We start from the raw sequence: 57,671 nt of genomic DNA, 5'->3' as shown, positions 1-57,671 counted from the left end.
GAACAAGGGATAGAATCCATTCGTACATTTACAGATGAAGAACTTAGTGAGATGGGCATACCAAAAGAAGTGATTCAAAAACCTAATTATATAAAATCTAAAGGGTATTTAGAAGATGTAGATGCATTTGATAATGAATTTTTTGATTACAGTCTAAAAGAAGCTGAAATGATGGATCCACAACTGCGAATACTTCATGAATGCGCATGGGAAGCACTAGAACAAGCAGGTGAGGTTAATTCTTCTCATATGGATACAGGAGTTTATGTTGGAGGATCACCAAATTTCCACTGGCTTCGTTCTATTGCTAGTGAATCTTCTAATACATTAGAAGATTTCCAAGCAATGTTGTTAAACGAAAAAGATTTCTTTGCTACTCGATTGGCTTATAAATTAAATCTAAAAGGACCAGCGATTACAGTACAAACAGCTTGTTCTACCTCCTTAGTTGCTATTCAAAACGCATGGGCAGATCTTATCGATGGACGATGCGACATAGCCTTGGCCGGGGGAGTAAGTATAACTTATCCAACAAAAACAGGATATTTATATGAAGATGGTATGATTTTCTCACCAGATGGTCATTGTCGAGCTTTTGATAAGGATGCTCAAGGAACAGTGGGTGGAAATGGTGCTGGTATTGTAGTACTGAAAAGGTTAGAGGACGCTCTTCGAGATGGGAATTTAATACATGGAGTTATTAAGGGAGCTGCAGTAAACAATGATGGATCCAATAAGGCTGGATTTACAGCGCCAGGGGTTGATGGACAAGCTGCTGTTATAAAATCGGCTCATGAAATAGCTGGCGTTAAGCCTGAAGAAATCTCATATATAGAAACTCATGGTACTGGTACGCAACTAGGTGATCCTATAGAAGTAGAAGCATTGAAGTTAGCTTTTGGTAAGCAAGAACCAGGTAGAGTTTTAATTGGATCAGTGAAGACGAACATTGGACATTTAGATGCTGCAGCAGGAGTTGGAGGATTTATAAAGACGGTCTTAGCTTTGAAAAACAAGAAAATTCCGGCGAGCCTTCATTATAATAACCCAAACCCTAGCATTGATTTTGGAAAAAATCCGTTTCGTGTAAATACGGAACTTATCCCATGGAAAGAAGAAGTAAGAAGAGCGGGTGTTAGTTCGTTTGGGATGGGTGGAACTAATGCACATATAGTGTTAGAGTCTGTTCCTGACAATGCTAAGAATTTTGAAAAACAATCTTGGAACTTATTAACTGTTTCAGCAAAAACAGAGGAATCCTTAGATAAAGCTACTAACGATCTATTATTGCATTTGAAGGAGAATCCAGAGATATCACTATCTGATACAGCTTATACATTACAAAAAGGTCGTCGTGAATTTCCATACAGAACTGCTGTAGTTGCTAATGGAATAGAGGATGCCATAGAAAAACTTGGTGATACGGGACTAGAGAAAACAAACGCAATGGAGAGTAGACCTTTAGCCTTTCTTTTTTCAGGTCAAGGATCACAGTATATCAATATGGGTAGAGATTTATATGAAAATGAACCTGTATTTCGTGAACACGTTGATCAAGGTTTAGCCTTACTCTCAAATTGGTTAGATATAGACATGAAAAATATTTTGTATCCTACAAAGGAGACAGAGGATAAAGCAACTGAACAGTTAAATAGAACTTCAATGACGCAACCTCTACTATTCACTATTGAATATGCATTAGCCAAGCTTCTAATGAATTGGGGAGTTTATCCAAGGGTCATGTTTGGCCATAGTATTGGTGAGTTTGTAGCAGCTTGTTTAGCAGAAGTAATGTCTTATGAAGATGCATTACATTTAGTAATGATTAGAGGGAAGTTAATGAATAGCGTACCAGAAGGCGCTATGCTAAGTGTAAATTTATCTGTTGAAGAATTAAAAACCTATATAACAGATGATGTAGATATAGCAGCTGTAAATTCCTCTCAACATTCAGTAATTTCTGGTACTGTACTTTCAATCAATAAGATTGAGGAATTACTTTTAAATCATGGAGTAAAGACAACGCATCTATTTACTTCGCATGCTTTCCATTCTCGAATGATGGATGAAGTTCTAGATGCATTTGAGCAAGCTGTAGGAAATATAAAATTATCAAGTCCTAAAATACCTTATATATCTAATGTTACAGGTGAAATGATTACAGCAAATCAAGCCACATCACCTTCTTATTGGGCACAGCATCTACGAAGTACTGTTCAATTTTCAAAGGGATTATCTGAAATTTTTCATTTGAAAAATGTAATTTGCCTTGAGATTGGACCAGGTAATGCATTATCAACTTTTGTATTAAAACATTTAAATAGAAGTAAAGATCAATTGGCTTTAAACATGTTACGTCATCCTCTGGATAAATCAAATGACTTCGAGCATTTATGCAAGCAAATGGGACGGTTATGGATGCAAGGTGGAACTATAAATTGGAATACTTTTAATAACAGTGAGAATAAAAGGTTATTAGATTTACCAACGTATCCTTTCATGAAAAAACGATTTAAAGCTGATCCATTTTTTAATACTCAATCTCAGAGTTTAACTCAGGAAACAAGAGGCCATAATAAACAGGCTAATATTAAAGACTGGTTTTATTTGCCTTCTTGGGAACGCAAAACATTAAAATCTATACAAATAAAGAAAGAACAAAAATATAAATGGCTTATTTTCAATGATCAACTAAATCGATTCAATCGACTGATAGAAAAATTAAAAAGAGAAGGTCATGATGTAATTGAAGTTAAAACAGGTGGTATTTTCTCTGAAAAATCCGACGGTTTATATACGATATGTCCATCTCAAAAAATGCATTATGAAATGCTATTTTCAGAATTAGAACAAAAAGATTTATTACCAAATAAGATTATACATGCTTGGAGCTTTAATCCAGTTAATGAGGTTATTCTCGATCAAGAGAGAATTGAACGATCAATGGATGAAGGATATTATTCGTTACTTTATATTGCACAAGCAATTGGGAAAATTGATTATGAGGGAGCATTACAGTTAAACATTTTTACTGACCGTATGTTTGAAGTTACAGGTACAGAGCTGAACTTAAAGCCAGAGCAAGCTACAATTCTAGGCTTTTCAAAAATATGCAATCTTGAGTTTCAAAATATAAAATGTCGTACCATTGATATGGATACAGATTCTCAACAAATGTTTGAAGAAGCGGGTTTAATGGAGAGTTTTGTGGATTCTACTGATATAGTTGTAGCTTATCGAGGACGTCATCGATGGGCGCAAACGATTATTCAAAGTCCTTTTGAGGAAGAAGATGTAGAAATTGATAGATTACGAGAGGGTGGCGTTTATTTAATTACTGGTGGACTTGGTGGAATTGGATTTGAAATTGCAAAAGATTTAGCTAATAGAGTACCAAATGTCAAACTTATATTGATTGGCCGCTCAGAGTTCCCACCTCGTAATCAATGGGAACAGTACTTAGAAAATAAAGACGAGCGTGTAAGCCGAGTTATTTCTGATTTGTTGACAATGGAGTCTCAAGGTGCAGAATACATGATCCTAAGTTCTGATGTTTCCAATCAAGATGATATGAAACAGGCAATTGATAAGGCTAAATCTCGTTTTGGTTCTATTAATGGCGTAATTCATGCAGCAGGTGTCGCTGATTATCTAGGTATTATGATGAATCGTGAAAAAGAATCTAATAATAAAATTTTAGCTCCGAAAATTAAAGGTACACTAGTACTCGATGCTTTATTAAAAGATGAACCAATTGATTTCTTCGTATTATGTTCATCAATTGGTAATGTGGCGTATCATATGAAATTTGGTCAGAGTGGTTATAATGCAGCGAATGAATTTTTAGATGCATTTGCGTTTTATAAGCGGGCTCATGATGGAGTGTTCACTGTAGCTATTAATTGGCCAGATTGGCAAGAGGTGGGTATGTCACTTAAGTCGGCTGAAATATGGGCAAAGCAATTTAATATGGATATGGAAAGTGTATTACATGATGGTGTAACTGTAGAAGAGGGTTTAAAAGTATTCCGTAGTATCATCAATAGAAATCAACAACAAGTCGTGGTTTCTCCAATAGATTTACATTGGAAACTTTTAAATGGTGCCAACTATTATAATGAACTATTGGAAAAAGGAAGTAAGAATAGATTAAAGCAGAATCGTTCAGATGTTTCCACAACGTATAGACCACCAACTAATGAAATTGAACAACAATTATATGAATTATTAAAAGATATGTTTGGAATCGAAGAAATAGGAATTTACGATAATTTCTTCGATCTAGGAATGAGTTCTTTAGATCTTGTTCGTATTAATGTGAAATTAAAAGAGGCCTTTAAACGAGACTTACCTATAGTTGTTCTTTATGAGCATACGTCAATTAAATCTCTTGCTAAATATTTAAGTAATCAAGAAGTAAATAACAATTTAACAAATAAAAAAGAGTTATTGAAAGCGAAATCGGTTATGAAAAATACATTATCTGCTTTAAAAAGTAGAAAGTAGTAAAGGGAGGGGAACAACATGATTAATAAAGAAGTAGTTCCGTCAAAAGTTGAGTTTTGCTGGGGATTACCTGTTATTCCAACACCACAAACAAAAGAACTTCTAGAGGAATATGTTAATCAAGCTAAAAGAGCTGAGAAGAATAACTTTGACTCGGTATTGGTTTCCATTGCACCAACATCTGTTGATCCGATGATAGCAGCGTCTATGATTGGAATGAATACGGAGTTTGTAAAGATTTTGGTTGCGCAAAATACAAACCAGATGCTTCCTACCGTAACAGCAAAAGCATTGAATACTTTAAATAGTTTAATTGGTAATCGTGCAGATATTAACATTGTAACTGGAAGTGCCTCGCTTGTCCTTGCGCGTGATGGATTACCAGAACCGCACCATGTTCGATATGCTAGGACAAAAGAATATATTGAGCTGTTACAACAATTAAGACGAGGAGTAACTAGCTATAAAGGTGAGTTTTATCAAGTAGAAAATAGTGATATTTATCCAAAGGAAGATCTATCTCGAAGTGCCCGCTACTTTGTAGCGGGGTCCTCCGAGGAGGCAATGAGAGTAGCTGCAGAGTATGGTGATGCTTATATACTTTATGCAACAGATCGCAAAAGTCTTAGAGAACACTATCAAACAGTTAATAATTACGCTAAGCAATATGGGCGCGAGAAAATTCCATGTGCTATTTTAGTAGACATCATTGCTCGTGAGACTTCGGAAGAAGCATATGAAGAAGCATATGAATTACTTGAGAGAACACCAGCAGCCTTAAAGCGGATGACTAAGCTATTTTTAGATAATGCAGATTCTGTTGGACTTCGCCGATACAAAGATTTAATTACAAAAGATAGTATGTGGATAGATGATCATCTTTGGGGAGGTCTAAGTTTAGTTAACCCATCTAATTCAATTTCTATTGTTGGTAGCTATGAGGAAGTCATCTCGACGTTAACTGATTTTTGGGAAATAGGGGCAAATTATTTTCTTATTACTTCTCAGATTAGTGAGCATGAAATTGAACGTATTGGTCAAAATGTTGTGCAACCATTTAAAAAGAAAATTGAAAAGTTAATCCAAGTTAACTAAAAGAGGGCTAAAAATATGAAGTTAAACATATGGTTGAAGTTTATCATTTTAATGACTTTAATAGTACTCCCTTATCGACAGGTGGAAGCACAGGAAACGGTACAGGTTAATGAGAAGAAAATACAGAAGCATATAGAAGAACAAATATCTCAAGCGGGTATTCCTGGACTTTCAGTAGTAATTGTAAAAGGAAACGAAACGATTTATAAGAAGAATTATGGCTATGCCAATACAGACAAAAAACGTCAAGTTACGAATGAGACGCTTTTCGAGCTAGGTTCTACTTCAAAAGCTTTTACGGCATTAGCTGTATTGCAGCTAGAAAAAGAAGGGAAAATTAAACTTAGTGATTCTTTAACTAAATATGTTTCATGGTTTGAAATGGAGTATAAAGGCAAACCTTATGAAATTACACTTTATGACTTATTACACCATACTAGTGGAATACCGGAAAAGGCCATTGGATATATTCCTATAACCAATGGCAAAGATTCTATTGAGAAAACGATTAGAAATGTTATGCCAATAGGACTAAACCGAGAGCCGGGTAGCAGTTTTGAATATTCTACGGTTAACTACGATCTATTAGGCTTAGTAATCGAGAAGGCAACTAATCAATCATTTGAAAGATATGTTCAAGATCATGTGCTATCAAAGTTGGATTTATTGAGTACATACGCTGGACGTGAGATGGCCCCATTAGATAACATGGCCCAAGGTTACAAGCGTAATTTCTTACAATCATTACCCTATGACGCTCCTAATTATAGGGGGAATACACCGGCTGGATATTTTATTTCAAATATAAATGATATGGAAAGATGGTTAAAATTACAGCTTGGGGTTGAAAAGCCTAGGATGTTTCCGGAGGAATTGATTAATGATTCTCATAAAGCGAATAGAAAGGTTGCCCCAGATAGCAATGGAGCTTCATATGCAGCTGGATGGGAGGTCTATCAAAGTGGTGGAGGGGAAATTTCACATGGTGGAAGTAACCCAAATTATTCATCGTATATTGGTTTCCGTGATGAGGAACAGATAGGGGTCGTAGTATTAGCAAATCTGAATAGTAATTACACTTACTATATCGGTAGCAGTCTTTTAAATATAATGATAGATAAAGAAGTTAAACCGTTACTCTATGATGAATATAAGAAAACGGATCAAATAGGAACAGCCTTATTTGTGATCTCATCTTTGTGTTTACTAACGTTATTGGTCATGTTATTTCATTTAATCAGGGAGATTATTTTTAGAAAAAGAAAATTTATATTACCAACGGGAAAAACATGGTTACATATGGTATTAGTTGTTGCGATATATGGGCTAATGATTTATGCACTCTATCAACTACCAAATCTCTTGTTTGGAGGGCTTCCGTGGGCATTTATAAAAGTTTGGGCTCCTTCAACTGTTGTACTTGCAATATATGCAATTGCTGGGGTGGGTTTGGCCTATGTTATCCATACATTCTTAAATCTTTGTTTTCCAAGACAAAAGGGAAAGTCGCTTTTGACTTTAATTGTTTTGGGATTAATATCAGGATTTGGTAATGCCTTTCTTATTTTTGTGATTAATGAAACGTTTGTTAGATCAAATAATTTGGAAAATGGCTTGTTGTTTTACTTTGTACTTGGAATCGTTATGTATGTCTTTTCACAACGTATTATTAGAACTAGCATTGTATCGTATACAAACGAGCTAGTTTATGAAAAAAGGATGGAATTAACAGATAAGTTGTTACAGACTCCTTATTACAAATTGGAGTTGATTGAGAAGGGCCGAATAGAGGCGACATTAAATAACGATACGGAAGTTATCTCTCGTTCTCTCAATCTATTAGTTACTGCTGGAACAAGTTTATTAACGTTACTATTTTGTTTTCTCTATCTTGGTGTAATGAATATGTATGCCTTTTTACTATCCTTGTGTATCATCTTTATTACTGCAGGGGTATATTCTTTGATCGGACGACAAGCAGATAAAGTTTGGAATGAAACAAGAGATATTCAGAATGTATATTTTCGTTTGATTGGTGATCTAAGGCATGGTTTCAAAGAGCTTAGGCTTCATACTGGAAAACGAAACGATTTTCGAGAAGTTATGAATGAAAGCTGTAATAACTATCGTGTTAAACGAACGATAGGAGATATTAAATTTGCAAATGTGTTTGTTCTGGGAGAACTATTATTCATTTTTGTTATTGGTATTGTAGTTTTCGTATTTCCAGAAATTTTTGTTAATATGCCGAAAGAGACGATAAGTAACTATGTAATTGTTTTTCTGTATATGACAGGTCCAGTTAATGAAATACTGGGCGGTATCCCTCAGCTCGTAAATGTACGTATTTCTTGGCAACGTATTCAACAAATGGTGAAGAGTGTAGATCATATAAAGGCAAATGAGCAAATCGCGACAACAAAAGAGTACTTAGATGTGCCAATTTGTTTGCAGCTACAAAATGTAAGTTATAAGTATAAGAATAAAGATGGAGATTTTACTGGTTTTGGTATTGGTCCAATAGACATGGAGTTTAATTCTGGAGAAATAGTCTTTATTGCTGGTGGGAATGGGAGTGGAAAATCTACTTTATCAAAACTGATTACTGGGTTATATGAACCTAATGAAGGTAACGTTTTATTAAATGGAAAAGAAATAGCTCCAGAGGAATTGAATCAATACTATTCAGCTATCCTTAGTGATTTTCATGTTTTTGATAGGCTATATGGAATTAATACAGAAGGAATGAAAGCAGAAATCGGTCATTATTTAGAACTTCTTCAACTGAGTGACAAGGTTGGTATTGAGAATGGGCGTTTTACTACTACGCAACTATCAACTGGACAAAAGAAAAGGTTGGCATTGCTGGTTACGTATTTGGAAGATCGACCTATACTTTTATTTGATGAATGGGCAGCGGATCAAGATCCTGGTTATAGACGCTTCTTTTATGAAGAATTGTTACCTCAAATGCGAGCGAAGGGTAAATGTATTATTGCTATTACTCACGACGATCAATATTTTCATTTAGCAGATAAGCTTATAGTGATGGAGATGGGAACTGTGAAAATGAATAAAACAAAGGAGGCATTATCATGAGTAAGGAAATTAAATGTGTTGTTTGGGACTTAGATTGTACAATTTGGGATGGTGTTTTATTAGAGAGTGGTACAGTTACTTTAAAACCTGGAATTTATGAAATTATATGTGAATTAGATCGACGTGGAATACTGCAATCAATTGCTAGTAAAAATAACTACGAAGATGCAATAGCTAAATTACGGGAATTTGGAATAGAAGAGTATTTTTTATATCCAGAGATTCATTGGAACTCTAAATCTAGTTCCATTGAGAAAATTAGAAAAAATTTAAACATAGGTATTGATACTTTTGCGTTCATTGATGACCAACCTTTTGAATTAGAAGAAGTACAGAGTGTTCATAATGATATTCTGTGTATACATGTAAATGAATATAAGTCGTTATTAGACTTGCCACGACTACAACCAAAAAGAATTACAGAAGATTCACGTCGTCGAAGACTGATGTATTTAGAAAATCTTAAGAGAACGAAGGATGAAGAAGAATATGAAGGCCCAAAAGAAGAATTTTTAGCTTCACTTGGGATGAATTTTGTGATTAGTGAGGCTCGTGAGGAAGATTTGCAGCGTGCAGAGGAGTTAACAGTACGTACGAATCAATTAAATTCGACTGGTATTACCTATGATTATGATGAATTAAACTATTATCGTAATCATCCAGATTATTTATTATTAGTTTGTGAGTTATCAGATAAATATGGCTCCTATGGGAAGATTGGTTTAACACTTGTAAATAGGACGGAGGAAGCCGACTGCCTAAAACTTCTTCTCATGTCTTGTCGTGTAATGTCCCGTGGCGTTGGTACTATACTCCTCACATATCTAATGGAAAGAACAAAACAGGCAGGTAAACGCTTTTTGGCTGAGTTTCGACAGACTGATCGTAACCGTATGATGTTTGTTACGTACCGATTAGCTGGATTTAAGGAAACTAGCAACGAAAATGGAATATTAATTTTAGAACATAATCTTGAGAATATAAATCCTTATCCTCACTATATTAATATACAATTTCCGGAAACACCAACGGATGTGGATAGAGGGGAAGTGGAAATATGCAACAAACAATTGTAAAGCATTCTCTTACGCATCCACAAAAAAGAGTTTGGTATAATGAACAAATTTATCCAAACACATCTATGTATAACATCGGAGGGATGGTTCTTATTAAGGGGGAAATTAATTTTACAATTTTAGAAAAAGCAATTCAATTATTCATTAAGAAAAATGATGGTTTACGTCTACGGATTTTTCAACAACATAGAGAACCCCACCAATATATATCACCATTTGAACCTACACCAATACGTTTAATTGATTTTTCTAATCATCATAATCCAAGTTTAGAAGCTAGAAAATGGGCCCAGGATGAATTTCAAAAACAAATTCCACTTGAAGGAGGCCCTCTGTTTGAATTTGTGCTCTTGAAAATAAGTGATGTAGAAAGCTCCTATTTTGTTAAGTTTCATCATATTATAGCTGATGGTTGGACAATCCAACTTATGACGAGTCAAATTATCGATTTTTACTCTAAGTTAAAGAATGATGAGCATATAAATGATACGGTTGAATCTACTTATCTGTCTTATTTACAAGCAGAGGAGAAATATCTGGAATCCCCTCGATACGTAAAAAATAAGAATTATTGGAATGAGAAATTTATGAATCTGCCAGATTTCTTTTTATCAAAAACATCTCATTCTCTAGAAGGGAAACGAAAGATATTTTTAATTGAAAAAGAAAAATCGGTTGCTCTACAGTCTTTTATACAAAAACATAGAATATCTATGAATACATTATTTTCAACCTTTATGCTTATTTATATTCATAAAATGTATGATCAATCCGACATAATCATTGGATCTCCTGTACTAAATCGTTCTGGTGTACTAGAAAAGAAAATAGTAGGTATGTTTACTAGCACAATGCCGTTACGGTTAAATGTGGATGAAGATGAGAGTGTTCTATCTTTCATTAAAAGAGTAAATCATGAAATAAAACAATGTCTATTTCACCAGCGTTATCCTTATAACTTATTGGTAAAAGACTTGCAATTGACTAGTAAAGGATACGATGGTTTATTTCAATATAGTGTGAATTACTATAATACAAAACTTAAAAGTACTATTGATGGATTTTCTTTAGAAAATGTGGAGTTTTACAGTGGTTACCAAGCCTATTCATTGCAGTTAGTTATTAAGGAATGGGCAGATGAAGGTTTAGAAATTCAATATGATTATAAAGTCGCGGATTTTGAAGAAGATCAAATCAATTGTATGCATGAGAGGTTTTTAGTTTTAATAGACCAAGTTTTACGTAATGAAGATCAATCGGTAAAAGAATTATCTTTGTTATCGGATGATGAACAAAAGTTTATCTTAGAGAAATTTAACAATACCGCTGTTGTGTATCCGAAAGAAAAAACTATTCAAGAATTATTTGAAGAACAAGTAAAACAGACACCAGAAAAAATAGCAATTCAACATGCTGATAGATCAATGACTTATCTTGAATTAAATAAGAAATCTAATCAGTTAGCAAGAAAGTTACGAGGAAAAGGAGTCAAAAATGGTCAAGTCGTGGGTATACTAGCTAAACATTCACTTGAGATAGTAATTGCAATTTGGGGAGTTATTAAGGCTGGAGGTACATATTTGCCTATAGATCCTTCCTACCCAGAGGACCGAATTCGTTATATTTTGAATGATAGCGGCACAATATTACTTTTAACTGACTATACAAATGACGGTAATTTAGAATATTTAGGTGAGAAAATTAATATATGTGATCAGAAACTTTATGAAGGAGATAATGCCAATCTAACCCTAGTAACTGCACCAAATGATCCAATATATATAATTTATACCTCTGGAACCACGGGGAATCCTAAAGGAACTGTAATCACTCAACGTGGTTTGGTTAACTATATTTCCTGGGCTAAAAAGAACTATATTAGTAGTGAAAATGATGTTTTTGCATTATATTCATCCGTTTCTTTTGATTTAACAGTAACTTCAATATTCACTCCTTTAATAAGTGGTTTATTGTTAGTAATATATCATGATAATGAAGATGAGTTTATTTTGTCAAAAATACTCAAGGAAAATGTAGTAACAGTGTTGAAAGTTACGCCTTCACATTTAGCATTGTTAAATAACTATTCACCCCCAAGAGTTTCATCTCTTCGCAGATTGATTGTGGGTGGAGAGGATTTGAAAACCTCAGTAGCCGAAAAGATATATGATCTTTTTAGCGGTAAAGTTGAAATAATTAATGAATATGGACCAACTGAAACTGTGGTTGGATGTATGATTCATCGATATGATCCAGATCTAGATCGAAGAGCATCCGTACCAATTGGTACACCAGCTGATAATGTTCAAATATATTTATTGGATAAGAATCTTCAGCCGGTTCCTATTGGTGTAAAAGGAGAAATTTATATATCGGGTGATGGGGTAGCTAAAGGCTATTTAAATCGTCCGGATTTAACAGCGCAACGTTTTTTATCCAATCCATTTATTTCGAGTGAGAAGATGTATCGAAGTGGTGACTTAGCTGTCATGTTGCCAAATGGATTAATCGAGTATCAAGGACGGATGGATTCTCAAGTGAAAGTTAAAGGATATCGTATTGAAATAGGGGAAGTTGAGAATGCACTGTTACAACACAAGTCTGTTAAAGATGTAGTAGTGGTGAATTGGCAAGGTGAGGATAATTCAAATCATCTAGTTGCTTACATTGTTTTGAAAGACAGTGTTCAAAATATAGAAATACGCAGTTTTATTTCGCATATGCTACCAAGTTATATGATTCCTTCATTTTTTATCTATATGGATCAGCTACCGCTTACTATCAACGGAAAGGTAGATCGTCAAGCGTTGCCAGATCCGATGTTAAATAACGGTTCTAACCATACTCATTTAGAAGAAGTAGATGAAGATGTTACTGGAATGGTTAGTGAAGTTCTCAAGGAAATATTACAGACTGATAGAATCGAATTGCATAGTAATTTTTATCATTTAGGTGGAGATTCTATTAAAGCGATCCAAGTGAGCGCTAGATTACAAGAACTGGGATGGAAAGTTAGAGTTAAAGATGTACTAAATTATCCAGTTGTAAGTGAATTGGCAGCAATGTTAGTTAAACAAAAAGATGTTACAGTCTCACAAACATTGGTAACAGGAAAGGTAGAGCCTACTCCTATTATGCGTTGGTTCCTTGATCAACAGTTTAAGAACCCGCATCATTGGAATCAATCGGTATTACTGTCTTTGAAGAAGCCGGTTAAAGAAGAATATGTTAATGAGATGTTAAATACGATCATGCATCATCATGATTTGTTACGGCTAAGGTATGAGGATAAGCAGGATTACTTCTATTATGACGAAGATATGTCCATTGCTGATTCTAAGGTTACCATGTTTGATTTTTCTGAAATTCCAATTGAAATGGCTTTGAATCAAGTTCATATAAAAGGTGAAGAGTTAAAAGGAAGTTTAAATTTGAATGTAGGACCATTATTTATAGGGGCCTTATTCCAGCTTTCAAATGATCAACAGTTGTTGTTATTAACTGCACACCATCTTATTGTTGATGCTGTGTCCTGGCGTATTTTAATTGAAGATGCAAACCGATGTTTGAATAGCTTGTATTTAGGAGAAGTTCCATCGCTACCATTAAAAACTAACTCTTTCCAAGATTGGTCTGAAGCTTTAAATAGTCGAGGAGTTAATTTAGTACGTGCTGAATTAGATTATTGGGAATCCATAGATAACACGCTAGATAATAATTTTCAAATTAATAGAGAAAAAGAAAATAGTACTGTTGAAAGTTGTACTACTCTTACCTTTACATTGAATGCAGATGATACAAGAAAACTATTAACTACTGCAAATGTGCCTTACAATACACAGCCAATGGAGTTGTTACTCGCTGTGTTGACAGAAAATTTAGGTAAATATACAAACCAAGATCAAATTAAATTTGAGTTAGAAGGTCATGGTCGAGAGGAATTATTTGAGCATCTTGATATTTCACGTACAGTAGGGTGGTTTACGACAATGTATCCTATTGTATTACAAGTTTCGCATAATATTGCTAATCAAATAAAGAGTGTTAAAGAAGAGGTTCGTAAAAGACCTAATAAGGGAATTGGATATGGAATTCTTAAAGAGAAGTTTCCTTCTTGCAAAGATTTAACTCAAAATACAATTCGTTTTAACTATTTAGGAGAGATAGATAATTCTCTCGGGGATGGATGGTTTACTATTGTTGATTATCAAAGTGGCAGTGAACAATCAAAAGATAATCATATTACTGCATTATTAGATATTGTGGCCATGGTTAAAAATAAAAGCTTAGAAATTCATGTGACATTTAGTACAAGTCATTTTCAAAAGAATTTTGTAGAAAATTTATTTTCAGATTATCTAGAACGACTGCAGACATATATCCAATCCTGTTGTCAAATGCAAACAAAAGAATTTACTTCATCAGATTTTGAAACCTTAAACCTTAGTGATGAAGAAATTGATAATTTGTTTGACTAAACAACTATTTGATGAAAATTTTATTTAATAAAGGAGAAGTCACTTGAGAAAATTAATGAAAGATTTATCGCCAGGATTGAATAGTAACAAATATTTGGTTTGTGTTCCTTATGCTGGGGGCTATTCGAATTCTTTTTTACCTTTAAAGAATTATTTACCGAAAGATATAAAACTTATTTCATTTGATCCTCCAGGCCATGGTCCTAATCTTTCTCCACTAGTTGATAACATAGATGATCTTGTTAATTTATATTTAATGGAGATGCAACCAATTTTAGAGGGAGAAGTTACATTATTTGGCCATAGCATGGGAGGAATTATAGTTCACCGTATGGCTCAAATTTTAGAAAGTAAAGGTATAAATCCTAAAAATGTTATTATCTCAGCTATGAATCCACCAGAAATAAGAAGAAAAACAAATCATTTAGATGATAAAGACTTTATAGATTATATAAAGTCTTTGGGAGGATTACCGGATGAAGTATTACAACATCAGGAGCTTTTAAACTATATCCTTCCAGTCATTCGATCAGACTTTCGCGCCATTGAGAATTATATAAATAATGACACAACATTGTTGAAAGCGCCCCTATACATTATTAGTGGAACAACAGACTCTAATTATACAGTAAAAGGGGCTAAGAAGTGGGTAGAATGGGGCAATGAGGTTCATTTTCTAATAGTTAATGGTGGTCATATGTTTTTACTACATCAAGCTGACATCGTGGGCGAGTTAATTATGAAAATACTAGATAGGGTAAAATCTGTGAAGTAAAAAAATTAAGAGGTGTATCTGAGTAAGAGAAAAGTGTATTTCTATGCTTTATGCTGAAACTTCTATCGCTAAAGTAGCAATCCAATTGGTCGTCATTGGGCGAGTTTTATTACCGAGGAAGAAAACTCCCAATGACGAGTATGATTGTGCCCCCTCATGATAAAACGGATGGGTCTATGAGGGACATAACCACTAAATATGTAGTATTTAGTATCAATATCATAGAGAATGGTGGGAAGAAAAAATGCTTGATAAATTTACCCAGCAGGTTTTATTATCTAGTGAAAAATTTAAAAAAGAAAAAGAATATTGGTTAGACAAGTTATCAGGTGATGTTGAGTTAAGTAGATTTCCTTGTGATTGTCTGTCTTTAAATAATATTCAGGTTCCTAAAGAAAGTTATTATTGTCAATTCCCATCGGATATTGCGAAGAGAGCTGTAGCAATTAGCAATAATTCTGATATGTTACTGTACACTATTTTATTATCAGGTGTGAAATATCTCTTAAGTAGATATACCGATAAGGATGATGTAGTAATTGGAATGCCAGTTTTTAAACAAGGTCAAGAAGAGACGATTTTTCAAAACAACTTTTTATTATTACGTACTCAAATAAATCAAGAAGATAATTTCAAAGAAATAATATATAAAATTAAAGAAACAATTTTAGAGTCAAATGAACATTGTCATTTTCCTTTTAATAAACTTACTCAATTATTAAGTCTAGATGGAGAGAGTAATAATCTTCCCTTATTAAATACAATAGTAATGTTAGATGATATTCATTGTTATGAGAGTACAGATAAAATAAACTCTGATATGGTTATTAGGTTTATGAAAAATGAAGAACAGTTAAAGGTCCAAGTGGATTACAATTCTACTTTATATAGTGAAGGATTAGTTAGTAGAATAGTTAATCATTTATATAATATTTTAGATATATTAATGAAAGTTCCAAATAAATCTGCAATGGATCTAGATGTAATGTCTAAAACAGAAAAGAATCAAATATTATATGATTTCAATCATACGACTAGATTTTATAAAACATTACTTTGTGAGACTGTAACAGCTCCTCAATTATTTGAAGAGCAGGTAAAACAGAATCCTAATCAAATAGCGATTGTATGTAATGAAAAAGAAATTACATATAAGCAATTAAATATAAAAGCTAATCAGTTGGCGAGAAGGTTATTAGACCAAGGAGTTAAAAGAGAATCGATTGTTGGCGTGATGATGGAACGCTCTATTGAGATGATCGTAGGTATATTAGGTATCTTAAAAGCGGGTGGGGCGTATTTACCAATTGATACCGATTTACCAAAACAAAGAGTGGAATACATGCTGACAGACAGTGGGTGTTCACATGTACTAACATATCAAAACTCTATTATAAAGGGAGTAGCATTCCAAGGTAGTGTAATAAATCTAATGGATATTCCTTTTGAAGAAGAACAAGTAGAAGATTTGCAGATAACGATGGAACCTCACAACTTGGCATATGTTATTTATACATCAGGTTCTACAGGCCAGCCCAAAGGGGTAATGATTGAACATCGTTCCTTAACTAATTTTTTGTGTGCAATGTATGAGGACTTCTCTCAAGATATAGGGATAACTGATAATGTTCTATTCTCAAGTAGTATCTCTTTTGATGTTACTATATTTGAAATATTTGTCCCATTGGTATATGGCGCAAGAATGACTATTTATCAAGGTGAGAAGTTTGATGTACCAAAACTTGTACAAGTCATTCTTGAGGAACAGGTCACGTTAGCATATATTCCACCTACTTTATTAAATGAAATATATGATTATTTTGTAAGGGCGAATCAGAAGATATTGTTAAATAAACTTTTCGTGGGAGTAGAACCAATTAAAACAAAATTACTCGCAAAATACGATCATCTATTTGAGGGGAATCTCCAAATATTAAATTTATACGGACCTACAGAGGCTACAGTCTGTTGTACATCTTATCAATATGAGACGGATAAAGAAATTACAACACAAAACGTACCGATAGGTTCGCCATTGTTAAATACTAAAATTTATATATTGGATTCATTTCACAGGATACAACCTATAGGTGTTCCAGGAGAAATATGTATTTCTGGCATAGGGTTAGCTAGGGGATACATCAATCGAAAAGAATTAACAGCAGATAAATTTATTGATCATCCATTTGAACCTGGTGAGAAATTATATAAAACAGGAGATATAGCGAGATGGCTGCCTGATGGTAACATAGAATACTTGGGACGAGTTGATCATCAAGTGAAAATAAGGGGATATCGAATAGAACTAGGTGAGATAGAAGCAAGTTTGTTAAAATATGAGACAATCAAAACCGCCGTAGTAATGCAGCGAGAAGATGAAAGTGGAGAAAAGTATTTATGTGCGTATGTAGTTACCGAAAAAGATATTCCTATTCCAGAGGTAAGAGCATATTTAGTAACAAAGTTACCATATTATATGATACCTCAACAGATCATACCCATTCAAAACATACCGTTAACACAAAATGGAAAAATAGATAGGAAAAAATTACCTCAACCTATTTATAATTTAAAATCAAGTCATATAGAGCCGACAAATTCTACAGAAAGAAAATTAGTTGAGATTTGGAAAGAGGTTTTAGGAATTCAAAGGGTAGGAATACAGGATAACTTTTTTGAGATAGGTGGTCATTCATTAAAGGCTGCTAAGTTAATTTCTATTGTTAATAAAGAATTTGATGTGCAATTATCTATTAAAACCCTATTTAAATTTCCTGTTTTGATTGATTTTTCAAAATGTATATTAGAAATGGAAAAAAGTAATTATATTTCCATAGAACCTATAAAACAACAAGAGTATTATTTAGCTTCTACGTCACAAAAGAGAATGTTTATAGTAGATCAATTCGAAGATGGTACAAATACAACTTATAATATGCCCACAATACTTCAAGTAGAAGGGGATATTTGTAAAGATAAGTTTGAAAATATATTTCAATCTTTAATGCAAAGACATGAAATATTAAGAACTTCTTTTCAAATTTTAGATGGAGAATTAGTGCAGAAAATTGAGCCTAATGTAGAATTCAATATTAAATACGTTCATGTAAATGAAAAAGATGCGGATTATTTAATACATGAGTTTATAAGTCCATTTTATTTATCAAAAGCTCCATTATTAAGAGTGTTGCTTTTAAGGATAGCAGAAGAAAGACATATCCTTGTAGTAGATATGCATCATATAATCTCTGATGGTTTATCAATGGGGATATTAATAAAAGAGTTTGTAGAATTGTATAAAGGAAATGAACTTCCAAAATTGAGAGTGCAGTACAAAGACTATGTGATGTGGCAAAATGGAACTTACTATAAGAATCTAATTAGTGAACAAAAGAATTATTGGTTAACAACTTTAAAAGGAGAACTCCCGGTTTTAAATTTTCCAACCGATTTTCAAAGACCGACTATACAAAGCTTTAAAGGTAAGGTTTGTTCCTTTAATTTGGGAACAGATTTAACTTTTAAAGTAAATAAGCTAGCAACTGAAACTGGTACCACGCCATATATGATTTTATTGGCTATTTATAACATACTTTTATCTAGATACACAGGTCAAGAAGACATTATTGTAGGTTCACCAATTGCTGGAAGGTCTCATTCTGATACTAATCATATGATTGGTATGTTTATTAATACTTTGGTAATGAGAAATTATCTAGAAAATGACGATGAGTTTATTGAGTTTTTGAGTAGATTAAAACTCAATACATTAGAAGCTTATGAAAATCAAGACTATCCTTTTGAAGAACTATTAGAAGATTTAGACTTGCATAGGGATACAAGTAGAAATCCATTATTTGATACCATGTTTGTTTTTCAAAACATGGATATGAATCCAATATCTATTGGTGAATTAGAATTTACACCGTATCAATTTAAGCAGTCAGTTTCAAAATTTGATTTGTCATTAGTAGCAACGGAAATAGATGATAACATTCATTTAAAAGTAGAATATAGTACTAAGTTATTTAAAGCGGAGACAATAGAAAGGTTAATGGTACATTTTACAAATATAGTTCAGGAAGTAACTAATAACCCTAAAATACGATTGTGTAATATTAATATGTTATCTGTAGAAGAACATTGTATAATGAATGAATTTAACAAAAAAGAGAATTCAAATTCTAATCATTTTTTAGTGCATAAAATGTTTGAAGAACAAGTGAAACGGAACCCTAATCAAATAGCTGTTGTATGTAATGAAAAAGGAATTACATATAATGAATTAAATATAAAAGCTAATCGGTTGGCGAGAAGGTTATTAGACCAAGGGGTTAAAAGAGAATCCATTGTTGGAGTGATGATGGGACGCTCCATCGAGATGGTTATAGGTATATTAGGTGTCTTAAAAGCAGGTGGGGCGTATTTACCAATTGATACTGACTTACCAAAACAAAGAGTGGAGTATATGCTTATAGACAGTGGATGTTCACATGTATTAGTACATCAAAACTCTATTATAAAGGAGATAGAATTCCAAGGTAATGTAATAGATCTAATGGATATGTCTTTTGAAGAAGAGCAAGGAGAAGACATGCAAATGATGATAGAACCTCACAACTTAGCGTATGTTATTTATACATCAGGTTCTACAGGACAACCTAAAGGCGTAATGATTGAACATCGTTCCTTAACTAATTTTTTGTGCGCAATGTATGAAGATTTCTCTCAAGATATAGGAATATCTGATAACGTTCTATTCTCTAGTAGCATCTCTTTTGATGTTACCATATTTGAAATATTTGTCCCATTGGTATATGGCGCAAGAATGACTATTTATCAAGGTGAGAAGTTTGATGTACCAAAACTTGTACAAGTCATCCTTGAGGAACAGGTCACGTTATCATATATTCCACCTACTTTATTAAATGAAATATATGATTATTTTGTTAGAGATAACCAGAAGATAGTGTTAAATAAGCTTCTTGTAGGAGTAGAACCAATTAAAACAGAATTACTCGCAAAATACGATCATCTATTTAGGGGGAACCTCCAAATATTAAATGGATACGGACCTACAGAGGCTACAGTCTGTTGTACAACTTATCGATATGAGAGTGATAAAGAAATTACAACACAAAACGTACCGATAGGTTCGCCATTGTTAAATACTAAAATTTATATATTGGATTCATTTCGCAGGATACAACCTATAGGTGTTCCAGGAGAAATATGTATTTCTGGCATAGGGTTAGCTAGAGGATACATCAATCGAAAAGAATTAACAGCAGATAAATTTATTGATCATCCATTTGAACCAGGTGAGAAACTATATAAAACAGGAGATATAGCAAGGTGGCTACCTGATGGTAACATTGAATACTTGGGCCGAGTCGATCATCAAGTAAAAATAAGGGGATATCGAATAGAACTAGGTGAGATAGAAGCGAGTTTGTTAAAATATGAGACAATCAAAACGGCCGTAGTAATAGATCAAGAAGATGAAGCTGGAGAAAAGTATTTATGTGCATACGTAGTTACCGAAAAAGATATTCCTATTCCAGAGGTAAGAGCATATTTAGCAACAAAGTTACCACATTATATGATACCTCAACAACTCATACCAATTCACAATATACCATTAACACAAAATGGGAAAATAGATAGAAGCAAGTTACCGAAGCTAAATACAATGAGCAATAGTAATTATGTACCATCAAGAAATGAAATAGATAGTAGTTTAATTGATATTTGGAGTAGTATATTAGGCGTAAATAATATTGGTATAAATGATAATTTCTTTGAATTAGGTGGTCATTCTCTTAAGGGATTAAAGTTATTCGAAAATATCAAGAGAATGTTTAATGTGCAACTGCCATTAAGTTTATTATTTCAAAAGGCTACTATTGAACAATTAAGTGATGTAATAAGTAGGAATAAAGGAATAGACAGTGAGTGTTTAATTCCAATTCAAAATGGAACAAACAAGGATAGTCAATGGTTCATTGTTCATGGGCAAGGCGGGGGTATATTAAACTATTATGATTTGGCTAGAGAATTAGGAGAGGATAAGACTGTATATGGGTTACAATCTATAGGATATGATGATAGTAGATTTCCAAACTTATCTGTAGAGGAAATGGCGGTAAGATATATAGAAGAGATTAAACAAGTAAAAAAGGAAGGGCCATATACCTTATTAGGATGGTCTTTTGGAGGAATAGTTGCATTTGAAATGGCTAGAAAATTAGAAGAACTAGGTGATAAAGTTAGTTTTCTAGGTTTACTTGATGTTCATCCTATTGAACAAGGTAAGGAAATTCTTAGTTTAAATATTAGGAATGCATTTGAAGAATTGGAAAAATTCAATGATCAGTTAGGGATTGAGAAAATTAGTTTTGAGCAAATGAGTGAAGAACAATTAATAGAATCTTTACTGAAAAAATTTACATTGAATGAAAATAGTTGTCAGCAAAATTTTGAAGATCCTATGATGAATAAGTTAAAAGTAATGATAGCTAATAGATATGCATACCTAAAATATAATTGTAAACAAAAAATAAAAGCAGATATCTTTCTATTTAATGCATCTATTAATGACATTCACTCACTAGTAGATTATAACAGATGGAATGAATATACATCAGGGGAAGTATACGCTTTGCAAGTGCCAGGTTCCCATCTGAGTATGTTAGAGAAACCGCATATTCATGAATTGGTAAAGAGTATAAAAAAGAGTTTTAAACAAATGCTCTTATTAGCACATGTAAATAAGTGAAGTGTTTTTTTAAAATTGTACACTATTAATTTTCTAAAAGTCTCATAAATTCGTGTATAACATATTATGAGGCTTTTTTCTTTGAGCCTATTCAATAATAAACATAAAGAGGTTAGAAAATGAATGGGAATTATTCATTGTGAGTTTTTTGTATCTATATAAGGGATTAGGTGGTAAGGATATAATGAATATATATAAGGTACGTGTGCCAGGAAATATAGAACATGATATTATGCAGAAGCTTATACGTTTGGTCTCGAAAGAAAAGCAGATGAAAATACAGAAATATAAAAGAAAGCCCGATCAATATAGCGCCTTAATTGGAGACATTTTAATAAGATATTTAATTACTACAAACTTCTCAAAAGAAAATAAAGATATTAAATATGAATACAATGAGTACGGAAAGCCTTATGTTGATGAGTTAAATAATTTTCATTTTAATATATCACATTCCGAAAGTTGGGTTGTTGGAGCTATTCATGAGGAAGAAGTAGGAATAGATGTAGAAAAAGTCCGGCCCATAGATACTACAATGATTAAAAATATATTTACTGAGGAAGAATTTAATTATTTAAATTCATTAAATGTAGAACAACAATTAGAGGTGTTTTATGAATTATGGACTATAAAAGAAAGCTTTGTTAAATGGATAGGGAAAGGACTAACTATACCTTTAAACTCTTTTGTTATTAATAAAAATACAATATTTTATGGTGACATGCTATCTAATGAGGTTTACTATAAAAAGTTTACTATTGGTAAAGATTATAAGCTTTCTTGTTGTGCTTCTTTAGATAGTTTTCCAGAATCAATAATTGAAATTGATTTTGTTGATTTGTGTTATTATTTTATCGAAAATAAAGACTTCTACTTAGTTTAAAATGGCTCGTGTTCCCATAGTTGAAGGAACTTTTTAGAAAATAAAATCAGAAAATTACATAAAATATTCGCAGGAATTTTAGGGTATTATAGAAAAGCGTCATTTTAATTTTGAAATGACGCTTTTCATTTACTTATGTCGATTCACGAATAATTAAGGTTGCTGGATATTCGATAATTTTACGCTTAATAGATTCCTTTTCATTTATATATAGTAGTATCTCACTAACAGTTCGTTTACTTAGCTCAACGATTGGAATATCAATTGTACTAATTGTTGGAGTTGTAACTGTGCAAATTAATTGATTATCATAACCGCAAACGGCAAGGTCAGTAGGGATAGTATATCCTTTTAAAGAAGCCCCTTTAATTACTCCAGCAGCAACTTGATCATTTCCAGTAAAGAGCGCAGTGGGTCTATTTTTTAATTTATCTAATCTCTCAAAGATTCGAATTCCATCTTTAATAGTAATTGCATCTCCAAATAACCAACTTTTTTTGTATGATAATTGTTGTTCTTTTAATGCACGCAGGTATCCTTGTTTGCGTTTTAATTGTGCTTGACTTTTAAGGGAATCAAAACAAAAGCCAATCTTTTTATGTCCTTTACTTATTAAATGTTTTACAGCTTTGTATCCGGCTTCAAATTCATCATAGCAAATTATCGGGATAGGTGCATTTTCCTCATATTCATTACAAAGTAATATTGGGCCATATGCTAAATAATGCTCTATATTTTCCCAATCATTTTCTAAGGATGCGAGAATAACACCATCTACCGCTTTATTCTTTAGTAATGAAAGCAATTCAAGCTCAATTTTTTTTTCATAAAAAGTCTGATAAATCAGTAATTTATAATTGTGTTTTAGAAGTTCTTTAGAAATTTCTCTAGCTAATTTTCCGAAAAAAGGATGATCTATATTTGGGATCGATAGAGCGATGGTTTGTGTCTTGTTCACCCTAAGATTTCTGGCGATAGAACTAGGAGTATAGTTTAATTCTTTCATTATTTGTATTATTTTCTCACGTTTTTCTGGATTTACATAAGGATGATTATTTAACACTCTTGAAACTGTAGCATTTGAAACATTGCATAATTTAGCTATTTCATTAATTGTTACCATAAAGAATCCCTCCGAAAAAAAAGTGTTGACATGTAATCGATAACATAAAATATAGTCTACTCATGATTTTCAAAATAATTTCTTAGAGGTGATTTAACGTGAAAACTCTTACTACAATTTCTGGCCATAGCAAAGACAATTTAGCTTTATTAAAGTGCCTGCAGGGAGAAACGAAAGAGAAAGAATTTGAAATTAGTAATGTATTACCGAATCACAAAATGAAAGAGAAATTATTTAGAGAAAATAAATTGAAAATAGATATTGATATAGAGAAAGATATTTTCAATTATAGCAGAAAAAATATACAGAAAATAGAATTTATGCCAGTTAATCGGTTGATTTCTCAAAGTGAAATTGACGGAATAATAGGATCTTTAAAAGAGGTTTTACCGACAGGTCAATTCACAAGTGGACCATTTTCTAAAAAATTAGAAGAAGTAATTGGGGACTATTTAAACAAGAAGTATGTAATTGCAACAAGTAGTGGAACAGACGCACTTATGGTGTCTTTGTTATCTATTGGTATTCAGCCAGGCGATGAAGTAATTATGCCAGCTAATAGTTTTGCTGCTACTGAAAATGCAGTATTAGCAATTGGAGCAAAACCGGTATTTGTAGATATTGATCACAAGAGTTATTGTATTGATCCACTTAAAATAGAAGAAGCAATAACCCAAAAAACAAAATGCATTTTACCTGTTCATTTGTATGGTAAACAATGTGATATGAAAAGAATTCGTAAAATTGCAGATGTTTATCAGTTAAGAATTATTGAAGATGCATGTCAGGCTATTGGTTCCTCAAACCTTGGAGAATATGGAGATATTATTATTCTGAGTTTTAATCCATATAAAAACTTTGGTGTATGTGGTAAGGCGGGTGCAATAGTTACTAATAATGAAAATCTTGCAATTCGTTGCAATCAATATAGTTATCATGGATTTGAAGTTGATAAAAAAAATAAAAAAGTATTAGATTTTGGCTTTAATTCTAAAATTGATAACCTTCAAGCAGCTATTGGTTTAGAGAGAATTAAGTTCCTATCGTATAACAATTTAAAGAGAGTATTTTTGGCTCAACGATATATACGCAATTTAAAAGAATTAGAGGATAGAGAATTAATAAAGCTACCTAGGATGACAGAAGATAATGTTTGGCATCTTTTTCCGATTAGAATTATAAATGGAAGAAGAGATGAGGTGAAAAATAAATTGTACCAGTTGTATAACATTGAAACAGATATTTATTATCCAGTATTATCTCATAAACATAATACTAAGCTGGTAAAGAAAAATTATATGCAGGATACTTTATTAAACACAGAGCAAGTTCATAAGGAAATATTACATTTACCTTTACATCCAAATATGTTGTTAGAGGAACAAAATTTTGTTTTGGAGGGATTAATTAATGTCAATAAGTAATGAAGTTTTAAAGTCTTTAGTTTTTGAAAGGTTACCACAGGTTAAAAATCCTAAATATATAGTGTTCTGTGATTTTGACGAAACTTATTATCCTCATAATATGGATAATTCTAGAAGAAGCAATATGAAATTATTAGAAAAATACTTGTATGAACACGCAAGTAAAGGAGATTTGGTCATTGGTTGGGTAACTGGAAGTAGTTTAGAATCAATTGTTGAGAAAATGAAAAAAGGTGGTATTAAATATTTCCCTCATTTTGTGGCGAGTGGATTAGGTACGGAAATAACGTACTTTGATAGTAATGGGACTACTACGGATGATCAAGTTTGGGAAGAGAGAATAGTAGAGGGAGGTTTTGATTCTGCGAAAATTAAAAGAATTATCAAATTGCTTGAAACAAAATATGAAATTTTTTTAAGACCTCAGACACAATTAGGAAGTTCTAAGTACAAATTTAATTTTTATTATGAAGAGCAAAATGAAGCTATTGATTCAAACAATTTAGAACAGATAGAAGAAATCGGGAAGTTATACAAAGTGGGGGTAAATATTAACAAATGTAATCCATTAGCTGGTGATCCAGAAAATTGCTATGATGTAGATTTTATTCCACTTAGAACAGGTAAAGATGAAATTGTGAAATTTATGTTAGATAAGTACAAACTAGATAAAGCAAATGCAATTGCTTTTGGAGATAGTGGAAATGATTTAAGGATGTTACAAGCTGTAAGACATGGTTACTTAGTAGAAAATGCAACGGAAGAGGCTAAACACACACACGCAATGCTAGCTCAAGGTGAATACTCAATTGGAATTTTAAATACTCTAAAGCACATTATTAATTAAAGGGGATGTTCATATAATGAATATTGGAATTATAGGTGCAGGTAGTATTGCAAAAGCTCATTCTAGGGCATTATCAACAATTGATAATTGTAAATTAGTTGGAGTATATGATGTTAATTACGAGAATGCTCGAGAGTTAGTAGAAGATTATGATGGGGAAGTTTTTAATAGTTATGAAGAGTTACTTGAAGTTGTTGATGGGATAATAATATCTTCCCCTAATTTTTGTCATAAGCCTCAAGCTGTTCAAGCGTTATTAAAAAACAAACATGTTTTAGTTGAAAAGCCGATGGCAATTTCTTGTGAAGAAGCAAAATATATGATGAAAATAGCAAAGGATACTAATGTAGTTGCTGCAATGGGGTTTAACTATCGTTACTTGTCCTATATTAAGGCTTTGAAGAGCTTAATTCAAAATGGGGAATTAGGAGAGGTAGTAGTAATAAGGCTACATTTTAAAAAGAATAGCGCTTTTCAAAGAACTTTGTTTACTTGGCGGGATGACAATCAAAGTAATAAAACTAGTGGGGCATTGGGGGATTTAGGCATTCATTTAATAGATTTACTTTGGTTTTTATTTGAAAGTGATTTTAGAGAGGATACTGTTCGAACTAAAATTAAAACAAATGTTAAAGAAAAAGAAAAACAAAAAGTATTTGTAGATGATTATGCAGAGGTTTATGGTCAATTAACGAATAAAGTATTTGTTAATATTACAACGTCTAAAAGTTCATTCCCTGAAGATTGTGGCTTTAGTATTGAGGTAATAGGTACTAAGAAAGAATACAAGTATTCTTCTAGAGAACCTAATAAATATATAACTTTTGATGGATTGGAAAAACAAGAAATCTTTTTGCCTTTACCGTTATTAGTTGATCCGGAAAACGAGATTTTTGAATGGGCGGATTCTTTTAGAAATGAAATTATAAGCTGGGTTAATGCAGCAGAAGGTAGTTCTAAAAAATCGATTGCAACATTTGAAGATGGACTACGTTCACAAATTATATTAGATTTATTCTTCAATAAAAACAAACGTAACAAAGAACTATCTGTAACAACTATTTAGTTTTATTGTAAAAAGAGGGATTTATAATTTGTAACATAAATCCCTTTTTCTTTTGAATTGGAGCTGATAAAAAGTGCGGTTAATATTTTATTTTGGGTGCTTGTTCTATTTTATTGTAGGAGTAATACATGTTTGTATGGGCAGTTTAATTCCTTCGTTACTACAATATTATGAAAGAACACCTGATCAACTAGGAATATTAATATTTTTTCAATTTACTGGATTTTTATTTGGTGTTCTTAGTTCGCCTGTTTTAGTAAAAAAGTATCATTATTTTAAAACTCTAACATTTGGGATATTAGCAATGTTAGTAGTTTTAGGAGGTTTTTTATTTGTTAAAGAATGGGCATATTTAGCAGTAATTGCATTTGGATTGGGGTATGGAGCAGGTTTGTTAGAAACTACTATGGGTTCCTTTGTTATTTCAGCAGAACAGAATAGTGCTGCTAAATTCAGCATTCTTGAAGTATGGTTTGGGATTGGAGCACTTGGGTTTCCTTTATTAGTAAATTATTTTATAAAATTTTATGCATGGTATTTCATTTTATATGGAATCTTGCTATTTCTTATCTTCACACTATTGGTTTGGTACTTGCTTGGGAGTAGTCGATTTAATAGTCTCTCTCCTCAAAAGAATGAAAAGGAAATATCACTATCTCCATTAACTGTTAGCTTTAAAAATGGAAAAGTAAAAATTATATTATTTATATCACTTTTTGCATTCTTATATGCAGGTATAGAAACCAATCTTGCAAATTTTTTATCTACAATTATGATTCTTACTAATAATGAATTAATTAGTTCAATAAGTATATCTTGTTTCTGGCTAGCAATAGTTATCGGAAGGATTTTTGTAGGTAAGTTTGTTCATAAGTTTAATTATTGGATATATATTTCATCTAGTTGCTTCACATTAGTAATTCTCTTATTTCTATTCCCCTTTGTTCGTGGTACAGGTATGTATTTATCTGTAATCTTCATTATTGGTTTAGTCATAGCTGGCATTTTTCCGATAACACTTATTTTAGCTTCCCGTATTATGGAAAATAATATTGATGAAGTGACTAGTTTATTCATTGCATCGGCAAGTTTGGGAGGAGCTCTAGTTTCCTTTCTAATTAGTTGGAGCTTATCATTAAATACTCTAAATATTACCTTTGGGATATTTTCATTTTTTGCTTTTATTCTTGGTTGCATTATTTTAAAGATGAGGAAAATCTCCAATTATAGTAATAAAGATGTTAAAAAAATAGAAAGCATGAAATCTTTATAGAAAATATTTTTATGTATAGAATGTGTAAAAAAGAAAATTATAGTATAAATTGACAGAAAATTGATGAAAGAATTGAGAAAGCTGAAAATTCAGTATTTTGAGTATATTTTTGGTGTTGTAGTGTGTAATATATTCAGCAGAGCTATATCATAAAAAATAGGAATATAGACTAACAATAGAATTTTATTTAAGTATTTATGAGTAAAAATAGTATTCGAGTTCATATAGGCTATATATCAACTGCTATACATTAGTTTAAAAACAAATATAGAAAAGTGTGGTAATGGATCCACATGAATTATATTTGCAATCTATTATTTTTTACCTTAGCTGTTTAATATTTTTGATTTACACATATGTGTAAATACATTTTTGTTACATGCACTTATTCAAAAGGGAGGTAATATAATAATGGCTATTCGAAAACATTTAATTACTCTTGAGGATCTTACTGATAGTGATATTAACCAAATTGTAACTCGTGGGGTAGAGTTTGCCACAGGTAAATCGCAACCTAATCAAATATTAGCGGGAAATATAATTGGGGTTTACTTCCGTAAAACATCGACTAGAACTCGATCGGCATTTTCTATTGCAGCATTAAAGATGGGTGCACAAATTGTAACGTATGGTCCAAATGATTTACAAGAAAATACAGGGGAGTCTATAGAAGACACTACTCAAGTACTTTCGCGAATGCTGGATGGACTAGTAGCAAGAACTGCAGATAGTCAAAAGGAAATGGAAAAGCTGGCATCTCAAAGTCGTATGGCAGTCATTAATGCAATGAGTGCGGAAGAACATCCAACACAAGCGCTAACAGACTTAACAACAATGAAACAAAAATTTGGTGAAATAGCTGGATTACGGGTTTTATATATGGGAGAAGGTAATAACAGTGCTGCAGCTCTAGCTCTTTCTTTATCTCGTTTTCCAGGTACGGAGTTATATCTTTTTACACCTGCTGGTTATGGAGTGTCTCCAAGTGTGCTTGAAAAATCAAAAGAATATGCACGATTTTCTGGTGCTAAAGTTATTGAATGTCATGATATAAAAATGTTACCTAGTGAAGTGGATGTTGTATATACAACAAGGTGGCAAACAACAGGGACAAGCAAAGTAGATCCTTTATGGAAAGATGCATTTAATCCATTTGCAGTGACAGAGAGAATTTTGACTTTATATCCGGAAGCTACTTTCATGCATGACCTCCCAGCACACCGGGGGGAAGAAGTAGCAGCAACAGTTATTGATGGACCGAAAAGTATTGTATTTACCCAGGCTGAAAATAAGTTAAATAGTGCTATGGCAGTACTTGAATGGTGCTTGGCTTATCGATACTAAAGAATCTAGCATTAGTTGTCTTTCAGGTATAAGTTCTATTTGAAGTACATTCGAAAGAACATTTAAAGTAAATCTGAATATAAGTTATTTAAAGATGATTTATATTCGAATTTAAAAATGTTTATCTTTAATTATTTTTTTTAGATTTTAACCAAGAAAGGAAGCAAATTATGCTCAAGAAATTAGAGAGTTTAGAAAGGGTAATTGGCAACACACCTATGATTAAATTAGAGCATGAAAAGATTAATCTGTATGCAAAACTAGAATATTACAATTTGATGAATAGTGTTAAAGTACGTGCTGCTTACCATATTTTAAAATCAGCAATAAATCGCGGTGAAGTGACTGGAAATTCTACAATTATCGAATCTTCATCTGGTAACTTTGCGGTTGCTCTTGCTACTCTTTGTAGGTATATTGGTCTGAAATTCATACCAGTTATTGATCCAAATATTAATGATAGTTATGAGAATTTTTTGAGGGCAACTTCCTATCAAGTAGCTAAAGTGGATGAACGAGATGAAACAGGTGGCTATTTATTAACGCGTTTAAATAAGGTGAAAGAACTTTTAAATACTATTCCTAATGCATACTGGACAAATCAATATAATAATGTCGATAACTTTGAAGCTCATTATCAAGGAATTGGTGGAGAAATATCTAATGATTTTAAACAGTTAGATTATGCCTTCATTGGAGTGAGTACTGGAGGAACTATCGCTGGAGTATCTACACGATTAAAAGAAAAATTCCCTAATATTAAAATTATTGCGGTAGACAGTCAAGGATCCATTATTTTTGGTGATAAGCCTCGTAAACGATACATACCAGGAATTGGTGCCAGTATGATACCTGGAATGGTTAAAAAAGCAGTGATTGATGATGTAATGATTGTACCGGAGATTCATACTGTTGCAGGTTGTTATGAGCTATTTAATAAACATGCAATATTTGCCGGTGGATCATCAGGGACTTCATATTATGCAATCCAAAAGTATTTTGAAAATAGGGATGTTCAAAATACCCCTAATGTTGTTTTCTTATGTCCTGATAATGGTCAAGCTTACACATCTACTATTTACAATGTAGAATGGGTAGAATGGCTTAATACACAAAAATCAGTAGAAGATCAATTAGTTTCTTTATAAAAATGATATAGAAATGAGGAAGCAATTATGATGTATTTAAATACTAAACATATCAATGAAATGGGTGTTAATTGGGAAGAAACAATAAATGTCATTTCAAAGGCAGTAAAAAGTCTTGATTCAGAAGATTTTTCTCAGCCAATTAAACCATACTTACGTTTCGATGATTCGGCTAATAGAATTATTGCTATGCCAGCTTATATTGGAGGAGAATTTAAGGTTTCAGGAATCAAATGGATAGCTAGTTTTCCGAAGAATATTGAGAAAGGTATTCAACGTGCTCATTCAGTTACTATATTAAATGATGCTATGACTGGAAAACCATTTGCGACACTTAATACAGCAATGATCAGTGTAATACGAACAGCTTCTGTTACAGGGTTAATGATTCGAGAGTTTGCCAAGTTAAGAGATTTAAATAATGTTAAAGTTGGAATTATTGGATTTGGACCTATTGGTCAGATGCATTTAAAGATGGTAACTGCCCTATTAGGCGATAAAATCGAAAATGTTTACTTATATGATATCAATGGAATTAAAGACGAATTAATTCCTGAGGAAATTTATTCTAAAACTCAAAAGGTTAATGCATATGAAGAAGCCTATAATGATGCTGATATTTTTATTACTTGTACTGTTTCTGCAGAAGGTTATATTGATAAGAAACCTAAAGATGGGGCGCTACTACTCAATGTTTCTCTTCGTGATTTTAACCCTGATATCTTAGAATATACAAAATCACTAGTTGTTGATAATTGGGAAGAAGTCTGTCGTGAAAAAACTGATGTTGAAAGGATGCACCTTGAAAGAGGTTTACAAAAAGAAGATACAGTATCAATTGCTGACGTTGTAATCCGAGGAGCACTGCAAAACTTCCCTTATGACAAAGCAATATTATTTAATCCAATGGGTATGGCCATATTTGATGTAGCCATTGCTGCTTATTACTATCAAAGGGCTAGGGAAAATGAAATTGGTGTTTTATTAGAAGACTAGTAAAATTATTAAAACGCGGTTTGAAATAATTGTTTAATAGCTGCTAAATATCGGTAAACACGACTAATCATTATAGAAAATTAGTTATTTGATAAGCTTAGAATTTATGTAATTATTTGAGGAGCTGTTTTTATGAGTGAAATTATTTCGGCCTTAGATCTCTTACATCCCAAGCAAATTCGCTTTCATGAATCATATGAACACAAAAGATTGGAACAAATTTGTCGTGTAATGGAAAGCGAAGGTGTTTTACGGAATCCTCCCTTAGTATCTGAGCTTAGTGATGGTAATTATCTGTTACTTGATGGTGCCCATCGTATGAAGGCTATGATGGCATTAGGTTGTAAACGCGTTGCTGTACAGGTAGTACCTGATGAAAAAATAAAAATTCGTGCTTGGAATCATTTATTACCAATGGGGGAATGGGTAAATAATTTAAAGAAAGAACCTACAATAATTTGGTCAGGTAAGATTATTGCTAATAAACGTTTGCTTGCAAAAATTACAGAAGCAAATAAACAAGAACATTTTTTATATGCAAGGGATTTAAATAGCGATTTATTTAACCATTTAGAGATATGGCATCGTATTGTCGGCTTATATCAACATGAGTATACGGTACGCCGTCATTCAAATGATACTGAGGTCTGGCCTCATTCAAATGAAATATTGATGAGTTATCCAGAATACTCGTTGATGGAACTGAAAAAGGTAATTGAAGCAAAGTTTTTAATGCCAGCGGGAGTTACTCGTACGACGCTTAGTGGTCGGTTATTGAATTTACGTATACCACTTCATATATTGCGTACGGAAGTATATCCTGCTGGTGAATGGGAAATGTTATGTGGAAATTGGTCAAAATGTTTACGCCTTTATGACGAGCCAATATATGTTTATGATGCATAATATGTTGTTTAGTGATTATAATGTATATTTTTTATTTATTTGTAAAAATTTCATTATATGATTTATATTAATTCCAAAATATTTTTATTATGTTATAAAAACTGTTTGAATTAGTATTTAAGACTAATCTAAGAGAGGTTTGTTATCGAATGGGGGTAAATATTACAAAAAAGGACAAAGTGGAGATTTCTAAAAAATTAAAAGTTTTTTTGGCTGATCAATATTCACTTGAATTAGGTGATTACATAAGCTTTGAGATACTTGAATTTATAATAAAGGAACTAAATCCACATTTTAATCAAGCTACAAAGAATAGATTGGAAATTCTGTTAAAGAATATAGAGAAAGAGATATATAGTGAATTAGTTTCACACGGAAATAACAAAGCATAGAGGTTATTGTATGTGTTTAAATGTAGAATAGTTTGAACTTATAACTAAATAATGTGTTGCTATTAATTTGGTAGAATAGTGAGGAACAAGAGAATTGGTAATATACAATTTTTAGAAGAGATGAAATTGAGAAGTGAACATACTTACAATTTCATCTTTTTATTTTTGACACGCTTTTTGCAATTAAAGTATGAAAAAGGTAGCTGTACAAAAGGTACATACAGCTACCTTTTTAAAAAAATTTCGTATACAAGAACAACCTTAGCGTAAACTTGCGCTTAATGGTACTTGAGAATAAACTGTGAAATTGTTACTATAAGTACCGTGTTTAGAAAATGAGGAAGAAATTGAACCGTTCCAACTTTTGTAGATAGATCCAGATGTATCTGCTCTTAGAAGTACGTTTGAAAAGCTAGCTTGACTAAAAGAATTACGTCCAGTATCTTCCACGCCCTGAACCATTTTTACTGGTTCATATTGAGAAAATGAGCCATATACAGGCTGATTTGCATATCTAGGGCTTCCATTTACATACATAGTAACCGTACCATTTCCGTTATTAATTATTTTAAGATTTACTCGATCACCATCTTTAATTGATGTATCATATTGTGTGTTCCAATACTTACTGTTTTGACCTGATTCATTATATCCTGAATTAAGAAATACTTTATATCCACTTGGTGTTTTTGAAATACCGCCCTCAACTTTAGATGCTCCAATACCTAAATACCAATTCACATATCCATCTTTGACAACAACTGATTTTGGTAGATTTATATCAGCTGCAATCCCGGTATAGCTACTATTTGTAACACTTTTTACAGCACCTTCTGTAGCTGCAAAACTTGTAGTTGAAAACATTGATAGAGAAATTAGAAGTGAACCGACTAGATACATCATTTTTTTCTTACTTTTCCTTAATACTTGATTCATTTTAAATCCCCCTTATTTTTAATTATTAAAGTGTATTGAAAGTTGGCCAACTAATTACGACTTACAAATCAAAGATACATTAGGTTTAATTTAATGTATATATTTTCCTGTCACAAGTCATGGAAATGTCAAAAATATTTAATATTTCATATTTATCAATATAGGGGGAGTTGACAGAATAAAGTGTTATATCTGCTTAAAATTAAGTAGGTTTTGTTAAAAATACGATTAAAGCTTATAAATGTGTTAGGTATAATATGTATTATGACTCATCTACGGGAGATAGATATGGAAGGGATACAGAGGATTTGTCAAAAGATATATCTGAAATTTTGAGAAATAAAATAAAAACAAATGAAATAAATTAATTGTTTATGTTAAAGGATTTATTGGAATAGTTCGTAGATGAAGGGAAATATATGATTTAAAAGTTGTGGAATTTCTACATTAAAAGAAGAAAGGGGGTCCAGCTATGGAAAAAACAAGCTCAAAGTTAGATAATGCAGCTATTGAAGGGGTTATAGAGGCATTAAAAGATAAAAATGAATGTTTACGTATGGAAATCGATTATTTAAAAAAGTTAAAGGCCTTAGTTCAAAAAGAGAAGAAATTACAGTCCTTTCCGAACGAGAAAGCCCATCGCCTTTAGGTATCCAAAGAGTGGGTATAATTTGCGATCTTGTAATCTAGCTAATACATTGTAAGCATAATAAATGTTCCTCATTATGCTTATTAAAAACATCAATAACCGTATTGAGACATTCTTCCGCTTTTTCAAATTCTCTTAGATCTATACAGGTTAAACCAAATACATTGTCGCATAAAGCAGTATTAATTTCATATCCTACATGGTTCAAATATATTTTTTTGGCTTTTACTACATGTTGAATCGCTTCAAATGGTTGATAAGATTGATAACAGTAAGTTGAAAATCTATACTCAAACTCGGCCTGATCTATTTCATCAGGTATATCAATTAAAAGCCTTTCCGCCTTTTCATAATGTGTTTTCGCTTCAGTATAATTAGCTATAATTGTAAAGTGGATTGCCTTAAAGAAATGATAATAATAAGCTAAAAATAAAAAATCCTCTTCGATATTAGGGAATTTTTCTATATTCTTAAAGGAATTTTTTGTAATACTCACTCCATCTACCAAGACTTTATATCTAAAATCTAGTAGTGAGTAATAAAATGATAAATATGGATCAGTTTCTATTACTTTTAAGCTTTCCTTTACTTGTAGATATGTTTGTTTTGCTTCTTTTACATGATATAAACGAATTTTTTCATACCATTCATTTAATAATTCCATCAATTGCTTATTACTTTTTTCTTGAACAGTCATAATATCCCCCTTTTCTCTGTAAAGGCTTAATCTGATAATAACAGGAAATAGATAGTTTATAATTAACTACGATTTTTTGTGAATAATAAGAATATTCCGAATAATAAAGGCGTACTTATTTTGTTGATATAGTCAATTTGTTTTAAAACAGACCGTCTGTAACAGGCGGTCTGTTGTTTGTTATGGTCGGCGACTGCTATTCTTTTACTCATCTCATATTATATTTAGTTTAAGAATTGAGAATAGAAGAATAGGATTAGAAAAATTAATGTTTTGCCAAATAATTTATTGAATAGACTTAAAGGGATAAACAGCTCTCCTATGGTAAGGCTTTTGAGTTTATTCCTGTTTGGGTTTTTTAACAATTCTTTAAATGTTCGAAAGTTTATTTTATTAACGAAAGACCAACTTGACATAGCTTTTATATCTGAATCTATTTTGAAAATGATATGAATACTATGTGTATGAAAGCCACCTATACTTAAAATAAGCATAAATCCTAAAATAATGAACCAAGTCATTTTCTAGCACCTCCTTCAGTATTTAATATTAAGATATTAATAACGTTGAGGAAGTGTGCTATTGTCCATGAAAAATATTGAGAAATTGTTGAGGGAACGTTGAGAATATTGCAATGCAATTGATCGCAGCATAGTTAACTATGCTTGTCCTTGTTATTTTTGTGAAAAAAGGAAAAGAGAACAGTTGCGTAGACTGTTCTCTTAAGGAGCGGAAGCGCTGAACATTTTGCAATGACAATGATTCAAGCCTTCCAATTATAGTGTGTGCAAATCGTTACAATTCATACATTAAAATTACTTTATTATCGAGTGAGTGTATTAGAAAGTACAAAGAGCACTTTTCAAAAGTGCTCTTTGTAAGGCGTACATTAGGACTTGAAAGAGGCATCATTGCAATTTGAAAGGAGATATCTATATACAACATATGAAGATGATTTGAAAAGGTGACGATAAAAACAAAAGAGCAGTAAGGATGTACGAATTGCTCAGCTTCAGGGGAATTGGAGAAGGGGGGATTTATATTGTTAGGGAGATTCTCGAATGCTATTCTACTATAATATTGATAAACTATACAGATGAATAATAAGAATGAAATTGTTAATTAACGTAAAATTCTGTTAAAACTTTATAAAATTAAATAAGTTTACAAATATATCCATAAAAGGTATGGTTAATTTGTGTTAAAATTTTACATAAGGGGTGGTTATGTGAAGAAAAAAAGAGATTTTCTTTTTAAGTTTGTGTCGTCGTTAGTATGTTTAATTTTTATTTTGCAGACATCCTCAGTAAGTTTTGCAGAAAGCTCTTCAGAGCCTTTAGCACCTACTCATGTTAATAGTTGTGATAAGCTATTGGACAGTGTTTCTGTTGAAGAGTTTGAGAGGACTGTATCGTTGGAGAATAATACTGAAACTATTAAAATTACAAACCAAGACATTGTTAAAAAATATATAGAAGAGAATGATTTTGAAAAACCATCTAATCTTATACCAGCTGAACTTACTTTTGTAAGGTCTCTATCAAACGAAAATAATCAAAATAATTACTCGCAAAGTTTAGCACCAGCTTCATATTATCTTAAAAATAAAACAGCTACTTCAGCTTGTGGAAGTTCTGTATTAAAAAAAGTAAGTGGTAATTCAGGTTCTTTAACATTAAGTTTTTCTTCAAAAATTGCTGCTTCATGGAATGCAAGTGTAGGTGTAAGTGCAAGTGTGGTTTCGGCAGGAGTAGGATTTAATGTATCAGCTGAGTATTCTGTAACACAAAGTAATACAATTGATACAAATGGAAGATATGCTGAGATTAGAGCTTATGCAGAATATACCGGTTATCGTTTTGATGTATGGGAGTCTGGATGGTTTGGTGATAAAAAAGTTGGAAACGGGACAGCGTTAAGACCTGTTGGAATATGTTTTGTGACATATCGTTAATTTAATGTTAAGAAAAAGAATCCTTGAAATTAAGGATTCTTTTTTCATAGTTTGATAATATGGTAGGAAAGGGGGTAATTGTTTGAAAAATATAAAAATACATAATGTGATTTTAACATTTATCGTATTAATCGGCATTATACTTCTTGTGAAGAGTTTGGACTTTGCAAATAACCTTACTCATTCTTGGGTGCAAAGTTTAGGCGGTGATGTAGAAACATCGACATATAATATTATGTTAAATAATTATATGAATGTTTTCCAAATATCAGGAGGTATTTTATTTGGGATTGGATTTTTTCTATTATTATATTCGGTATTCTTTTGTAAGGAGTAGATCAATTATTAAATAAAGGTTGTGGGAGTTACTTACTGCAACCATTTTCTTATCTAACAATAGATAAAGTTATTAAAAGGGGAAACGTTGGTAAAGTAAAGGGCATCATTCTAAGAATGATGCCCTGATCATGCTATACTTTACCTACTGAGTTACTTTTTCAATTGTAGGCATTACAGCAATTGGTGGTAATGATGCAGTCCAACCAACTGCATATACGTTTAATTTATCACCTATTGTGTAGTCTTCACCACTTGAAATAGGAACTCTTAAAATCTTATTCTGAGAAACTAACTCCCACCAATCATCTTGATAAGCAAGTGCTTCTTCCTTTGTAGAAGTAGCAGCAACTACTAAGTAATGATTATCTACTGAAATAATATATCCAGTAAAAGGTTCTTGTTCTTGGTTCTGAATAGAATGAATTGGTGTAGCGCTTACCGACGACTTATTGGAATCTGCAAAAACTGGTGTTAATCCGAAAGTAAATCCACATCCTAATGTTAAGGTTGTTACGGCTGTTACTAATTTTTGTTTTTTTGTAAACATCATATATCCCCCTTATATTTTATCCCTACAATATCCGTTTTCTATTTATATACACATAAAGCCTTTTAATATTAAGATGTTTAATAATTCTGTCACAATCATTCCATAAATGTTAATATTATCTATTAATGGGAGTGTTTTTATGTTATAATTCACTAGGTGAACTATTATTGTTCCTTTCATCTTTTGATGGATGTATGCCCTTCCTTAATTGTAAATATGTTCGATTTTATTGGTGAAGAGGGAAGAAATCCCTCTTCTTTTTTTGTCTTTTGTAAAGTTCAAAGGTGGCTTTAGGAGTAAAAAAAGAGGAGGAGTGGATTACTAACTATTACAAAACACAATGTTATTGGTATAGGGGATTTGCTTGTATCAATTCAAAAAATGAAGTGAAAGTGGGGGGAGTTCAAAAATATAATCTTCTATTTTTATTAATGCACTCTCTATAGACCTACTTCTCTAAATGCAGAACGCACTGTTTGTGTTGTACCAAAAGGAACATCTCCATTTTTCGTAAGTATTTGAGCGACTCTGACCAATACTTTTACAGCATCTTTAAAGTTGGCAGTTGGCCACAGATTCTGTAATGCCTGGTACCATAGCTTTGCAGCCTTATCAGTACCAATTTCCATAGAAACCAAATAGAAAACTCTATTAAAGATACCACTATTAATATGAACCCCATTATTATCAGAACATCCGTCATAATAGTTTTTCATATGATCTGGTTGTGGATCTGTGCCCATTAATGGATTATCAAATGCTATTCCTGGTGCTTTCATAGAGCGTAATGCCTCACCAAATAAACTAGGGCCCATAATATCATTTCCTATTAACCAATCTGCATCGTGAGCTGTTTGACCGTTAGAATGTTGTTTAATAGCGGTGCCAAAAACATCGGAGAAATGTTCATTTAAAGCACCAGATTGACAAGAATATTCTAGATTTGCAGTGTATTGTGTTACTCCATGTGCTAATTCATGACCAATTACATCTTTAGAACTAGCAAAATTAATAAAGAGGTTACCATCCCCATCACCAAAAGTCATTTCATCCCCATCCCAAAAGGCGTTTAGAAAGTTAGTACCATAGTGTACATTTAAAATTAAATCTAAGCCCCGATTATCAATGGAATCTCGATTTAAAACGTCTTTAAAATAATCGCGTACAATACCAGAGTACTCATATACTTTATTAACTATGTCATCTTGAGTATCAGATTCTCCTTCAGAGCGAACTAATTTTATTCGTTGTGCCCATTGATTTTGGCAATCATATATTTCACGTCTAGATCCGCCAGTTGACTGTAATGCTACAGTTGTATTATCAGTAAAACCTGCTTCTAATTCTGTTACATGAATCGTTTTTTGTTTTCTTTTTGTACGACTGTCTTTACTCTCTTTAATGCTCATTTGTGATCCGTCTACGCCAGCTCTTGCCATATGGGCTAGGATAGATGGGGGAATAAAACTACATTTAACTCCCTTGTGATTTTGACACATATAAAACACTCCTTTTTATTTAAGATTCAGCCCCCAGTATCTCCTGAAAATAAACGAATATACCTGTTTGAATAATCAGTTATATGTTTCTCGAAAAATAGATTGGGATAAAACTAATACAGTGATGGAAAGTATAAGTGTTTACTATTAGACAATCTAAATTAAAAATTGACTTTGTTAAGTTACATGTGAATATAAAAATTAAAAGAGGGTGAGTATATATGTTGATATGTCCTATCAACATATATTGGAGGAAAGAATAATGCATGAAAAAAAGATTTATATTATTCACCATGGTGAAGCGAAAAATAATGATTTCGATAGTTCATTAAAATTAGAGGGAAGGGAAAAAGTAGAAAATATGGTAGTATCTCTTCTGCAAACAGAAGAGATAAAAACATGCAAAATAATGTCTAGCGAATATCAAAGGGCTGTGGAAACAGCAGAAATTTTTGATAAACATTTAAAATTGGGTTTTTGTAAAGATTCGAGATTAAATGAAATTAATACCGGAAGTATTAAAGAAAATTTGAAGGAAGAACTAAAAAAACGATTTGAATGTGTAAATTCAAAATTTGAAGGTGGAGAATCGATTCGGCAAGTTATGGAACGAACGCATCAAGTGATAAGGGACATAATAAATGAAAATAATAAAAATAATTATATTTTAGTAACACACAGAATTACCAATTTACTCTTATTACATTATTTTGATAAGCAATTTGGCTTGGATAAAACATGGGAAATAACTTCACCAGATGCGTATTTAATAAAAATAAGTGACGGGAGATTCGAAGTTGAACATATGAAATTATGAATATATAGATTTAGTTTATAGGAGGTTATATAAACGTAAACTATTTTAGTAATAGTTAACTTGTTTTTGTAATATAGCGATTATATTTATCGGCATGAAGTAATTATTTGAAGATCTTTCAGGAGGTATATAAATGAATTATCCTTTTAGAAATTTAGTTTTTGAGGGAGGGGGGAATCAAAGGTATTGGATATGTAGGAGCTTTAGAATATTTAGATACTGTAAAAATATATTATCAAGCATTGAAAGGTTTGGAGATATGTCTGCAGGAGCAATTACAGCTACTCATTTCAGGATTTAAAAGAGAAATTAATAACATCTGGCAAACAGGTAGGGAAAGAATTCTTCCAAACATATGATGATCCAAACAATAAAAGTATAAAATAAAATTAGTATGGAAGCTTGAAAAATTTCATTTTGAAGTGGTGTTATTTAATTTTATAACACAAGCCTAGCCTTTGAAGTATCAACTAAATCGGATCCAGCTTTGTGATATCCGAAATCTTGTTGAGTGGGATTTTTTGTACCAGTTACTCTTTCATTGCAGCTCTTGCAGGTATATAGTATTAAATTATTTTCTGGCTATGTGGAAAAAGATAAATGAGTTTGGATCTGATCAACAGTTAATTCTTGCTTCTCCTAAATGACAAAATTAAAAAAGAATGAAAATAGGGTATAGTTAATAGAAGTAAACAGTCTTGCATTTCAATCAATATGAAAATAACTAGCAGATATTGTTACCTGCTTGTCCAAGAAACAACATACCTCTTCACAATTGAATCTTAAACGAACAAAAGTCTGGTTTTATACAACAAAACAAAGAAAGCGGAATATTGTCAGGATAGATAATTGAATGAAACTGACTTTGGGCTCGTTTGATTTGTTAAAAGTCGTGAAGAGGTAAGTAATTCAGCTAGATAGTTTCTATTGTTATAACGACTTGAGCATGATCAGATTGTTTGTCATCCTTAATCCCATCAGCTTTTAAATGATCATCTAAAACTTTATAGTTTGTAATTCTGCCAACCTTATAAGGGTTTCTTTCATTAAAAGCATTAGATACAAGGATATAGTCTAAAACATTACCAAGTTTATTATAATAATGTGTTGGTATCCTTTTTTGTCCACTAGGGTTAGGGGCTATATCAAAAGCATCATAAATTGTGTAACTATATATACTTTGTTTTGCTTGCAATGTAAGATTATTATAGGGTATCCCATTTATTTCATACACACGTTCTCTATTTGTTAACGCTTCTAAAGGAATTGAATGTTCATCGTCATTTAAGTCACCTAGTATTACAATTGGAATGCGGTTATGTGTTTGTAATACGTTTGTTACGTCATGATATAAAATTGTTGTTTCTAAACCTCTCTGTAATAAGGAGGCTATATGTCCTTGGGATCTGCTTCTTAGTGTGTCCAATACGATTTTATCCCACGCTTCGTTAGGTATAAAATCGGGAGTTTTAATTACGGGACGCTTAGATTTTAAGTGAGCCACATAAAAAATAATGTCTCCAATATCTTGAATATTTATTTTTGCTTTGATTGGTGTTCGACTAAATTTAAAATCATGTGTTATAGGGAGATCGTCTCTAGTGAAAGGTGGGACTATTACTGGATCTACAGAAGTAATAGGGTATTTTGAACCAATTGCAACTACAGGAGAGGTATATACTGTATTATTTGCTGGATCTGTAGTTGGCATCTCAACTGTTGAGAAATAAGTAAATCCAGCCTCTTTAATTAATTCTCTTAGAGCATCGATACTAAATACTTCTTGAAAACCTATAACATCACAGTTCATATTTAAAAGTTGGTCTTTTATCCATTTCTTCTTACTTTCCCATGCTTCGCTTGAATAAACTGAACCAGGCTTATACCATGCCATGGGTGGTTTGGAAAATTGATATAAGTTAAATGTTCCACAACGAATTTGCATAATTTTCTCCTTAATTTATTTTTAAATCTTACCTACAATATGATTTTGTATTCTTAGCTATAGATTGTAATTAATAGCATGTTTTTATTTATCCTTTTTTTAACATAGGATTTCTTCTTTAAAATGTGAAGGGGTGAAACACCTATTTTAGCGGAGAGATGAATCTTGGTAGGCATAAGCCTACATGTAATTTAAGAAATTGAGTGTCTTCAATTAGAAAATTTCTGATATAGTGGTGTAGTATAAGAATTTTTAAGGTAGCTCTTAAGAGAAGAGTGCATTTATATCAAAAAAATCTTGATATGAAAATCTAAATTGTATAATATATAGGTATATTATTATTGCGTTTAATTTTGTTTATTCCCACACCTTATGTGTTGTGGTTGAGTTGTAGAAGCAAGTTTGTTCTTGTTTCAATTGTGAAAGGGCTTCTTTGAGCCGATTAGTGCACATATAGCTTGTTTTGCTATGCACATTTTTAATCGACTTGAAGAAGCCTTTTTTTGTTGTTTTCAAGTTTGCAGGTGGGGTTATTTATGATTCATAACATAACAAGATGAAAAGAGATAATGTTTGAATAGTATTAGTTGATCCAAAGAGTAATCTAAAGAGCCGAATGATATATTTACTGATATAGATAAGTTAGCGGAGAGTACGATTGAAGAACTACGATTTTAATCATGTGAAGGTAGTTTATACAGGGGAAAAGGAAGAACTAAGTGATAGGAATACTTGGATCTTCCTTTTTTATTGCAACTAGAAATTTAGAGGGAATGATTATGAATATAAAAAATGATTTAGCGGAAAGATTTCGTTAAATTTTAATAAATAGAAGAAAAAGGAAAAAATTCATAAAGGGCTAGTTTAAGTACGATTCATTTGCATAATCGAGAGGGAAAATGTATTGGTGAAACGTCTTGTTTCTTGCTGACCAAGAGAATGCAGACTGATTAGTGGAGAGTAAGAGCGTATTACTACTCTTATAAAGGAAATTACATTAGAAAAGGGTCTGTCAGTGTTTACAATTTAGTTGTTACATCGGTCTAAAAGAATTTGGATGGAGAAGTAAATGCTAAGTGAGAACATGAACGACATTTCTAGAACTTGAACAATTGTGATTGCACCAATAATAGAAATTGTTCTTTTTGTTAAATAGTGAAAATTAGAAGCAGAAGAGATAAAAACGTTAAAGTGGACTGGAAAAGTGACAGAAAGAGAACAAGGACTAACATTAGCTATAAACATATCTAATAAGAAGTGCTATCGGATTTATACAGAAGGAGGAATATTACTAGAAAATATATGAATGTATGTAAAATTTGAGGTGAATCTACCCAATTTCTATACATTAGTTGAATGAAATAGTAGATAACTCAGGATTATCTAACATCCATTTCTCAGTTGAATTTTCTTAGATAAATAGAATGAAATATAGTATGTTCTCACTCATTTTTATAAAGATAAAATATCTTTTTATTTTTATAAAAATGAGTGAAACAGAACGATTCACCATATAAGAATATTCGACTATAATGAAGCATTGTACGTCATTGTAATATTAAGATGTTTTAAGATTAAAGTGATTATTAGTCATAAAATATGAGTTTCGAGACCTCAGCAAAATATTGCAATGCTTTATATACATGAGATTGTAAAAATTATTTTATAAAAATTACTGGAGGCTGATGAAATATGATAATAGATCATATAAGCAACAATGTAGTAAAAAAATTGGAACAAACGGTGCGCTATGAAAAGAAACAGGTACAGGTATTACGTGTAAGTAAAAGTAGTTCTAATATGCACGCTTACATGATTTTCCCAGAATTCTCAGAGGTTAAAATTTCAAATACCGAACTGGATGAATATATAGAAAATCTTTCAACAAGTCTGAAATATGTAATTGACCGCAAGTTAAATCAGCAAGAAATTGAAAAACAAAATCATTCTTTCATTATGACGTGCGCAGTTGAGGAAGATGGTGTTATAGATGATGAAACGATTCATTTTAATACGACGTATGTTAAGCCACCTACACTTGCGAGTAAGGTATTTAAGCTAGTGTGTGGTTTAGGAAATCGTTTGAATAGCTTAAAGGAGTTACATATAACAGTATTAAATAATAATATTAATCGAATTGAAATAGAGTTTTATAATGAAAATGAAATATATGTAGCAGTAGAAAAAGAAGAAATTGCAAATGCGATTATGGGGGCGTATACAAAAGCCAATATCTATTATTCCGCAGATCTCCGTTATGTTGCAGAAGGAAATGAAATCAAATTAAAGAGCATTAAGCCAAAATTAGCGGGTGATGTGTTGTGAAGCGAGAAAAAAGGATGATTGGAGTTTTATGTACATTTGTTTTTATGATCTTAGTACTCATACCTTTACATACAGCTCATGCATCTGTAAAAGTGGATTTTAATGAATTGAAAGGAAATGATGTTTCTTCATCTTTTAAAGAAGGATTAAACAATCGAACAAAAACGACAGAGAAAGACGATTCATTTGGGTCATCAATTATACAAAAAGTTGAGGGTATGTATGCACCAGCTTTTAAAGTAGGGGTAAATATCTTTTCTATCTCTTTCATATTAGGTGTTATTGTCATGGTTATGGCGTTAATAACAAAGAATGGTCAATGGATGAAATGGGCAACAGGGAGTATGATTTTCTCGTTTGTTAGTATGATGACAATGAGATTAAGTGTATATTTCTTATTTAGTTCGGATGTATTTTCGTTTATGAACATTTTTACGGATTTTTTAGACCTGTTTAAATCAACAGCACTTATTTTTACACCCTTTATGTTAATTGCAGGAATTCGTTTACGAAGAATTCATGAGAGTACAAAACAACCTGAGTATTATCGTTGGTATAATCGCGTTATAACGGGATCTTGTTTACTATGTATGTTAGCCGTACTGGCTCCATGGTTATTTGCGAATATGTAAAGAAATATATATAGATGCAAAAGGTACTGAATGTTCATTCAGTACTTTTTATCTACCCATCTGATTTTTCCTTTCGTATTCTGCAAATATCTCCTCTGATATAGGGGATAATTCGTTCGATTTTTAATTGTTTTTTGTAAATGATTTCCAATTGTAGAATGAACACTCCTTGTAGTAGCGCTGGTATTCCTACAAAATAGACGAGGAAGATAGAAACTAAAATAATATTTTACTTAGAAAAGTATTTCACCTGTTTAAAAATGACTTAATTTATTTTGAAAGGATTGCTTGTTTTGAAAAGAAATCAAGAATATGCCGCTTTACGAAATTCTATCTTGATAGGTTGGCTGCTCACAATTATTGCTATGGGCCTATCTATCTATTTTTCTTCTATTGTATATTTACTAATTGGATGTTTCATTTTGTCATTGAAATACGGATTAATGGGCACTATAAAAAATGTAGAAAAGCGTTTGCCAACCTGGGCTAATTTTGGAGTAATTGAAAAGCCAGTGAATCGGAGGGTGACAAGACCGTTTCAATTTCGGGGCGGACTCATTGTTTCATTAGCATTAGGATTCATAGAGATGGTGATAAAAGGTTTATGTATCTCATATTATATTTTAGGATTAGAAACTCATGTATATCGTTTAATGCGTAGAAACACAAGAGTGTGAAAAGGAGGCTTATATTATGAAAGTATTAATATTTGAATTAATTCTAATTGTGCTTCTGATACCGATAAATATTATGGTAAAAAAACATGCACCAAAATGGAAATGGAAAGCCGGAGAAAAGATGGTAAAACGTATATTAAGCAAATTAGATCACGAAAGGTATCGGGTGTTACATGATGTGACGGTTCATACAGAGTATGGTGATACAACTCAAATTGACCATATTGTAATCGCAGAAACAGGTATATTTGTTATAGAGACGAAGAACTATGAGGGCTGGATCTATGGAAGTGAGAAGGCAGCAAGATGGACACAAGGTATTTTTAGAAAGAAACACTCTTTTCAAAATCCATTTAGACAAAACTATAAGCATATGAAAACAATTGAATGGGTGATGGAACAACAGCTGCCGTGTATTTCTATTGCAGCGTTTCATCCAAAATGCAGCCTAAAAAGAGTAAATGTTCATTCTAAAGATAAACATGTCCTATATTATAACGATCTAAAAAAATGTATCGAATCCTATATTGATGTGAAATTAACAAAAGACGAGGTCGAGCATATTTACCAAACTATTTTGCAAGCAAATATTACTGATAAGGATACTGAAAATAAACATGTGAAGTATTTACAGAATAAGTTCGCTAAACAATAAGAAACGGAGAAAGGAACAATGTTATATATAATAGGATTTTTGGTAATCATCGTAGTAGTTATTCGTCTTAACGTGAAGTATTACCAGTTAAAAGGTAACCCAAAAGATTTTGTGATGAAAAAGAAGGATTAAGGATTTATTTTAGAAATAGAGGTAATAGAATACATATATTATTTTAGCCATCACCAAAGGTCATAAGAACCGTTTTACGATCGATAAATACATACATTACTATATTTTATTAATAAATTTAAGTGATAAAATAGATAAACAAAAATAAACAGGAGGTTTAGTTGTGAAAGAAGTGTTAGATGTAGAAACGTATTTAAAGAAAATGAAGAATCAGAAAATAAATTATGATAAAGTATTAAGAAAAATGATTAATGATTGGGAAGCAAGGAACGAAAGACCAAAAGTGTTACTTCATTCATGCTGTGCTCCTTGTAGTACTGCTTCATTGGAATTTATTGCAGTATATGCAGATATTACGATTTTTTTTCAAATTCGAATATTCATCCGAAAAGTGAGTATATGCGACGCTCTAATGAACAAAAAATTTTTGTAGAAAAGTTCAATGATCGTACTGGGCACACAGTAGGATTTCTTGAGGATGACTACCGTTCAAATGTATTTTTAAAAATGGTAAAAGAAGAAGGTTTGGCAGAAGAGCCAGAAGGTGGGCTTCGTTGTTCAGCTTGCTTTTATATGAGATTGGATCGTTCAGCTGAGGTAGCACAAGAAAAAGGTTTTGATTACTTCGGAAGTGCCATTACTCTTTCTAAAAATAAAAATAGTCAATTAATAAATGAACTTGGAATTGGTGTGCAAAAAAATTATGATTTGTGTTATTTACCAAGTGATTTCAAAAAAAGTAATGGATATCAACGTTCAATTGAAATGTGTAATGAATATAATGTTTTCCGTCAGTGTTATTGTGGATGTTCATTTGCAGCAGAGAAACAAGGTATAGATTTAAGATCGGTGAACAAAGATGCAATACATTATCTGAAAGAAAATAATCTTAGTTTAAAAAAATAGATTTAATGGAGAGAAATTCGATGTAAGATTAACCTATGATTTACAAACGAAACGCATTATGTTTCTAAAGGAAAAACGTAAAAAGCTAAAATAGTTCGGGAATAACTCCTTACTGGTTAAAGTTCTAGAGAAGAAAAAACCAATAAGGAGTGTTTTCTTAATCTCGCATTGCCCCTGCCTCTCGGGAAGTCATTGCTCCTTGTCCTGCTCTTACATCATTTTGAATTTCTTGTTTCACTTTTTGTGCATCTGTTTCAGCAAAATCTGGTTTCATAACAGAACCGGGACTTTTTATAGATTTTTTACGATCTTGCATACAAACCCTCCTCGATTTAACATTTAACAATCTTATTATTTACAAAAATACACTCGGTATACTCCGAGTAGTATAATGTTTATTGAAGAAAAAATTGATTACTATAAGGTGATAGAGGAACATAGGGAATAACAATCTTGCATTAACATCTCTCTCAAAAGTTTAGAGAAATATCTGCCAGAAAAACGCCTTTCTCTCTGTAGAAATATAAAGGAAGAATAGTGTTTTTTTATTTTGGATACAATAGTCTAATTATGTAAATAACCACTTGTTAAGGTTATTAGTAAAAGTGGGATCCAGGAATGACTAAATAGGGCATCTAATATATGAAAGTTTTAATGGGATTGAGTTTTATGTTTGGTTGTATTTTCATTACATCAGGAAATGCTGAAGCTGCATCGGGAGGATGGTATAAAGTTACAGCTGCAGGTAACAATTGTAAAGATAGGGTAAATACTGATCAAACTGAATATAAGCCCAATAATAAAACCGTAGGCATGCAATTAGAGGCAGAAGGAAATTGTAGTAACATGTATTATGATACGGCTTTATCAGATAGAGACCTAGAGTCTGTAGCACATGATACAACTGTTGGAAGTTTTTCTTCGAAAATTCCAATAAAACAACTAAAAATAGGTAATGTTCGCGAAAAAGAAACTACAGATATTATAGTTCAATTATACAAAGATGCCGCTCATACACAGCCTATAGGAAAACTAATTTCAAATAATATTATAATTTATCCTAGGTAACCTATAAACATACTATATAAATGGGCTACTTGGAAATTGAAAATAGATAATTATATAATCAGAACAAAGGAATACCTTATAATAAAGGATACCTTTGTTTTGATTATAATATTAAATTTAATAGGGCTTCTTTACCCATCGGCATTTAACTAAAGCGAAATTGTAAACCTAAAATAACATTATCTTTTCCTATAATTCTACAGAAAGAAAAGTGTATTTTTTACAAAATGTATGTGATGTCACGAATAATTAAAAAGTTATTCAATAAAAAAGCAAACTGCCGCATTTAAACATATTGAAAGTAACTAATTTAGTTATATATCAATCAACCACGTCCAGCTTGGAAAGATGGATATAGCGACATACCACCATCAGCAAACAGTGTAATACCTGTTACATAGCTCGCTTGTGAAGAAGCAAGCCATGCTGCTACCGCTGCAATTTCTTTCGGTTCTCCGATATATCCCATAGGAACCATACTTTCAACATCGGCACGTTTTTCTGGATCCGCAAATTTTTCAGCATTAATCGGCGTATTCATAGCACCAGGCCCAATATTATTTACACGGATTCCTTTTGGTGCATATTCTAGTGCTAATGTTTCTGTCATTAGCTTAACGCCACCTTTACTTGCTGCATAGTGTACAAATAATGGCCATGGAATTTGCTCGTGAACGCTTGACATATTAATAACACTACCTTTAATATCATGCTCAACAAAATATTTAATTGCTTCCCGGCTCCCTAAGAAAGCCCCTGTTAAATTCGTAGCAATTACCTTATTCCAATCACTTAATGGCATTTCATATGAAGGTACTGAATTTTCAATACCCGCATTATTAATCATGACATCCAGTGTACCAAATTCTTTCACAGCAGATTTAACGAGATTGATAACATCTGATTCAACTGTTACATCTCCTTTTATCGCAATCGCTTCTCCACCTGCTTGTTTAACTACTTGTACTACCTCATTTGCTTCTGATTCGTTTGAATAATAATTAATTACAACTTTGGCTTGTTCTTCTCCAAAACGAATTGCCATCGCTCTTCCTAATCCTGTGGATGCACCCGTAATAACAACAACTTTCCCTTTTAAATCTGTATACATAATTTTTTCCTCCTTTTTATCCTTTAGCAATTCCTAACATAATGCCAGCTGCAATAATGAAGATAATTCCAATGACAATCGCAATAAATTGTCGTTTTGTTTTCTTTTCACCTAATATAAAAATTCCACCTAAAGTTGAGATCACGATCCCCATTTGGGAAAGGGAAAAACTTGTTGCCACCCCTACACGCGGCTGGGAAATAAATAAAAACATATTTCCTGCTGCCCAAATTAAACCAGGAATAATATTGCGAATCGCATATTTATTAAATGGTTGATGCTTAAAGGTTAGTAGAATTCCACCTAACACCATACCAATGGCTTGTGGTAATAACGCTGACCATCCGTCTATACCGAATAGGCGGATAATTACCACATATACTAAGTAACCAAGAGTTGAAATTAATAACATCACAATCCCTTTTTTCAAATTTCCTTTTTGTTCATCGTTTTTCTCCTCTTTGCTTTGGAGAGATGTGAGAACGATTCCGATTATGATACAAAGAAGTGCCAGAACACCTAATACAACAGATGCTGTTGTTGACCATTCATGAAATACAATGACCCCAAATAAAGTAGTCGAAACTAATTGCATCCCTGTTGAAATAGGCATTGTTTTAGAAACCCCAATTAAATCAATACTTTTCAATTGATTGGCTTGTCCTAATGCCCAAAATAGGCCAGATATAATCCCGATAATTATCACTACGGGCGTCAAAACGGGTTTTATAAAAATATAAACACCGATAGAAAAAACTAAAGCGCCAAGGGTAGTCCCAAGTATTTGGCTGTAAGGACCGCCTCCTAGTTTAACGTTGAAGAGTACAATACTTCCCCAAAATAAGGCTGGTAAAATCGCTAATAAAATATCCATTTTTCTAACCTTCCTAAAACATATTTATTAAGTTGAATGCTTGTATGAGACAGTATCTTTGTGTCGAGGGAATTATTTTAGAATAAGAGAAGTTTTTCGTTTTTCCACCCGTAATATTTGTTTACCCAAAATAAAAGAAAAATAACATTATGTTGAAAGAGAAAATAACTAGCACGAAAAAAAAGGTTATTAGAAAAGAATATGACCAATACAATTTCAAGTTTGAAAATAGGAATAATGGAGAAAAACTTGATGCAAAATTAAGCTATGTTATACAAAAACAACGCATTATGTTTATACATGAGAAAAAGAAATAATATCGTAAAATCTTAAATTTCATATATAAAATCAATAAGAATTATGATATGATGAAAGTAACAAAATACTTCTAAAACTATCTTGCAAAAGGACACACCTACGCATACATATGCGATAGGTGTGTCCTTTTTTATTTGTTTTTAAGATTTCAAGACTCAAAAGGGGGATGTATATTGTGTACCAGTAATATAGCATCTACTAATGTTTCTTTTAAAAAATTGAAAAGTCAGGAAGAGAATGAAAAAAACATAGTGTCAATATGTCCGAATTGTAAGAAACGCTCATTTAGAGCACTTTATAATGATTATCCAAAATGGATAGAGTTTTGCCTATGTTGTAATTATCGAGAAGTAAATACAATAGAGAGTCCGTTTGTTTATTAGATGTAGCTATTTACGTATTTTGATTAGGTGGAAGAAATTCCGATATGAAAATATGAATTAAGGCTATTTGTATAACATCATTTGTATTTCAAATGACAGCATGTAGCAATTCGACGCAAACAAAAAATGATTCGAGACCTGCCCAAGCAGTATAAAACGGAATACAACAGCACGTAGAAGGGAAAGCTATTGTTGATATTCCAGGGATTATAAGGGGAAATTAAAAGACTTAGAGACCGTTAAAGGGAAGGTATTACATATAAAAGACGGAGATACAATATACGTAAACGTAAAGGGGCAGAGACAGACGGTAAGGTTACTGTTATTAGATACCCCTGAGTCTGTATCTCAAAAAATTCCACCACAAAAGATGGGAAAAGAAGCATCTTCCTTTTTAAAGAAACAGCTAGAAGGGAAAAGTGTAACATTTGTTTATGATCGGGGACCAAAAGAAGACAAATACCGTAGGAAATTGGCTTATGTATTTTGCGATGGAATACACATCAACGAATTAATGGTCAAGTCGGGTTATGGGATTATAGCCTATATTTCTAGACCTAATACTACATTTCTATCTGAAATGAAAGAAGCAGAAAACGAAGCGAAAGAATCAAAGGTTGGTGTATGGAGCATTAAAGGCTTTGTAGATGAAAAGAACCGGCATTATAACCGTAATGATGCAGATTAACCCCTAACCCATTGCAATACAAATATTTGTGCAAAATGGAGGTTTTTTGAATGAATGAAAACAAAAGAAATATGCTCTTATCCTTTATCATTTCAATTTTATTTATTTTCGCGAGTCTATTGCCAGTTAGTAATAATGAATATGTGTATGTTATCTCAAAAATTGGTGCTGCAGCTGGTGTAATAAATATTGTGATGATGAGCGTTTTCTTGTATTTTCAAAGCAAAAAAATGGGACATTTATTAAATTAGTAATTAAAGCTAAATAGTTTTCCTTACTCATATTCTTTTTAGTTTGGTAAGGAAAACCGAAAAGGAGTGTGAAAGGTGAGTCAAGTACCTGGATTTTTAAAGTTTGTTTTAGCGAAAGAAAGACGGTATGTATATTTAGTTGTAGCAGAAAAGAAAAACAAAAAAGTACATACACACATGGTATATAGATTTGGTCTGCTAGAAAAAGCATTAGAAACCATGTACGAAATGCGTGGTGATTTTGAAAATCTTTTCCCTCTAGAATTAAAAGAGAAGGGGTATGACTGGGAAGATATTAAAGATTAGATACTGTTTATTGAAACAGGATGCTCAAAACATGGAAATAAACTAGTTATATATTAGCAAATCTTTTGCATTTTAAAAAAAGGTGAGGCGAAATTAAGATGTCGATCATTCAAAAGTATCACATTGCACTTGCTTGGACGATAGCTACTACTGCAATGCTATTAAGTTTGATTTTTAGTAAGTGGATGAAGCTGCCGCCATGTAATTTGTGCTGGTATCAAAGGATGGCCATGTACCCATTGGTATTAATATTAGGTATAGGAATGTATAGAAAAGATCCATACGTAAGAGCATATGCATTCCCATTTGCATGTATTGGCCTATTAGTAGCTGTTTATCAAATCACAATTCAGGCTTTTCCTACAAGTGAAATGAAGATATGTTCAGTAGGCGTTTCCTGTATAGAAGATTACTTGAATTTGTTTGGCTTCATTTCAATACCTATGCTATCTTTTGTTGGATTTTTAACTATCATAATACTTCTATATATTAAACCTGAGAGAGACAAAAGATTAAACAATACAGTAATTATGAACAATATGCTCGAATAATTACAAAATACCTATAAATAGATAAAAAATAAAAAGAAATTAAAAAAGGAGAAATAAAAAATGACAACAATGCAAGTAAGTAATGAAATGTACAAAATTCCAGAGGCGGATATAGAACTATTAAAAATCATGGCCCATCCAGTTAGATTACAAATTGTGATGGAGCTAGAACGCCACAAAATTTGTAATGTAACACAGTTAACAGAGCTATTAGATGTGCCTCAATCTACCGTATCTCAGCATTTATCTAAAATGCGTGGGAAAATTCTTCGCTCAGAAAGAAGGGGATTAGAGATGTATTATCATATTGTGAATTCCAAGGCATGTCAGATTGTCGGAGTATTAGGTCTTTAATTTTAACTCGAAATAGGATGATAGAAAGAGTATTGTTAAATATAGCTGCAAAAGCTGATGTACTGCAAAATGATAAATTCACAAGCTTAAAGTCTAGTCCTTCTAATAATGGAGGAGCTGACTGTGGTGAAAAATTGATTTAGAGGTTACTAAAAAAGAGTGCAGTACATGTCTGCATTCTTTTTCTTTGGGCCATAGCTACAATAGATAAAGTATTTTGTTTTGTATGACTCTGAATAGAGGATACCGTGTTTTACTATGCGAAAACGATATTTTTGACTTTTCAAGCAAAGGGGATATTTAGTTTGTTGATGTGTATAGTCTGAATTAAAGTTTAGAATATTCTGTGTCAATATTATCAATTTACTATAGTTTCCAATTATGTAAAAATAGAATTGATTATAATTTTCCGTAAATATTAGATTGAAAACTATTATAAGGGGAATGTGAGTATTTATAGCTGTTTATAAACGATGATTGGGGATACAGACAATAGGGTGATCAAGTACTGGTAGAATTTATCAAACGAAATGAGGTGACTTTAACTTGAGAGAAATTGCGAAAAAAGTAAAAATGATACGTTTACAGGAGGAGCATTCCGGGCGTAAGGCAGACGCAGAACAGTATTCTTCCAAGCGATGTAAAATAGAAAGAGAGGGTATTAATTTAGAAAAAAATAGAGTTAAAAAACGAACTCAAAAATTTCAAACGTCAGAAGAAAAATGGGACATAAAATGTAAAAAAGCAGTACAATTATTTAATCAAGGAGAGGAATATCCAACTATTGCAAAAAATCTGAGGTGCAATGTGAGTAGTTTGTATAGAGAACTTAAGAAACGGGGCACATTACAAACACCAAAGCAAGTAGCAGTATCTAAATCTTTAAAATCACCCATAACATCAACACGAACAAAAAAAACAAATTTTGAGAGATATAAAGAATATTATATGTACAAATAGAAGAATTCATGGCTATAAATGCTCAGATTATAAAGGGTACAATGAAAAAATGTATGTTTAGCAGCAAATCTTCTTACAGTATTGATAGATCATCTTTTTGGTTTTTTTATATATTTTTACATCTAACAAATATTGAAGGCTATTACCTGTTGCTTAGATCATAAAAATATTCATAAAACTAAATCCTTACTTACATTTGTTGAGTAGTTGGTTAAGAAGAGTTTTTTGCAAATGTTAAAATAAGAATAATTTGTCTAAAGCAAAAGAATCCCCATGTCATAAAGGATTCTTTTAGAAGAGTTAGAGAGATGTTGTCACTTGACTCATATTGATTTTACGACAAAAAGAAAGAATATTCAATTTTATTCTATATTTCTCAATATATTTATTTCATTTATATATTATAATATTATTGTTTTTGTTGATATATATATATGTGGTAAATCCTTTTAATAAGGATACTTTTTTAGTGGCTCATATATTAATAATGAGCCATTGGAGTTTAAGATAGTTTATACAACAACTGTTGAAATCGCTTAATTATAAGGGAATTGTTGATTTCTATTACTGGAGATCAGTTCTGAAAATTTATCTTCAGCAATAATGATTCCAGGTATTATAACTCCGGTGTTTAGAAAATTTGTTACTACTTTTGTTCCTCTATTAATTTTTATAAAAAGTTTTTTTGTGTATACATCAATATTTTCTTACTCTCTTTAAACATTTTAATCTTTTTAAGTTTCTCTTATAGATGTAAAAGGTTTGATGTAATTATAATATTTTTAAATATAGTAGATTTTAAAAATGTTATAATTGGGGTTCTTATAAAAAAATAAAAGCCCTCACAATGAAGTGAAGACCTTTATTTAATATCCGTCAGTATTGCTATCAGTGTATTGTGCGATTTTATGCTCGTTCAATTAAGACCTTAACCACCATGATTTCCGTGTGCATATTGAATAACATCAATAGCTTTATGTGTTTCTGTAGGGGATTGGGCACCAAACATTAAAGTAAAAATAGTAATTACACCAACTAAACCGAGAATTGTCTTTTTCATTTTAATGCCTCCTTCTCAATAACTTTTTTTCCTGCTTGAGAACATGAATAGAAATAATGACTTGCTTTAATATGGTTATGCTCTTTATAAAATGCAGTAGCAAGATATTCTTTGTATTCCTTAATGAATTCAAAAAGTTCTTGCTCTTTAAAATATGATACGCCTTTTAACACTGTCCTTTCAAGTGCTTCGGCAGGAAAACCTCCATTCATTGCATCTAATATTTTAAAATGGTGAAGATACTCTATATTTTCAATCTCTTGACAAACGGAATATCCTTTTGCTATGAGATCTTTGGCAACGGAGTGATTTCCTTCCTTCATGTGTTCCCTTGCCTCAATAAAAAGTGCCTTATAATTGTTAGGCATTTTTTGATTTACTTCTGAAAGATATCTAATAGCTAATGGCGAAAGGTTTTGAGTTGCATACATTAATCCTAAATTTTGACGCACCATTAAAATAAATTGCTCTTCGTCTATTTTTTGGAACATATCCATTGCTTTTGTAAAATATTCTTCAGCGAGCTCCCATTCTCTCAAATGAGTACAAGCTAAGCCTATAAGATTATCACAGAATGCTACATTGATCTCATACTCAGCATGTTGAGCAAAGACTTCTCTTGCCTCTGCTACTTTTTTATAAGATAAGAGTCCTTGATATATGTCATAATGGAAAGCTCCAACTTTATAATAAAATTCCGCTTTTTCCAATTCATCAGGAATGCAGTCTAAAAGTTTTTCTGCGCTTTCATAACTCTCTTTTGCAATTTGATATTCACCAATAGTAGAGGCATGAATCCCTTTGGAAAAGTGATAATAATAAGCTAAGAAATTATCTGTAGGCATATCAAAAGCCTCAACTTTGTCAAAGCTGCTTTTTGAAACGCTTAAATTATCAATTACAATTTGATATCTAAAATCTAGTAGTGAGTAGTAGAGTAATAAATCTTGATCTTCTTCAATACTATAAATCTTAGAATCAATTATTTCTTTTAATTGATGTGCATTATCTATACGCCTTGAGCGGATTTCAAGATACCAATCGTTTAATAGCTTTGTAATTTCATTATTCCCCTTAGCTGAAACCATCATTATATATTCCCCCATCCCATAAAAGTCTACTAATGTTATATATTACTATTATAGCGAAGTATCCAGTTCGTTTAATTGTATTATACTTATTTTTCAATAAAATTCAGAAAAATAAGTTAATTATGATAATCCAATTATATTTGATTCATAAATGTTCCCAATTAGATATAATACATCAAATAAATATCAAATTTATGTTAGGAGGAACGAACTTGAATGGATATTTTTATTATTTTAGCCAAGAAGAGTCCTTCCTCAAGGAGCGTGAAGGGTCACAGCCCAGTGAGTAGGTGGGAGATGAATTGGCTTCGAACAAGTGATGGCAGGAAGCCATCTTAATTGTTCGACATACAGAAAGTGTTACTCCACTATCTATCGAATGTATGTTCGGTGTGTAATAGTCATATACCGAAATGGAGGTGAATTAAATAATGATGAATAAAGCCTATAAGTTTCGTATCTATCCAAATCAGGCACAAGCAATTCTAATCAACAAAACGATTGGGTGTTCTCGCTTTGTATTCAATCATTTCCTATCCTTATGGGATCAAGCATACAAAGAGACAGGAAAAGGCTTGACCTATGGTACATGCTCTGCCAAACTACCTGCCATGAAGAAAGAGCTTGTTTGGCTAAAAGAAGTGGATAGTATTGCGATTCAGTCGTCTGTTCGCAATCTTGCGGATGCTTATACGCGCTTTTTCAAAAAACAAAACAGCGCACCGCGCTTTAAA

The 57,671-nt window shown here is 32.0% G+C and carries 43 protein-coding genes and 5 pseudogenes (1 of these 48 running past the window's edge); 35 read left to right on the top strand and 13 right to left on the bottom strand.

What is annotated here, in order from left to right; translation table 11 throughout:
* From C4S65_RS17290 to C4S65_RS17255, 8 genes are all read left to right on the top strand, one after another.
* A protein-coding gene (locus tag C4S65_RS17290; protein WP_103945333.1) for a hybrid non-ribosomal peptide synthetase/type I polyketide synthase crosses the window boundary here: on the top strand, positions 1 to 4,506 show its 3' portion. It extends 3,183 nt beyond the left edge of the window; the window shows 4,506 of its 7,689 coding nt (coding positions 3,184–7,689); its start codon lies off the left edge, out of view; the stop codon is at positions 4,504 to 4,506.
* 18 nt (positions 4,507 to 4,524) lie between these two features.
* Positions 4,525 to 5,601 (top strand): LLM class flavin-dependent oxidoreductase, encoded by a 1,077-nt coding sequence (locus tag C4S65_RS17285; RefSeq protein ID WP_000608547.1) that lies wholly within the window; start codon positions 4,525 to 4,527, stop codon positions 5,599 to 5,601.
* A 15-nt stretch (positions 5,602 to 5,616) separates the two neighbouring features.
* Positions 5,617 to 8,700: a cyclic peptide export ABC transporter gene (locus C4S65_RS17280; RefSeq protein WP_098838455.1), complete on the top strand. Its 3,084-nt coding sequence runs from the start codon at positions 5,617 to 5,619 to the stop codon at positions 8,698 to 8,700.
* Positions 8,697 to 9,776, top strand: a complete 1,080-nt coding sequence (locus tag C4S65_RS17275; RefSeq protein ID WP_098838454.1) for an HAD-IIIC family phosphatase — start codon at positions 8,697 to 8,699, stop codon at positions 9,774 to 9,776. The genes C4S65_RS17280 and C4S65_RS17275 overlap by 4 nt, the downstream gene beginning before the upstream one ends.
* The gene (locus C4S65_RS17270) at positions 9,758 to 14,254 is read left to right on the top strand and encodes a non-ribosomal peptide synthetase (RefSeq protein ID WP_103945332.1); all 4,497 of its coding nucleotides are present in this window, start codon (positions 9,758 to 9,760) and stop codon (positions 14,252 to 14,254) included. The genes C4S65_RS17275 and C4S65_RS17270 overlap by 19 nt, the downstream gene beginning before the upstream one ends.
* Positions 14,255 to 14,297: 43 nt before the next feature.
* Positions 14,298 to 15,029, top strand: a complete 732-nt coding sequence (locus tag C4S65_RS17265; RefSeq protein ID WP_240523724.1) for an alpha/beta fold hydrolase — start codon at positions 14,298 to 14,300, stop codon at positions 15,027 to 15,029.
* Positions 15,030 to 15,273: 244 nt separating this feature from the next.
* A complete protein-coding gene (locus C4S65_RS17260) occupies positions 15,274 to 21,807 on the top strand; it encodes a non-ribosomal peptide synthetase (RefSeq protein WP_103945331.1) in 6,534 nt (2,177 codons plus the stop codon).
* A gap of 184 nt (positions 21,808 to 21,991) precedes the next feature.
* The gene (locus C4S65_RS17255) at positions 21,992 to 22,690 is read left to right on the top strand and encodes a 4'-phosphopantetheinyl transferase superfamily protein (protein WP_098838451.1); all 699 of its coding nucleotides are present in this window, start codon (positions 21,992 to 21,994) and stop codon (positions 22,688 to 22,690) included.
* Positions 22,691 to 22,823: 133 nt separating this feature from the next.
* Here the strand turns inward: C4S65_RS17255 and C4S65_RS17250 are convergent, their stop codons facing one another.
* Complete coding sequence (locus tag C4S65_RS17250; RefSeq protein WP_000256366.1) at positions 22,824 to 23,813, bottom strand: LacI family DNA-binding transcriptional regulator; 990 nt, start codon at positions 23,811 to 23,813, stop codon at positions 22,824 to 22,826.
* 98 nt (positions 23,814 to 23,911) lie between these two features.
* Here C4S65_RS17250 and C4S65_RS17245 point away from each other — a divergent pair, with 98 nt between their 5' ends.
* The 9 genes from C4S65_RS17245 (at position 23,912) to C4S65_RS17205 (ending at position 33,209) form a co-directional block, all read left to right on the top strand.
* The gene (locus tag C4S65_RS17245) at positions 23,912 to 25,237 is read left to right on the top strand and encodes a DegT/DnrJ/EryC1/StrS family aminotransferase (protein ID WP_103945330.1); all 1,326 of its coding nucleotides are present in this window, start codon (positions 23,912 to 23,914) and stop codon (positions 25,235 to 25,237) included.
* Positions 25,224 to 26,084 carry an HAD-IIB family hydrolase gene (locus tag C4S65_RS17240; protein WP_103945329.1) on the top strand — a complete coding sequence of 287 codons (861 nt, stop codon included), beginning with the start codon at positions 25,224 to 25,226 and terminating at the stop codon, positions 26,082 to 26,084. The genes C4S65_RS17245 and C4S65_RS17240 overlap by 14 nt, the downstream gene beginning before the upstream one ends.
* 16 nt (positions 26,085 to 26,100) lie before the next feature.
* Positions 26,101 to 27,150, top strand: coding sequence for a Gfo/Idh/MocA family oxidoreductase (locus tag C4S65_RS17235; RefSeq protein ID WP_103945328.1), 1,050 nt, complete (start codon positions 26,101 to 26,103; stop codon positions 27,148 to 27,150).
* A gap of 73 nt (positions 27,151 to 27,223) precedes the next feature.
* Positions 27,224 to 28,423, top strand: coding sequence for an MFS transporter (locus C4S65_RS17230; RefSeq protein ID WP_098838449.1), 1,200 nt, complete (start codon positions 27,224 to 27,226; stop codon positions 28,421 to 28,423).
* A gap of 411 nt (positions 28,424 to 28,834) precedes the next feature.
* Positions 28,835 to 29,767, top strand: a complete 933-nt coding sequence (locus C4S65_RS17225) for an ornithine carbamoyltransferase (protein ID WP_098838448.1) — start codon at positions 28,835 to 28,837, stop codon at positions 29,765 to 29,767.
* Positions 29,768 to 29,937: 170 nt separating this feature from the next.
* The gene (gene sbnA / locus C4S65_RS17220) at positions 29,938 to 30,915 is read left to right on the top strand and encodes a 2,3-diaminopropionate biosynthesis protein SbnA (protein WP_103945327.1); all 978 of its coding nucleotides are present in this window, start codon (positions 29,938 to 29,940) and stop codon (positions 30,913 to 30,915) included.
* Positions 30,916 to 30,942: 27 nt separating this feature from the next.
* Positions 30,943 to 31,911, top strand: a complete 969-nt coding sequence (gene sbnB / locus C4S65_RS17215) for a 2,3-diaminopropionate biosynthesis protein SbnB (protein WP_103945326.1) — start codon at positions 30,943 to 30,945, stop codon at positions 31,909 to 31,911.
* A gap of 132 nt (positions 31,912 to 32,043) precedes the next feature.
* On the top strand, positions 32,044 to 32,817 hold the full coding sequence (locus tag C4S65_RS17210; protein WP_098838445.1) for a ParB N-terminal domain-containing protein: 774 nt from the start codon (positions 32,044 to 32,046) through the stop codon (positions 32,815 to 32,817).
* Positions 32,818 to 32,966: 149 nt separating this feature from the next.
* Entirely contained in the window at positions 32,967 to 33,209 is a 243-nt protein-coding gene (locus C4S65_RS17205; RefSeq protein WP_000538717.1) for a DUF2164 family protein, read from the top strand.
* Between the two features lie 261 nt (positions 33,210 to 33,470).
* On the opposite strand, the gene C4S65_RS17195 is transcribed toward C4S65_RS17205, so the two are convergent.
* Positions 33,471 to 34,145 (bottom strand): hypothetical protein, encoded by a 675-nt coding sequence (locus C4S65_RS17195; RefSeq protein WP_065229807.1) that lies wholly within the window; start codon positions 34,143 to 34,145, stop codon positions 33,471 to 33,473.
* Positions 34,146 to 34,617: 472 nt separating this feature from the next.
* Here C4S65_RS17195 and C4S65_RS34415 point away from each other — a divergent pair, with 472 nt between their 5' ends.
* On the top strand, positions 34,618 to 34,794 hold the full coding sequence (locus C4S65_RS34415) for a hypothetical protein (protein WP_176543429.1): 177 nt from the start codon (positions 34,618 to 34,620) through the stop codon (positions 34,792 to 34,794).
* A gap of 58 nt (positions 34,795 to 34,852) precedes the next feature.
* On the opposite strand, the pseudogene C4S65_RS17190 reads toward C4S65_RS34415, so the two are convergent.
* Positions 34,853 to 35,491 (bottom strand): annotated as a pseudogene (locus C4S65_RS17190) (hypothetical protein); the annotation flags it as partial.
* A 224-nt stretch (positions 35,492 to 35,715) separates the two neighbouring features.
* Complete coding sequence (locus C4S65_RS17185) at positions 35,716 to 36,012, bottom strand: hypothetical protein (RefSeq protein ID WP_098838444.1); 297 nt, start codon at positions 36,010 to 36,012, stop codon at positions 35,716 to 35,718.
* Between the two features lie 707 nt (positions 36,013 to 36,719).
* On the opposite strand from C4S65_RS17185, the gene C4S65_RS35230 reads away from it, so the two are divergent.
* Complete coding sequence (locus C4S65_RS35230) at positions 36,720 to 37,445, top strand: hypothetical protein (RefSeq protein WP_240524314.1); 726 nt, start codon at positions 36,720 to 36,722, stop codon at positions 37,443 to 37,445.
* An 82-nt stretch (positions 37,446 to 37,527) separates the two neighbouring features.
* Positions 37,528 to 37,782, top strand: coding sequence for a hypothetical protein (locus C4S65_RS17170; protein WP_098838443.1), 255 nt, complete (start codon positions 37,528 to 37,530; stop codon positions 37,780 to 37,782).
* A 144-nt stretch (positions 37,783 to 37,926) separates the two neighbouring features.
* Here C4S65_RS17170 and C4S65_RS17165 read toward each other — a convergent pair whose 3' ends face one another.
* Positions 37,927 to 38,331, bottom strand: coding sequence for a DUF3221 domain-containing protein (locus tag C4S65_RS17165; RefSeq protein ID WP_103945325.1), 405 nt, complete (start codon positions 38,329 to 38,331; stop codon positions 37,927 to 37,929).
* Positions 38,332 to 38,774: 443 nt separating this feature from the next.
* Entirely contained in the window at positions 38,775 to 39,833 is a 1,059-nt protein-coding gene (locus C4S65_RS17160; protein WP_103945324.1) for a M4 family metallopeptidase, read from the bottom strand.
* A 262-nt stretch (positions 39,834 to 40,095) separates the two neighbouring features.
* Between C4S65_RS17160 and C4S65_RS17155 the strand changes: the two genes are divergently transcribed.
* A complete protein-coding gene (locus C4S65_RS17155; protein ID WP_103945323.1) occupies positions 40,096 to 40,650 on the top strand; it encodes a histidine phosphatase family protein in 555 nt (184 codons plus the stop codon).
* 133 nt (positions 40,651 to 40,783) lie between these two features.
* Positions 40,784 to 40,951: a hypothetical protein gene (locus tag C4S65_RS17150; protein WP_258043875.1), complete on the top strand. Its 168-nt coding sequence runs from the start codon at positions 40,784 to 40,786 to the stop codon at positions 40,949 to 40,951.
* Positions 40,952 to 41,563: 612 nt separating this feature from the next.
* On the opposite strand, the gene C4S65_RS17145 is transcribed toward C4S65_RS17150, so the two are convergent.
* Positions 41,564 to 42,595, bottom strand: coding sequence for an endonuclease/exonuclease/phosphatase family protein (locus tag C4S65_RS17145; RefSeq protein WP_098355754.1), 1,032 nt, complete (start codon positions 42,593 to 42,595; stop codon positions 41,564 to 41,566).
* Positions 42,596 to 44,287: 1,692 nt separating this feature from the next.
* Here C4S65_RS17145 and C4S65_RS17140 point away from each other — a divergent pair.
* Both C4S65_RS17140 and C4S65_RS34015 read left to right on the top strand, forming a co-directional pair.
* Complete coding sequence (locus C4S65_RS17140) at positions 44,288 to 44,920, top strand: hypothetical protein (RefSeq protein ID WP_064532299.1); 633 nt, start codon at positions 44,288 to 44,290, stop codon at positions 44,918 to 44,920.
* Positions 44,917 to 45,552, top strand: coding sequence for a hypothetical protein (locus tag C4S65_RS34015; RefSeq protein ID WP_142391548.1), 636 nt, complete (start codon positions 44,917 to 44,919; stop codon positions 45,550 to 45,552). Before C4S65_RS17140 ends, C4S65_RS34015 begins: the two co-directional genes overlap by 4 nt.
* A 48-nt stretch (positions 45,553 to 45,600) precedes the next feature.
* On the opposite strand, the pseudogene C4S65_RS35225 reads toward C4S65_RS34015, so the two are convergent.
* A pseudogene (locus tag C4S65_RS35225) lies at positions 45,601 to 45,808 on the bottom strand (hypothetical protein); the annotation flags it as partial.
* 37 nt (positions 45,809 to 45,845) lie between these two features.
* Between C4S65_RS35225 and C4S65_RS17125 the strand changes: the two are divergent.
* The 3 genes and pseudogenes from C4S65_RS17125 to C4S65_RS17115 all read left to right on the top strand — a co-directional run bounded on the left by C4S65_RS17125 (position 45,846) and on the right by C4S65_RS17115 (position 47,922).
* Positions 45,846 to 46,229 (top strand): hypothetical protein, encoded by a 384-nt coding sequence (locus C4S65_RS17125; protein WP_088021250.1) that lies wholly within the window; start codon positions 45,846 to 45,848, stop codon positions 46,227 to 46,229.
* Positions 46,230 to 46,245: 16 nt separating this feature from the next.
* Positions 46,246 to 46,884: a nuclease-related domain-containing protein gene (locus tag C4S65_RS17120; RefSeq protein WP_103945322.1), complete on the top strand. Its 639-nt coding sequence runs from the start codon at positions 46,246 to 46,248 to the stop codon at positions 46,882 to 46,884.
* A gap of 334 nt (positions 46,885 to 47,218) precedes the next feature.
* Positions 47,219 to 47,922, top strand: a pseudogene (locus tag C4S65_RS17115) (epoxyqueuosine reductase QueH).
* A gap of 157 nt (positions 47,923 to 48,079) precedes the next feature.
* Here C4S65_RS17115 and C4S65_RS34410 read toward each other — a convergent pair.
* Complete coding sequence (locus C4S65_RS34410; RefSeq protein WP_001154000.1) at positions 48,080 to 48,238, bottom strand: hypothetical protein; 159 nt, start codon at positions 48,236 to 48,238, stop codon at positions 48,080 to 48,082.
* A gap of 326 nt (positions 48,239 to 48,564) precedes the next feature.
* On the opposite strand from C4S65_RS34410, the gene C4S65_RS17105 reads away from it, so the two are divergent.
* On the top strand, positions 48,565 to 48,990 hold the full coding sequence (locus tag C4S65_RS17105) for a hypothetical protein (RefSeq protein WP_098838440.1): 426 nt from the start codon (positions 48,565 to 48,567) through the stop codon (positions 48,988 to 48,990).
* Between the two features lie 325 nt (positions 48,991 to 49,315).
* Here the strand turns inward: C4S65_RS17105 and gdh are convergent, their stop codons facing one another.
* Both gdh and C4S65_RS17095 read right to left on the bottom strand, forming a co-directional pair.
* Entirely contained in the window at positions 49,316 to 50,101 is a 786-nt protein-coding gene (gene gdh, locus C4S65_RS17100; RefSeq protein ID WP_098294834.1) for a glucose 1-dehydrogenase, read from the bottom strand.
* Between the two features lie 16 nt (positions 50,102 to 50,117).
* Positions 50,118 to 50,975 (bottom strand): RhaT/GlcU family sugar-proton symporter, encoded by an 858-nt coding sequence (locus C4S65_RS17095; protein ID WP_103945321.1) that lies wholly within the window; start codon positions 50,973 to 50,975, stop codon positions 50,118 to 50,120.
* A gap of 793 nt (positions 50,976 to 51,768) precedes the next feature.
* Between C4S65_RS17095 and C4S65_RS17080 the strand changes: the two are divergent.
* The 6 genes and pseudogenes from C4S65_RS17080 (at position 51,769) to C4S65_RS17055 (ending at position 54,786) form a co-directional block, all read left to right on the top strand.
* A pseudogene (locus C4S65_RS17080) lies at positions 51,769 to 52,364 on the top strand (thermonuclease family protein).
* Positions 52,365 to 52,414: 50 nt separating this feature from the next.
* Positions 52,415 to 52,615, top strand: coding sequence for a hypothetical protein (locus C4S65_RS17075; RefSeq protein WP_103945320.1), 201 nt, complete (start codon positions 52,415 to 52,417; stop codon positions 52,613 to 52,615).
* A gap of 75 nt (positions 52,616 to 52,690) precedes the next feature.
* Positions 52,691 to 52,918, top strand: a pseudogene (locus tag C4S65_RS17070) (hypothetical protein); the annotation flags it as partial.
* Between the two features lie 101 nt (positions 52,919 to 53,019).
* Positions 53,020 to 53,472, top strand: coding sequence for a disulfide bond formation protein B (locus C4S65_RS17065; protein WP_098838436.1), 453 nt, complete (start codon positions 53,020 to 53,022; stop codon positions 53,470 to 53,472).
* Positions 53,473 to 53,532: 60 nt separating this feature from the next.
* Entirely contained in the window at positions 53,533 to 53,826 is a 294-nt protein-coding gene (locus tag C4S65_RS17060) for a metalloregulator ArsR/SmtB family transcription factor (RefSeq protein ID WP_000210394.1), read from the top strand.
* Between the two features lie 546 nt (positions 53,827 to 54,372).
* Positions 54,373 to 54,786 (top strand): hypothetical protein, encoded by a 414-nt coding sequence (locus tag C4S65_RS17055; RefSeq protein WP_086414090.1) that lies wholly within the window; start codon positions 54,373 to 54,375, stop codon positions 54,784 to 54,786.
* 928 nt (positions 54,787 to 55,714) lie between these two features.
* On the opposite strand, the gene C4S65_RS17045 is transcribed toward C4S65_RS17055, so the two are convergent.
* Entirely contained in the window at positions 55,715 to 55,846 is a 132-nt protein-coding gene (locus C4S65_RS17045; protein ID WP_000751016.1) for a hypothetical protein, read from the bottom strand.
* Positions 55,843 to 56,937: a tetratricopeptide repeat protein gene (locus C4S65_RS17040; protein ID WP_176543428.1), complete on the bottom strand. Its 1,095-nt coding sequence runs from the start codon at positions 56,935 to 56,937 to the stop codon at positions 55,843 to 55,845. The genes C4S65_RS17045 and C4S65_RS17040 overlap by 4 nt, the downstream gene beginning before the upstream one ends.
* 431 nt (positions 56,938 to 57,368) lie before the next feature.
* Here C4S65_RS17040 and C4S65_RS17030 point away from each other — a divergent pair.
* The coding region (locus tag C4S65_RS17030; RefSeq protein WP_142391551.1) for a helix-turn-helix domain-containing protein at positions 57,369 to 57,671 on the top strand (303 nt) is incomplete at its 3' end.

The organism is Bacillus sp. ok061 (assembly GCF_900108285.1).
In the GTDB taxonomy this organism is placed as follows: Bacteria; Bacillota; Bacilli; order Bacillales; family Bacillaceae_G; genus Bacillus_A; species Bacillus_A thuringiensis_S.
The sequence above is the reverse complement of the archived record's forward strand: the minus strand, read 5'-3'. Positions and strand labels throughout refer to the sequence as shown.

Coding starts and splice junctions, on each gene's coding strand:
- C4S65_RS17285 (WP_000608547.1), top strand. CDS start 4,525: ATGATTAATAAAGAAGTAGTTCCGTCAAAAGTTGAGTTTTGCTGGGGA.
- C4S65_RS17280 (WP_098838455.1), top strand. CDS start 5,617: ATGAAGTTAAACATATGGTTGAAGTTTATCATTTTAATGACTTTAATA.
- C4S65_RS17275 (WP_098838454.1), top strand. CDS start 8,697: ATGAGTAAGGAAATTAAATGTGTTGTTTGGGACTTAGATTGTACAATT.
- C4S65_RS17270 (WP_103945332.1), top strand. CDS start 9,758: ATGCAACAAACAATTGTAAAGCATTCTCTTACGCATCCACAAAAAAGA.
- C4S65_RS17260 (WP_103945331.1), top strand. CDS start 15,274: ATGCTTGATAAATTTACCCAGCAGGTTTTATTATCTAGTGAAAAATTT.
- C4S65_RS17255 (WP_098838451.1), top strand. CDS start 21,992: ATGAATATATATAAGGTACGTGTGCCAGGAAATATAGAACATGATATT.
- C4S65_RS17250 (WP_000256366.1), bottom strand. CDS start 23,813: ATGGTAACAATTAATGAAATAGCTAAATTATGCAATGTTTCAAATGCT.
- C4S65_RS17240 (WP_103945329.1), top strand. CDS start 25,224: ATGTCAATAAGTAATGAAGTTTTAAAGTCTTTAGTTTTTGAAAGGTTA.
- C4S65_RS17235 (WP_103945328.1), top strand. CDS start 26,101: ATGAATATTGGAATTATAGGTGCAGGTAGTATTGCAAAAGCTCATTCT.
- C4S65_RS17225 (WP_098838448.1), top strand. CDS start 28,835: ATGGCTATTCGAAAACATTTAATTACTCTTGAGGATCTTACTGATAGT.
- sbnA (WP_103945327.1), top strand. CDS start 29,938: ATGCTCAAGAAATTAGAGAGTTTAGAAAGGGTAATTGGCAACACACCT.
- sbnB (WP_103945326.1), top strand. CDS start 30,943: ATGATGTATTTAAATACTAAACATATCAATGAAATGGGTGTTAATTGG.
- C4S65_RS17210 (WP_098838445.1), top strand. CDS start 32,044: ATGAGTGAAATTATTTCGGCCTTAGATCTCTTACATCCCAAGCAAATT.
- C4S65_RS17205 (WP_000538717.1), top strand. CDS start 32,967: ATGGGGGTAAATATTACAAAAAAGGACAAAGTGGAGATTTCTAAAAAA.
- C4S65_RS17195 (WP_065229807.1), bottom strand. CDS start 34,145: ATGAATCAAGTATTAAGGAAAAGTAAGAAAAAAATGATGTATCTAGTC.
- C4S65_RS34415 (WP_176543429.1), top strand. CDS start 34,618: ATGGAAAAAACAAGCTCAAAGTTAGATAATGCAGCTATTGAAGGGGTT.
- C4S65_RS17185 (WP_098838444.1), bottom strand. CDS start 36,012: ATGACTTGGTTCATTATTTTAGGATTTATGCTTATTTTAAGTATAGGT.
- C4S65_RS17165 (WP_103945325.1), bottom strand. CDS start 38,331: ATGTTTACAAAAAAACAAAAATTAGTAACAGCCGTAACAACCTTAACA.
- C4S65_RS17160 (WP_103945324.1), bottom strand. CDS start 39,833: ATGTGTCAAAATCACAAGGGAGTTAAATGTAGTTTTATTCCCCCATCT.
- C4S65_RS17155 (WP_103945323.1), top strand. CDS start 40,096: ATGCATGAAAAAAAGATTTATATTATTCACCATGGTGAAGCGAAAAAT.
- C4S65_RS17150 (WP_258043875.1), top strand. CDS start 40,784: ATGAATTATCCTTTTAGAAATTTAGTTTTTGAGGGAGGGGGGAATCAA.
- C4S65_RS17145 (WP_098355754.1), bottom strand. CDS start 42,595: ATGCAAATTCGTTGTGGAACATTTAACTTATATCAATTTTCCAAACCA.
- C4S65_RS17140 (WP_064532299.1), top strand. CDS start 44,288: ATGATAATAGATCATATAAGCAACAATGTAGTAAAAAAATTGGAACAA.
- C4S65_RS17120 (WP_103945322.1), top strand. CDS start 46,246: ATGAAAGTATTAATATTTGAATTAATTCTAATTGTGCTTCTGATACCG.
- C4S65_RS34410 (WP_001154000.1), bottom strand. CDS start 48,238: ATGCAAGATCGTAAAAAATCTATAAAAAGTCCCGGTTCTGTTATGAAA.
- C4S65_RS17105 (WP_098838440.1), top strand. CDS start 48,565: ATGAAAGTTTTAATGGGATTGAGTTTTATGTTTGGTTGTATTTTCATT.
- gdh (WP_098294834.1), bottom strand. CDS start 50,101: ATGTATACAGATTTAAAAGGGAAAGTTGTTGTTATTACGGGTGCATCC.
- C4S65_RS17095 (WP_103945321.1), bottom strand. CDS start 50,975: ATGGATATTTTATTAGCGATTTTACCAGCCTTATTTTGGGGAAGTATT.
- C4S65_RS17075 (WP_103945320.1), top strand. CDS start 52,415: ATGAATGAAAACAAAAGAAATATGCTCTTATCCTTTATCATTTCAATT.
- C4S65_RS17065 (WP_098838436.1), top strand. CDS start 53,020: ATGTCGATCATTCAAAAGTATCACATTGCACTTGCTTGGACGATAGCT.
- C4S65_RS17060 (WP_000210394.1), top strand. CDS start 53,533: ATGACAACAATGCAAGTAAGTAATGAAATGTACAAAATTCCAGAGGCG.
- C4S65_RS17045 (WP_000751016.1), bottom strand. CDS start 55,846: ATGAAAAAGACAATTCTCGGTTTAGTTGGTGTAATTACTATTTTTACT.
- C4S65_RS17040 (WP_176543428.1), bottom strand. CDS start 56,937: ATGATGGTTTCAGCTAAGGGGAATAATGAAATTACAAAGCTATTAAAC.